Origin of the sequence: Streptomyces reniochalinae (assembly GCF_003323735.1) — a bacterium.
In the GTDB taxonomy this organism is placed as follows: Bacteria; Actinomycetota; Actinomycetes; order Streptomycetales; family Streptomycetaceae; genus Streptomyces; species Streptomyces reniochalinae.
On the sequence record NZ_QOIM01000023.1, the window covers coordinates 1 to 57,671 of the forward strand.

The 57,671-nt window shown below is 72.0% G+C and carries 42 protein-coding genes (1 of these 42 running past the window's edge); 16 read left to right on the plus strand and 26 right to left on the minus strand.

What is annotated here, in order from left to right:
• Window positions 1-454: 454 nt before the first annotated feature.
• Window positions 455-1,462, minus strand: coding sequence for a stage II sporulation protein M (locus DQ392_RS04485; protein WP_114014163.1), 1,008 nt, complete (start codon window positions 1,460-1,462; stop codon window positions 455-457).
• Between the two features lie 110 nt (window positions 1,463-1,572).
• Between DQ392_RS04485 and DQ392_RS04490 the strand changes: the two genes are divergently transcribed.
• Complete coding sequence (locus tag DQ392_RS04490) at window positions 1,573-2,580, plus strand: RDD family protein (protein ID WP_114014164.1); 1,008 nt, start codon at window positions 1,573-1,575, stop codon at window positions 2,578-2,580.
• A gap of 272 nt (window positions 2,581-2,852) precedes the next feature.
• On the opposite strand, the gene DQ392_RS04495 is transcribed toward DQ392_RS04490, so the two are convergent.
• The gene (locus tag DQ392_RS04495; RefSeq protein ID WP_114014165.1) at window positions 2,853-3,479 is read right to left on the minus strand and encodes a hypothetical protein; all 627 of its coding nucleotides are present in this window, start codon (window positions 3,477-3,479) and stop codon (window positions 2,853-2,855) included.
• A gap of 327 nt (window positions 3,480-3,806) precedes the next feature.
• Entirely contained in the window at window positions 3,807-5,267 is a 1,461-nt protein-coding gene (gene ahcY, locus DQ392_RS04500; protein ID WP_114014166.1) for an adenosylhomocysteinase, read from the minus strand.
• 713 nt (window positions 5,268-5,980) lie between these two features.
• Between ahcY and DQ392_RS04505 the strand changes: the two genes are divergently transcribed.
• Window positions 5,981-8,404 carry a fructose-specific PTS transporter subunit EIIC gene (locus DQ392_RS04505; RefSeq protein WP_281272952.1) on the plus strand — a complete coding sequence of 808 codons (2,424 nt, stop codon included), beginning with the start codon at window positions 5,981-5,983 and terminating at the stop codon, window positions 8,402-8,404.
• A gap of 124 nt (window positions 8,405-8,528) precedes the next feature.
• On the opposite strand, the gene DQ392_RS04510 is transcribed toward DQ392_RS04505, so the two are convergent.
• The 6 genes from DQ392_RS04510 to DQ392_RS04535 all read right to left on the minus strand — a co-directional run bounded on the left by DQ392_RS04510 (window position 8,529) and on the right by DQ392_RS04535 (window position 14,811).
• Window positions 8,529-9,497 carry a cation diffusion facilitator family transporter gene (locus DQ392_RS04510; RefSeq protein ID WP_114014167.1) on the minus strand — a complete coding sequence of 323 codons (969 nt, stop codon included), beginning with the start codon at window positions 9,495-9,497 and terminating at the stop codon, window positions 8,529-8,531.
• 96 nt (window positions 9,498-9,593) lie between these two features.
• Window positions 9,594-10,862, minus strand: a complete 1,269-nt coding sequence (manA, locus tag DQ392_RS04515) for a mannose-6-phosphate isomerase, class I (RefSeq protein WP_114014168.1) — start codon at window positions 10,860-10,862, stop codon at window positions 9,594-9,596.
• Between the two features lie 75 nt (window positions 10,863-10,937).
• Complete coding sequence (locus tag DQ392_RS04520) at window positions 10,938-12,272, minus strand: SIS domain-containing protein (RefSeq protein WP_114014169.1); 1,335 nt, start codon at window positions 12,270-12,272, stop codon at window positions 10,938-10,940.
• Window positions 12,273-12,666: 394 nt separating this feature from the next.
• Window positions 12,667-12,840, minus strand: coding sequence for a Trm112 family protein (locus tag DQ392_RS04525; RefSeq protein ID WP_114014170.1), 174 nt, complete (start codon window positions 12,838-12,840; stop codon window positions 12,667-12,669).
• A gap of 101 nt (window positions 12,841-12,941) precedes the next feature.
• A complete protein-coding gene (locus tag DQ392_RS04530; RefSeq protein ID WP_114014171.1) occupies window positions 12,942-14,327 on the minus strand; it encodes a phosphomannomutase/phosphoglucomutase in 1,386 nt (461 codons plus the stop codon).
• 85 nt (window positions 14,328-14,412) lie between these two features.
• Window positions 14,413-14,811 carry a DUF3499 domain-containing protein gene (locus DQ392_RS04535; RefSeq protein ID WP_181856274.1) on the minus strand — a complete coding sequence of 133 codons (399 nt, stop codon included), beginning with the start codon at window positions 14,809-14,811 and terminating at the stop codon, window positions 14,413-14,415.
• Between the two features lie 485 nt (window positions 14,812-15,296).
• Here DQ392_RS04535 and DQ392_RS04540 point away from each other — a divergent pair, with 485 nt between their 5' ends.
• On the plus strand, window positions 15,297-15,746 hold the full coding sequence (locus DQ392_RS04540) for a metallopeptidase family protein (protein WP_114014172.1): 450 nt from the start codon (window positions 15,297-15,299) through the stop codon (window positions 15,744-15,746).
• Between the two features lie 87 nt (window positions 15,747-15,833).
• On the opposite strand, the gene DQ392_RS04545 is transcribed toward DQ392_RS04540, so the two are convergent.
• From DQ392_RS04545 to DQ392_RS04560, 3 genes are all read right to left on the minus strand, one after another.
• Complete coding sequence (locus DQ392_RS04545; RefSeq protein ID WP_114014173.1) at window positions 15,834-17,438, minus strand: DUF5719 family protein; 1,605 nt, start codon at window positions 17,436-17,438, stop codon at window positions 15,834-15,836.
• Window positions 17,435-21,388, minus strand: a complete 3,954-nt coding sequence (locus tag DQ392_RS04550) for a glycosyltransferase family 2 protein (RefSeq protein ID WP_114014174.1) — start codon at window positions 21,386-21,388, stop codon at window positions 17,435-17,437. Before DQ392_RS04550 ends, DQ392_RS04545 begins: the two co-directional genes overlap by 4 nt.
• Window positions 21,389-22,111: 723 nt before the next feature.
• Window positions 22,112-22,375 (minus strand): WhiB family transcriptional regulator, encoded by a 264-nt coding sequence (locus DQ392_RS04560; RefSeq protein WP_016910644.1) that lies wholly within the window; start codon window positions 22,373-22,375, stop codon window positions 22,112-22,114.
• 891 nt (window positions 22,376-23,266) lie between these two features.
• Here DQ392_RS04560 and DQ392_RS04565 point away from each other — a divergent pair.
• The 3 genes from DQ392_RS04565 (at window position 23,267) to DQ392_RS04575 (ending at window position 26,334) form a co-directional block, all read left to right on the plus strand.
• Window positions 23,267-23,776 (plus strand): cysteine dioxygenase, encoded by a 510-nt coding sequence (locus DQ392_RS04565; RefSeq protein WP_114014176.1) that lies wholly within the window; start codon window positions 23,267-23,269, stop codon window positions 23,774-23,776.
• Window positions 23,777-23,908: 132 nt separating this feature from the next.
• Complete coding sequence (cofD, locus tag DQ392_RS04570; RefSeq protein WP_114014177.1) at window positions 23,909-24,886, plus strand: 2-phospho-L-lactate transferase; 978 nt, start codon at window positions 23,909-23,911, stop codon at window positions 24,884-24,886.
• Complete coding sequence (locus tag DQ392_RS04575) at window positions 24,883-26,334, plus strand: coenzyme F420-0:L-glutamate ligase (protein WP_114014178.1); 1,452 nt, start codon at window positions 24,883-24,885, stop codon at window positions 26,332-26,334. Before cofD ends, DQ392_RS04575 begins: the two co-directional genes overlap by 4 nt.
• 121 nt (window positions 26,335-26,455) lie before the next feature.
• Here DQ392_RS04575 and DQ392_RS04580 read toward each other — a convergent pair whose 3' ends face one another.
• The 3 genes from DQ392_RS04580 to DQ392_RS04590 all read right to left on the minus strand — a co-directional run bounded on the left by DQ392_RS04580 (window position 26,456) and on the right by DQ392_RS04590 (window position 30,373).
• Window positions 26,456-27,370, minus strand: a complete 915-nt coding sequence (locus DQ392_RS04580; protein WP_114014310.1) for a DNA-3-methyladenine glycosylase family protein — start codon at window positions 27,368-27,370, stop codon at window positions 26,456-26,458.
• Between the two features lie 112 nt (window positions 27,371-27,482).
• On the minus strand, window positions 27,483-28,565 hold the full coding sequence (gene manB, locus DQ392_RS04585; protein ID WP_114014179.1) for a mannose-1-phosphate guanylyltransferase: 1,083 nt from the start codon (window positions 28,563-28,565) through the stop codon (window positions 27,483-27,485).
• A 179-nt stretch (window positions 28,566-28,744) separates the two neighbouring features.
• Window positions 28,745-30,373, minus strand: coding sequence for a peptidoglycan recognition protein family protein (locus DQ392_RS04590; protein ID WP_342774912.1), 1,629 nt, complete (start codon window positions 30,371-30,373; stop codon window positions 28,745-28,747).
• Window positions 30,374-30,484: 111 nt separating this feature from the next.
• Here DQ392_RS04590 and DQ392_RS04595 point away from each other — a divergent pair, with 111 nt between their 5' ends.
• The 4 genes from DQ392_RS04595 (at window position 30,485) to DQ392_RS04610 (ending at window position 36,508) form a co-directional block, all read left to right on the plus strand.
• The gene (locus DQ392_RS04595) at window positions 30,485-31,249 is read left to right on the plus strand and encodes a TIGR03089 family protein (protein ID WP_114014180.1); all 765 of its coding nucleotides are present in this window, start codon (window positions 30,485-30,487) and stop codon (window positions 31,247-31,249) included.
• A 235-nt stretch (window positions 31,250-31,484) separates the two neighbouring features.
• The gene (locus DQ392_RS04600; protein ID WP_245981180.1) at window positions 31,485-32,663 is read left to right on the plus strand and encodes an LCP family protein; all 1,179 of its coding nucleotides are present in this window, start codon (window positions 31,485-31,487) and stop codon (window positions 32,661-32,663) included.
• A gap of 148 nt (window positions 32,664-32,811) precedes the next feature.
• Window positions 32,812-34,647, plus strand: coding sequence for an LCP family protein (locus DQ392_RS04605; protein ID WP_114014182.1), 1,836 nt, complete (start codon window positions 32,812-32,814; stop codon window positions 34,645-34,647).
• 70 nt (window positions 34,648-34,717) lie between these two features.
• The gene (locus DQ392_RS04610) at window positions 34,718-36,508 is read left to right on the plus strand and encodes an LCP family protein (RefSeq protein ID WP_114014183.1); all 1,791 of its coding nucleotides are present in this window, start codon (window positions 34,718-34,720) and stop codon (window positions 36,506-36,508) included.
• Window positions 36,509-36,660: 152 nt separating this feature from the next.
• On the opposite strand, the gene DQ392_RS04615 is transcribed toward DQ392_RS04610, so the two are convergent.
• Window positions 36,661-37,716, minus strand: a complete 1,056-nt coding sequence (locus tag DQ392_RS04615; protein WP_425470482.1) for a glycosyltransferase family 2 protein — start codon at window positions 37,714-37,716, stop codon at window positions 36,661-36,663.
• 192 nt (window positions 37,717-37,908) lie between these two features.
• On the opposite strand from DQ392_RS04615, the gene DQ392_RS04620 reads away from it, so the two are divergent.
• On the plus strand, window positions 37,909-39,333 hold the full coding sequence (locus DQ392_RS04620) for an LCP family protein (RefSeq protein ID WP_245981181.1): 1,425 nt from the start codon (window positions 37,909-37,911) through the stop codon (window positions 39,331-39,333).
• A gap of 175 nt (window positions 39,334-39,508) precedes the next feature.
• Here the strand turns inward: DQ392_RS04620 and DQ392_RS04625 are convergent, their stop codons facing one another.
• Entirely contained in the window at window positions 39,509-40,045 is a 537-nt protein-coding gene (locus tag DQ392_RS04625; protein WP_181856275.1) for an acyl-CoA thioesterase, read from the minus strand.
• A gap of 130 nt (window positions 40,046-40,175) precedes the next feature.
• Here DQ392_RS04625 and DQ392_RS04630 point away from each other — a divergent pair, with 130 nt between their 5' ends.
• Window positions 40,176-41,480 carry an LCP family protein gene (locus DQ392_RS04630; RefSeq protein ID WP_114014186.1) on the plus strand — a complete coding sequence of 435 codons (1,305 nt, stop codon included), beginning with the start codon at window positions 40,176-40,178 and terminating at the stop codon, window positions 41,478-41,480.
• A gap of 134 nt (window positions 41,481-41,614) precedes the next feature.
• Here the strand turns inward: DQ392_RS04630 and DQ392_RS04635 are convergent, their stop codons facing one another.
• Window positions 41,615-42,001, minus strand: coding sequence for a VOC family protein (locus tag DQ392_RS04635; RefSeq protein ID WP_114014187.1), 387 nt, complete (start codon window positions 41,999-42,001; stop codon window positions 41,615-41,617).
• 93 nt (window positions 42,002-42,094) lie between these two features.
• Here DQ392_RS04635 and DQ392_RS04640 point away from each other — a divergent pair, with 93 nt between their 5' ends.
• Window positions 42,095-42,640, plus strand: a complete 546-nt coding sequence (locus DQ392_RS04640; RefSeq protein ID WP_114014188.1) for a CGNR zinc finger domain-containing protein — start codon at window positions 42,095-42,097, stop codon at window positions 42,638-42,640.
• Window positions 42,641-42,778: 138 nt separating this feature from the next.
• On the opposite strand, the gene DQ392_RS04645 is transcribed toward DQ392_RS04640, so the two are convergent.
• A complete protein-coding gene (locus DQ392_RS04645) occupies window positions 42,779-44,122 on the minus strand; it encodes a UDP-glucose dehydrogenase family protein (protein ID WP_114014189.1) in 1,344 nt (447 codons plus the stop codon).
• Between the two features lie 221 nt (window positions 44,123-44,343).
• On the opposite strand from DQ392_RS04645, the gene DQ392_RS04650 reads away from it, so the two are divergent.
• Window positions 44,344-45,471 (plus strand): acyl-CoA dehydrogenase family protein, encoded by a 1,128-nt coding sequence (locus DQ392_RS04650; RefSeq protein ID WP_114014313.1) that lies wholly within the window; start codon window positions 44,344-44,346, stop codon window positions 45,469-45,471.
• Between the two features lie 82 nt (window positions 45,472-45,553).
• On the opposite strand, the gene DQ392_RS04655 is transcribed toward DQ392_RS04650, so the two are convergent.
• The 4 genes from DQ392_RS04655 to DQ392_RS04670 form a co-directional block, all read right to left on the minus strand.
• Complete coding sequence (locus tag DQ392_RS04655; RefSeq protein WP_245981192.1) at window positions 45,554-48,748, minus strand: amidohydrolase family protein; 3,195 nt, start codon at window positions 48,746-48,748, stop codon at window positions 45,554-45,556.
• A gap of 305 nt (window positions 48,749-49,053) precedes the next feature.
• Window positions 49,054-50,253, minus strand: a complete 1,200-nt coding sequence (locus DQ392_RS04660; RefSeq protein ID WP_114014190.1) for a dipeptidase — start codon at window positions 50,251-50,253, stop codon at window positions 49,054-49,056.
• A complete protein-coding gene (gene purE, locus DQ392_RS04665) occupies window positions 50,250-50,765 on the minus strand; it encodes a 5-(carboxyamino)imidazole ribonucleotide mutase (RefSeq protein ID WP_114014315.1) in 516 nt (171 codons plus the stop codon). The genes DQ392_RS04660 and purE overlap by 4 nt, the downstream gene beginning before the upstream one ends.
• 86 nt (window positions 50,766-50,851) lie before the next feature.
• Window positions 50,852-51,964: a 5-(carboxyamino)imidazole ribonucleotide synthase gene (locus DQ392_RS04670; protein WP_425470485.1), complete on the minus strand. Its 1,113-nt coding sequence runs from the start codon at window positions 51,962-51,964 to the stop codon at window positions 50,852-50,854.
• A gap of 395 nt (window positions 51,965-52,359) precedes the next feature.
• On the opposite strand from DQ392_RS04670, the gene DQ392_RS04675 reads away from it, so the two are divergent.
• Window positions 52,360-53,109, plus strand: coding sequence for a GtrA family protein (locus DQ392_RS04675; RefSeq protein WP_245981182.1), 750 nt, complete (start codon window positions 52,360-52,362; stop codon window positions 53,107-53,109).
• Here the strand turns inward: DQ392_RS04675 and DQ392_RS04680 are convergent.
• On the minus strand, window positions 53,029-54,318 hold the full coding sequence (locus DQ392_RS04680; RefSeq protein WP_114014192.1) for an ATP-binding protein: 1,290 nt from the start codon (window positions 54,316-54,318) through the stop codon (window positions 53,029-53,031). The genes DQ392_RS04675 and DQ392_RS04680 overlap by 81 nt on opposite strands.
• A gap of 70 nt (window positions 54,319-54,388) precedes the next feature.
• Window positions 54,389-55,069: a response regulator transcription factor gene (locus tag DQ392_RS04685; protein ID WP_181856276.1), complete on the minus strand. Its 681-nt coding sequence runs from the start codon at window positions 55,067-55,069 to the stop codon at window positions 54,389-54,391.
• Between the two features lie 338 nt (window positions 55,070-55,407).
• On the opposite strand from DQ392_RS04685, the gene DQ392_RS04690 reads away from it, so the two are divergent.
• Entirely contained in the window at window positions 55,408-56,901 is a 1,494-nt protein-coding gene (locus DQ392_RS04690; protein WP_114014193.1) for a peptide MFS transporter, read from the plus strand.
• 161 nt (window positions 56,902-57,062) lie between these two features.
• On the opposite strand, the gene DQ392_RS04695 is transcribed toward DQ392_RS04690, so the two are convergent.
• On the minus strand, window positions 57,063-57,671 hold the final stretch of the coding sequence (locus DQ392_RS04695; RefSeq protein ID WP_245981183.1) for a neocarzinostatin apoprotein domain-containing protein. It continues 828 nt past the right edge of the window; the window shows 609 of its 1,437 coding nt (coding positions 829-1,437); its start codon lies off the right edge, out of view; the stop codon is at window positions 57,063-57,065.

The following is a 57,671-nucleotide window of genomic DNA, read 5'->3' on the forward strand; positions in this document are numbered from 1 at the left end:
ATGCTTCAAACCATCCACAGGAAGAGCGGAACCAGGAGAGGAATAATCCCCCGGCTCACAGCGTCCTCGCTGTTGTGTATTCCAAAGGAACCTCAACCCACCGGAACAACCCGGCAGGTCGAGGTATCAACATATCTGGCGTTGACTTTTGGCACGCTGTTGAGTTCTCAAGGAACGGACGCTTCCTTCAAAACCGTCTCACGGGTTTCTCCGGACGTTTGCCCTTTCGGTGTCTCCGACTCTATCAGATGGTTTCTGACCGGAGTTCGGAGTGCTTCTCCCGCGAGAATTCCGTGACCGGATTTCTCGGTTCGAGGCGAGGAAGAATCTAACTGTTGCTGCCGAGTCTGTCCAACTCTGGGCAACCGTTCGAATCCAGTGCCCACAGGGAGCCGCTGCAACGGCTTTTCCGGGGCGGACAGGACAGTAGCAGGTCCCCGGTGTCCCACGCACATCACGCGACGGTCGGCAGCTGGGCGGGCCGGTCCGATGCCGCGATGTCGCCTGTTTCTCCTGTCCTCGCCGCCCGACGGCCCACCACGTACACGTAGACAAGGAAGGCGAGTTCGGCGAGCACGCCGATCAGGACGCGCGCCCACGTGGGAAGACCCGATGGGGTGACGAAGGCTTCGATCAGCCCCGAGACGAGGAGTACGGCCGCGAGTCCGATGGCCATGCCGATGGCCGAACGCCCCTCCTGCTCCAGTGCGGTCCGTCGGCTTCGCGGGCCCGGGTCGATCACCGTCCACCCGAGACGGAGCCCCGTACCGGCGGCCACGAAGACGGCCGTCAGCTCCAGCAGGCCGTGTGGGAGGAGAAGTCCGAGGAACGTGTCGAGACGGTCGGCGGAACCCATGAGTCCCAGTCCGACGCCGAGGTTGAGGACGTTCTGGAAGAGAACCCAGAGCACTGGAAGTCCGAGAAACGCGCCGAAGACGAGACAGATGGCGGCGGCCTGAGCGTTGTTCGTCCAGACCTGCGCGGCGAAGGATGTCGCCGGGTGGCTCGAGTAGTACGCCTCGTATTGGCCACCCGCTCGTGTCATCTCGCGCAGCTGGTCCGGGGCGGCGATGGTGGCGCGCACTTCCGGGTGGGTGCCGATCCACCAGGCGATGAGAGTGGCGAGAACGGTGGACAGCAGGGCGGTCGGCACCCACCAGTTGCGGGACCTGTAGACGGCTGCGGGAAAACCCGCCGCGAAGAAGTGTGCGGCATCGCGCCAGGTGGCCGTGCGCGCTCCTGTGACGGCGCTCCTGGCCCGGGCCACGAGGTGGGTGAGCCGGTCGGTGACGGCCGGGTCCGGCGCACTCGACCGGATTTGCGAGAGGTGCGTGGCGGCGCGTTGGTAGAGCGTGACGAGTTCGTCCGTCTCCGGGCCGGTCAGACGGCGGTGGCGGCGCAGCAGCTCGTCCAGGCGTTCCCAGTCGGCACGGTGGGCCGAGACGAACACATCCAGGTCCATGGGGAGAGCTTGGCAGAACGCCAGGCGGATCGTCGTACTGGGAGACTGGGTGAGGCGTGACCGGGCGAGACAGGTCACACAGAGCGCCGAGGGAGCGAGGGTGGTGCGCGGTGAGTGAGTTGATCACGGGTGACGCGGTCGTGCTGGGACTGCGTCCTGCCCGGCTGCCGAGCAGAGCACTGGCCGTCTGCCTGGACCTGTTGCTCGCATGGGTCGTCTACATCGCGCTGACGCTGGCTCTGTCCGCGGCCACGGCGTCACTCGACGCTGCGGCTTTCGCGGCCGTACAGGTGGCGCTTTTTCTGCTCGTCCTGGTCGGGGTTCCGATCGCCGTCGAGACGCTGACCCATGGCCGGTCCGTGGGGAAGCTCGCCGCCGGTCTCCGGGTCGTACGGGAGGACGGCGGGCCGATCCGCTTCCGGCATGCGCTGGTGCGTGGGGCGATCGGCGTGGTGGAGATCCAGGTGCTGTTCGGACTCGTCGCCTGTACGGCCTCCCTGGTGTCCGTACGAGGACGGCGTCTCGGCGACGTGTTCGCCGGAACGCTGGTGGTGCGCGAACGGGTGCCTGTGCCGAAAGGGATGTCCGTGCCGCCCCCACCTGCATGGCTCGCTGGAGAGTTCGCCGCGCTTGACCTGTCGCGCGTGCCGGATCAGCTGTGGCTGTCCGTACGGCAGTACCTGATGCGTGCCGCCCAGCTGGATCCCGCCGTGAGCCGTTCGCTGTCCGAGCGGCTGGCCGACGACGTCACGGCCTGGACCGGTGCGCCGGCACCGCAAGGGATGTCAGCGGCTGTCTATCTGGCCGGTGTGGTGGCCGAGCGCCGGCGGCGAGAAGAAGAACGGTTCTTCCCCGCGTGGTCCGGCACGGGTGCGGCTGCTGAGGGAACGGCGGCGGCGCGCCTCCCCGTCTCCTCGGACGGTCCGGTCGCTCCGGAGTCGGTCCAGGCGGACAGTCCCGGCCCTGTGCACACCCCGAACCATCCGGACGGCTCGAACAGTGCGCCGCGCGGGGGCGGCGGCTCGGACCACCGACGCGGCACCTCGGAAACGCCCTCCGCCGGCCACGGTGAAGGGCCGACGACGCCTCGGGGTACCGGGTTCGTCCCGCCCACGTAGTCGGAACCCGGCGAGAGCCACCAGTCCCCCGGAGCCCGCGGCTCACATCCGCGGACGCAGTTCGTGACTCCCGATGCGTGACTCCCGTTGCGTGACTGCTGATGCGTGGCTCGCTGTTCAGGGCCGGCGGTTCGCTGTTCGCGGTTTCCGGTTCCCCGTCCGGGGCTCCCGGTTCCGCGAATGTCTCCGCTGAAGCGGCTCCGCGCGTGAGCCGGCCCGCACGCGCTCACGGCGATGGCGCCGTGTACGCCCACGGCAGTCGTGGACTCTGTCTACGACGGTGGCGCCGCGAAGGTCGACGGCGGCGATTCGAGGTCCTCCAGCTCGATGCCGGGTGCCGCGAGCACCACGTCACCGGCGAGGTGCACGGCGTGCTGCTCCCCTGTCTCCAGGTCGTTGACCTGGTAGTTCTCCACGATGAGGGGGGCGTTGTCAGTGGCGTGTGCTTCGCTGTTCTCCAGTGCCCAGGACTGGTCGAGAGTGCGAGGTGCGAGGACGGGGGGTGTGAAAGCGACGAGACGTACGCGGGTGGCCCGGTCGCCGGGGGCCGGCCGCAGCAGTCGGGACGTCGCGACGAGGAATGCGGGGGAAGCCCCGGTGAAGGAGTGCGCGGCGGCGTTGCCCTCCTGGGCTCGCTCGCCGGCCGGGTCGGAGCGGACCCAGGTGACGCCGTCCAGTGCCGCTCCGCGGACCTGCCAGCCGGCCGCGTGCATTTCGAGCCGGAGAGGGCGGCCGAGCTCGTCGAGGGTGAGGTCGACAGAGCCCGCGTGCTCACCGGTGGGGGTGGTGAGTTGTGAGACGTAGCGCCAGCCGGAGGGGCCGGTGGCGCAGTGGAAGTGTTCTTCGCCGAGAAAGGAGTGATCGTGCGGATCGTGCAGCGAATAGCGGCCGCGGGGCATGGGCGGTTTCCAGGGTCGGTGCGGTGACGGGGCGCTTCTCCCGGTGACGCGGAGAGGGCCGACGCCCGGACACCTCCCCGCTCGCCCAGGGTAGGCGGCTTCGACTCGGCCTCTTCGCGCGGCCGGCCCTGACACCTTTCCGGCTCCGGAGCATGCAGGCCCGCCCTTCGCGAACAGGGCCCGGGACCCGCTGCGCCCCGCCGCACCGAAGCACAGCGGGGCGCGCCGCACCGAGGTACAACGAGGCGCTGGACGCCCCGCACCGAGGTACAGCGGGACGCCGGCACCGGCCTGGCCGGGCATGCCGTGCCAGGCCGGTGGGTCGGGTCAGTAGCGGTAGTGGTCCGGCTTGTACGGGCCCTCGACCGGGACGCCGATGTAGGCGGCCTGCTCCGGGCGGAGCGTGGTCAGCTTGACGCCGAGCGCGTCGAGGTGGAGGCGCGCGACCTTCTCGTCGAGGTGCTTGGGCAGGACGTAGACGTCGGTCGGGTACGACTCGGGCTTGGTGAACAGCTCGATCTGGGCGATCGTCTGGTTCGCGAAGCTGTTGGACATCACGAAGGACGGGTGTCCCGTGGCGTTGCCCAGGTTCAGCAGGCGGCCCTCGGACAGGACGATGAGGGTCTTGCCGTCCGGCCAGGTCCAGGTGTGGACCTGCGGCTTGACCTCGTCCTTGACGATGCCGTCGATGGCGGCGAGGCCGGCCATGTCGATCTCGTTGTCGAAGTGGCCGATGTTGCCGACGATGGCCTGGTGCTTCATCTTGGCCATGTCCGAGGCCATGATGATGTCCTTGTTGCCCGTGGTGGTGACGAAGATGTCGGCGGTCTCGACCGCGTCGTCCAGGGTCACCACCTGGTAGCCGTCCATCGCCGCCTGCAGGGCGCAGATCGGGTCGACCTCGGTGATCAGGACGCGGGCGCCCTGGCCGCGCAGGGACTCGGCGCAGCCCTTGCCGACGTCGCCGTAGCCGCAGACGAGGGCGACCTTGCCGCCGATGAGGACATCGGTGGCCCGGTTGATGCCGTCGACCAGGGAGTGGCGGCAGCCGTACTTGTTGTCGAACTTCGACTTGGTGACGGAGTCGTTGACATTGATCGCCGGGAAGAGCAGCGATCCCGCCTGGTGCATCTCGTAGAGGCGGTGGACGCCGGTGGTGGTCTCCTCCGTGACGCCGCGGATCTCCGAGGCGAGCTGCGTCCACTTCTGGGCGTTCTCGGAGAGGGTCCGGTTGAGGAGCTGGAGGATGACGCGGTGCTCGTCGTTCTCAGCGGTGTCGACGGAGGGGGCCGCTCCGGCCTTCTCGTACTCGACTCCCTTGTGCACCAGGAGGGTGGCGTCGCCACCGTCGTCAAGGATCATGTTCGGGCCGCCGGTGGGCGTGTTCGGCCAGGTGAGGGCCTGCTCCGTGCACCACCAGTACTCCTCCAGGGTCTCGCCCTTCCAGGCGAAGACCGGGACGCCCTGCGGGTTGTCCGGGGTGCCGTCGCGGCCGACAGCGACGGCGGCGGCGGCGTGGTCCTGGGTGGAGAAGATGTTGCAGGAGGCCCAGCGGACCTCCGCGCCGAGGGCGACGAGGGTTTCGATGAGCACGGCCGTCTGAACGGTCATGTGCAGGGAGCCGGTGACGCGGGCGCCGGCGAGCGGCTTGTCCGCGGCGTACTCCTTGCGGATCGCCATCAGGCCGGGCATCTCATGCTCGGCCAGCGTGATCTCCTTGCGGCCGAAAGCGGCCAGCGAGAGGTCCGCGACCTTGAAGTCCTGGCCGGTCGTGGAGGTCGTCGTCATGTGCGAGCTGCTCCTCGATGTCGAGATATGGGCTGACTGGTCCGTGCTGCGGCGCGGGACGGCGGTGGCGCCGACGGCGCGGTGCGCGCTGTCGTCACCGGACACACTCGTCCCCTGCTCGCAGCTCAGTCCGTCGGAGGCCCTCTCTCCCTCGGTGGCCCGTCGTGCGGGCTCTCCCGACCGCCATCAGCAGCGACGTCTGACCCTACGAATTTACACCGCCTGTCCAGGGGACCGGATCGGCGCCGTCGTCAGCAAGTACGGCTCGGGGTCGGATTTCGGCCGCTTGCGTTCTTGTCGCTCCGGCTGGTTCTGTGCAGCCTGCGGCCTCTACGACCGCCTGTGCGACCGCGTCGGCCGTCGGGCACCGCTCGGGCGCAGGCGACGTGTGAGCGTCTGCGCTACGGCGGCCCGTCCGGCGTACGCGTCCGCGGCTCGACCGGGCGCCGCGCGCGACTGCGACCGTGACGGCTGAACGGCTGTCGCTTCGCGGTCCTCGGGGTGCCTCGTCGTCCGGCGTGACGCCTCGTGAGTGCGGCGGGACGCGGTTCGCGCCAGGGGCTCGGCCCGGTTGCGGGAGTGTGCGGCCGGGCTGCGGGAGTGAGCGGCTCGGCCGGGCCGCGCGAGCTGGGAGCGTTCCGGTCGCGGCCGTCACTGCGACTGCGGCGGCGTCAGAACCACCCTCCACATACCGGCTGATCTAGGAGTTCCACGTGACCAGTCCTGTCGATCCACGCGACGGAGCGTCGCCTTCGTCCGAGTCGGGGCGGAAACTGCTGGCCGTGACCGCGTGTCCCACCGGTATCGCGCACACGTACATGGCGGCGGAGAAACTGACCAAAGCGGCCGAAGCCCGTGGAATCTCCATGAAGGTGGAGACTCAGGGCTCCATCGGGGCCGAGAACGTACTGTCTGACAACGATGTCACCTCCGCCGACGGCATCATCGTCGCCGCCGACAAGGACGTGGACCTCAGCCGGTTCGCCGGCAAACGGGTTCTGGTCGCCGGGGTGGCGGACGGGGTCAGCGACCCGGACGGCCTCATCGACCGCGTACACCAGGCCCCTGTGCACCAGGGCGGGATATCCGCCGCTGCCTCCGGAGGCAGCGGCGACGCCCAGGGCGGCGAGGAGAGCGAGGGCGGCGGCCCAGGCAGCCGGAACGGCGGCGGGCACGGGCGCGGTGGCACGGGCACGGGTTCGGGCGCCGGTGGCGGCGGTTCCCGCGGCTCCGGGTCCGCGGAAGCCGCGGGAGCCGGACCGGGGCCCGCGGGAGCGAAGAGCCGGGAGCGCAGCGTCGGCTACAAGGCGCTGATGAACGGCGTGTCGTACATGATCCCGTTCGTCGTCGTCGGCGGGCTGTTGATCGCCGTCTCGCTCGCTGTCGGCGGCGATCCGCAGGCCGACGGCGGGCTGGTGATTCCGGACGGCAGCTTCTGGAAGCACCTCAACGACATCGGCACCATCGGGTTCACGCTGATGGTGCCGATCCTCTCCGGCTACATCGCCTACGCGATCGGCGACCGTCCAGCGCTGGTGCCCGGGATGATCGGAGGCTGGATCGCCAACACGGGCGAACTGTACGACTCCAAGTCGGGCGCGGGCTTCATCGGGGCGATCGTGACCGGATTCCTCGCCGGCTACCTGGTGCGCTGGATCAAGCTGGTGCCCATCTCGCGGTTCGTCCGCCCGATCATGCCGATCATCGTGATCCCGATCGTGTCGACATCGGCGCTCGGGCTGTTCTTCATCTACGTCATCGGTAAGCCGATCTCGTGGGTCTTCGAGAACCTCACCGACTTCCTCGGCAGCATGACCGGCACCAGCGCCGCGCTGCTCGGCGTGGTGCTCGGGCTGATGATCGCGTTCGACATGGGCGGCCCCGTCAACAAGACGGCGTTCCTCTTCGGCACCGGCCTGGTCTCCAAGAGCCCCGAAGTGATGGGCATGTGTGCGGCGGCCATCCCGGTGCCCCCGCTGGGCCAGGGCCTGGCAACACTGGTGCGGCGCAAGCTGTACTCGGACCAGGAGCGGGAGACGGGCCTGGCCGCCCTGTTCATGGGCTTCTTCGGCATCACGGAGGGAGCCATTCCGTTCGCCGCCGCGCGGCCCGCCCGGGTCATCCCGGCCAACATGCTCGGTGGCGCCGTGGCGGGCGGTGTCGCCGGCCTGGCGTCGGTCGGTGACAACGTGCCGCACGGCGGGCCCATCGTGGCCGTGCTCGGGGCGGTCGACGGCATCGCGATGTTCTTCCTGGCCATCGTCGTCGGTACGGCCGTGACGACGGCCACGACGGTCGGCCTGGTGACCCTCGGCGCCCGCCGCGAGGGGCGGAGCGCGAAGGCCGAGCCCTCCGCCCCGGCGGGGCCCGCCGGGTCCGCCAACGGTCCGAAGCCCACCGACGGGTCGGAATCCGCCGACCGTACGGAGGCGACCGACCGTACGGAGCCCGCCGGTGCGGAATCGACCGACGCGGAGGGGACCGACGCCGAGGCGCCAGATGAGAGCGTGCCCACCGGCGAGAACGCGCCCACCGGCGAGAGCGTGCCCGCGGCAGTAGGCAGCGTCGGTTCGGTGGGGGGCGCGGCCGTCGGTGCCCAGGCCGGGGGTGACCATGCCTCCGGTGCGCACCGGCGGGGAGCTTCGGGAGAGCCGGGCTCCGACGGGCGCGGTTCCAAGCCGCAGGTGCTCTCCGGTCATCTCACGGCGTCGACCGTCGCGGAGCGGTTGGCCGCCGGGGACAAGGAGGCCGGCATCCGGGAGATGGCCGCGCTGTTGGGACGCAGCGGCAAGGTCGCCGACGGTGAGGCGCTGGTGGAGGCGGCGCTTGCCCGGGAGGAGCAGGGCACGACGGGGCTGGGCGAGGAGATCGCCATTCCGCATGCCAAGACGGATGCGGTGTCCGCGCCGGTCGTCGGGTTCGCGCGGTCGGCGGAGGGCGTCGAATGGGGCTCGCTCGACGGGACGAAGGCGCGGCTCGTTTTCATGATCGCCGTGCCGGAGGAGGCGGCGGGAGACGAGCACCTGCGGATACTCGCGTTGCTGTCCCGCGCGTTGATGAACGAGACCTTCCGGGAGCGGCTGTTGGCGGCACCCGACAAGGAGGCGGTGTTGCGGACACTCGCCGAGATCGGGTGATGCCCGGCCCGAGGGCTCACGGGCTCATGCGCCCTGTGAGCCCGTGAGAGGAGAGGAGGCCCGCTCCGCGTGCGCGGAGCGGGCCTTATCGCGTCCGACCCTGGGCGCGGGTTCGGGAGGGGCGTCAGGCGCCCGGGCTCTTGACGTCGGACGGTTCGGCGGGCGTCGTCGGCTCCGTACCCGTGGCGCGGTAGATGTCCGGCTCCAGGTAGATGACGCGGGCGATGGGTACGGCCTCGCGGATGCGCTGTTCGGCCGCGTCGATGGCGCGGGCGATCTCGACGGCCGTGTCGTCGTGCTGCACGGCGACCTTGGCGGCGACCAGGAGCTCTTCGGGGCCGAGGTGCAGGGTGCGCATGTGGATGACGCGGGTGACGGTGTCTCCGTCGACGACGGCCGCGCGGATCTTCTCGCGTTCGGCGGGGTCGGCGGACTCGCCCAGCAGCAGCGATTTGGTCTCCACGGCCAGTACCAGCGCGATGACGACGAGGAGCGCGCCGATGCACATGGTGCCGACGCCGTCCCACACGCCGTTGCCGGTCAGCAGCGCGAGGCCGACGCCGCCGAGAGCGAGGACGAGGCCGATGAGGGCGCCGAAGTCCTCCAGCAGGACGACGGGGAGTTCGGGTGCCTTGGCGCGGCGTACGAACTGGCTCCAGCTGAGCTTCCCTCGGAGCTGATTGGACTCCTTGATGGCGGTGCGGAAGGAGAACGATTCCGCGACGATGGCGAAGACCAGGACACCCACCGGCCAGTACCAGTGCTCGACTTCGTGTGGGTGAGCGATCTTTTCGTAGCCCTCGTAGAGGGCGAAAACGCCACCCACGGTGAACAGGACGATGGAGACCAGGAAGCCGTAGATGTACCGCTCGCGGCCGTAGCCGAAGGGGTGCTCCTCGCTGGCCTCCTTCTTCGCCTTCTTGCCGCCGAGCAGCAGGAGTGCCTGGTTGCCCGAGTCGGCGACCGAGTGGACGCCTTCCGCCAGCATCGAGGCCGAGCCGCTGAAGGCCGCCGCCACGAACTTGGCGACGGCGATGGCCAGGTTGGCGCCCAGCGCGGCGACGATCGCCTTCGTTCCGCCTGATGCACTCACGTCTTCCGGGTCCTTCCTGCTGCGGATGCGGCCATCCGCACGGACAACTCCCCTGCGGTGCGGCCGCTCATGTAGGCGGCCACCGAGGCGCGTCCGTCAGACGGCCACCGTGGCGCGGAAGAGCGTACCGTCACCGGAGATCCGTACCTCCTCCCCGGCGGGCACGTAGGCGGAACGTCCCGGAGTGAGGTGCAGTTCGGCTTCCCCGCGGGCCCCGTCGGCGCCACCCCTCGGCGCGCCGCCGCCGGAGCCGGCGCCCTCACCAAAACCGGCACCCGCGCCGGAGTCCGCGCCTTCGGGGCCGTGCAGCACGGCCGTCCCCTCCGTGCACAGCAGGATCTGGGCGGCGGGCGCGTGCAGTGCGTGCGGGGTGGCGCCGGGTACGAGGGCGAAGCGGGAGAGCCTGAACTCGCCCGCGGGGGTCTCGTAGACCTCTTCGCCCGTGTGCGCGTCCGCCTCGGGACGCAGCACACCGGGGTCCGTCGGTTCGAAGCGCACGATGTGCAGCAGCTCGTCCACGTCCACGTGCTTGGGCGTGAGGCCGCAGCGCAGCACGTTGTCGGAGTTGGCCATGATCTCGACGCCGAGGCCGCTGAGGTAGGCGTGCGGGACGCCCGCCCCGAGGAAAAGTGCCTCTCCCGGGCGCAGTACCACGTGGTTGAGGAGCATGGCGGCGAGGACACCCGGGTCGCCCGGGTAGTGCCGGGCGATGTCGGCGTAGACGGCGTGCTCGGTGCTTCCTGCCGCCGCCTCGGCCGCCGCGGCGACCGTGGCGGCCATCTCGTCCTTGTCGGCCGTCAGCAGGGCGGTGAGGACCTCGCGCAGCGCGTCGGTCTCCGGGTGGGCGCGCAGGATGTCGGCGTACGGCTTGAGGCCGTCGACACCGAGGCTCTCCAGCAGCTCGGCCGCCTGGTGCGGGTGACGGAAGCCGCACAGTCCTTCGAAGGGGGTGAGTGCGCAGATCAGCTCGGGTTTGTGGTGGGCGTCCTTGTAGTTGCGGTGCGGCGCGTCCAGGGGCACTCCGCGCTCTTCCTCGTCGGCGTGGCCCGCCGCCGCCTGGGCGCTGTCGGGGTGCACCTGGAGGGAGAGAGGGGCGTCCGCCGCGAGGAGCTTGAGCAGGAAGGGCAGCCGGGGGCCGTACGCCTGCACTGTCCGCGCACCCAGTTCGCGCTCCGGTTGCGCCGCGATCACGTCGGACAGCGGCTGCGGTCCCGCTCCCCGCTCGACGCGGGAGGGCGCGCCCGGGTGGGCGCCCATCCACAGCTCGGCCTGGGGCTCCCCTGTGGGAGCCTCACCGAACAGTGCGGGCAGGGCGGTGGTGGAGCCCCAGGCGTACGGCCTGACGGTGTTCTCCAGACGATCCATGAGGTGTGCGTTCCTACTCGTGCAGTGGCTGGAAGGGCGTACCGCCGCACCGGCACGGCGTGGTGCCGGGCCGGTTCACGCCCAAGGGGAGTCGGTGTCGGCGAGCGCGAGGTAAACGGCGCAGAAATCGGCGGTGGCGATCAGTTCGGCCGCCGCCTGGAGGGGGCTGCTGCCCTCGGTCGGCTCCAGTTCGCTGAGCGGTGTGTCGTGCGCGTAGGCCAGGTCGCGGGCCGCGACGGTGGCGGAGTCGACGCCCGGGGGCGCCTCCCGCAGCAGGACGACGCGTGGGCGCAGGGTCTCTGGCTCCTCCACACGGTCGCGGAAGAAGTCGTCGCCTCCCGGACGGTAGGCGTACGGGCCCGTCAGCAGTGCCCCGTGCGCGGTCATGGCCTCGGGCAGTTCGGCGGGGAGCGCCGGCCTGCCCGGCAGTGCCGCGAAGGCCGCCGTCCAGTGGCGGGCGGCGGCGCCCGCGATGCCGCCCTCGCTCCACATCAGGGGGAGGGCACCGGCCAGTTCGACGGCCAGCGTCTTGCCGGGGTTGCTGTAGGGGGCGACGGCGGGGCCGCAGCGCTCGGCGACCTCGTCGAGCCGGTCGGCGAGCGCACCGAGTGCGGAGGGGCCGCTCTCGGTCAGCCCGAGCCGGTCGGTGAGCAGCAGCAGCGGTGCGAGGAGTGCCCAGAGGGTTCCGGGGGCGCCGACGGGCTGCCCCGCGTCGCCCGCAGGGGTGCCGTTCCCGCGCGGGGCGCCGCTTCCGCCCGCCCCCGCAGTGGCGCCGTCCTCGTCGGCTTTTCTCCCTGTGGCGCTCTCGCCGGCCGCCCGTTCCGCCACGTCCGCGCTCGAGGTGTCGCGGAACCGGTCGTCCGTGTCCTCGGCGACGGGGCGCCCGGGCATGTCGGGAGAGGCATAGATCTCGTACGGGCCGGGCGCCAGCGGCACGGCGAACCCGCGGGTCTCGCCCAACGCGTCGCTCAGCGGGGCACCCTCAGGGGTGACGGCGACGACGGCGCAGCCGCGTCGGTAGGCCTGTTCGAGCAGCGCCGTCAGGCCGGGTTCCGTTCCGTCCGGCGTGACGAGCAGCAGAAGGTCCACAGGGCCCGCCCATCCGGGCAGCGACCAGCGCAGCGCCCCGGCGGCCGTGTGCGCGCCGGAGGGGCGCAACCTCGTGACGGGAACAGCGCCTCCTGTGAGGGCACCGAGCAGGTCGGCGACGCACCCGGTCGCGGGCCCGGGGCCGGCGACCAGGAGCGCGCGGGGGCGGCCCTCCGGGCGCAGCTTCTCCAGGCCCGCCTCGGTGGCGTGCCGCAACCCCGTACGGACGCGTGCCCCGGCTTCCGCCACTCCGCGCAGCAGGCCGCGTACGTCGGCGCGGGCCAGCGCCTCGGGGGCGTCGAGGAGCGTCTCGTCGAGCATTTTCCGTAGCCTCCGATCGGCTTCCGGTTGCTTTCCGGTGGTTCCTTCGGCACGGCCGATGGGTCCTCTGGCTCGGCCGGTGATGTCGCCGGCACGGCCTGTGGGTCCTTCGGCGCTGCCGGTGGGTCCTTCAGCGCGGCCGTTGCCGTCTTCCGGTGGCCCCCGGCGCGGTGTTCCCGCCGGAGTCCCGTGTCCAGAGGGACGTCCGGGCCGGGCGCGGTGTTCCCGCCACGGTCCTGTGTCCTGCGGGACGTCCGGAAGCGCGCCGGAGAGGCCATCCGAAGAGGCACTCCCTGGCAGAAGAGGCATCCTGGCGAGGGCACCAGGCGCAGCGCCCGGGGGAGCCGTTCCTGCGGGCTCCCGGCGGGCACCGTCCGACGGCGGCGTGTGCGGGTCAGGCGGGGCGGCGGGCCTCGTCCACCAGGAGGACCGGAATCCCGTCACGCACCGGATACACCAAGCCGCACTCCGCGCCCTGGGTGCACTGCAACTCGTCGCCCTCCTCGCGCAGCGGCGCGTGACACGCCGGACAGGCGAGGATCTCCAGGAGTCCGGCTTCGAGCGGCATGTGTTCCTCCAGGTACGGGGCGACGGCGGTGTGCCGACTGTGTTGTGCTGACTGTGCCGTCAGGGTACCGCCGCGGACGGGGGACGGGGCCGGGGGCGCCGTCAGGCCTCGGCGTCCCGTTCGGTCTCCGCCCGCACGATGGCCAGCACCTCGTCCCTGATGCGTTCGACCGTCTCCGTGTCGCAGGCCTCCACGTTCAGACGGAGCAGCGGTTCCGTGTTGGACGGGCGGAGGTTGAACCACCAGTTGACGCCCGTGACGGACAGCCCGTCCAGCTCGTCGATGGTGACGCCCTCGGTGCCCGCGAAGACGGCCTTCACCGCGCTGGTGCGGTTGAACTGGTCCTCGACGGTGCTGTTGATCTCGCCGGAGGAGGGATAGCGGTCGTAGTGGGCGACCAGCTGGGAGAGCGTTCCCTGCTGCCCGCCGAGCGCGGCCAGCACGTGCAGGGCGGCGAGCATGCCGGTGTCGGCGTTCCAGAAGTCGCGGAAGTAGTAGTGGGCCGAGTGCTCGCCACCGAAGATCGCGCCTGTGCGGGCCATCTCCGCCTTGATGAACGAGTGGCCGACGCGGGTGCGTACGGGGGCGCCGCCGCTCTCCCTGACCACCTCCGGCACCGCCCGGGAGGTGATCAGGTTGTGGATCACCGTGGCGCCCGGGGCCTTGGCCAGCTCGCGGGAGGCCACCAGCGCGGTGATCGCGGACGGCGGGACGGGCTCGCCCCGCTCGTCCACGACGAAGCAGCGGTCGGCGTCGCCGTCGAAGGCGAGGCCGATGTCGGCGCCGGTCTGGAGCACCCGGTGCCGCAGGTCGACGATGTTCTTCGGATCGAGCGGGTTGGCCTCGTGGTTGGGGAAGGTGCCGTCCAGCTGGAAGTACATCGCGTCCAGTTCGACCGGCAGCTCGGCCAGCACGGTGGGCACGGTGTGCCCGCCCATGCCGTTGCCGGCGTCGACGACGACCTTCAGGGGCCGGATGCCCGACAGGTCGACCAGGGAGCGCAGATAGGCCGCGTACTCCTCCAGCATGTCCCGTCGGCTGACGGTGCCTTGGGGTGCGTCGCCCGCCGGAGCACCGCCCGCGTCCATCCACCGCTCGACCAGGGAGCGGATCTGAGCCAGTCCTGTGTCCTCGCCGACGGGCGCGGCACCGCGGCGGCACATCTTGATGCCGTTGTACTGGGCCGGGTTGTGGCTGGCGGTGAACATGGCACCGGCCGTGTCCAGTTGGCCGCTGGCGAAGTACAGCTGGTCGGTGGAGCACAGGCCGATCTCGGTGACGTCGGCGCCCTGGGACGCCGCGCCTTGTGCGAACGCGCGCGCGAGTCCTGGGGAGGAGGGCCGCATGTCGTGCCCGACGACGATGGCGGGGGCCTCGGTGACGCGGACGAAGGCGGCACCGAACAGTTCGGCGGTCCCCTCGTCCCACTGGTCCGGCACCACACCGCGCACGTCGTACGCCTTCACGATCTGAGACAGATCAGCCACGGCCAGCCCTTTCTGGGTTGTCGGTCGGCAACGGGCACAAATCTACCCGTGGGTGTGACGGGCGCAGCGCGGCAGCACGGGTGACCTACGGTTCCGGGGACCGCAGGACCCTCAGATGGCCGCGCCGGGCGACCTCCATCGGGTCGGCGTCCCGCCCGTCGGCACCCCGCAGCCCTTCCTGCGGTGACGGGTCCCGGGGGTCGGGGCGCGGCGTACGGGCGGCCTCACGCACGGCGTTGGCGAGAGCTTCGAGGTCGTCACTGCTGGGCCGGGCCGCTGCGGTGTCGACAGCGAGCCGTACGACCTCCCAGCCGCGGGGCGCGGTGAGCCGCTCGGAGTGCTCGGCGCACAGGTCGTAGCAGTGGGGCTCGGCGTAGGTGGCCAGCGGCCCCAGGACGGCTGTGGAGTCCGCGTAGACGTACGTGAGCGTCGCGACGGCGGGACGACCGCAAGCGGTGCGCGAACATCGACGTACAGGGCTCACGACGTTGGACCGTACCGCACTCTTGAGCGGGCCGCGACGACTCGCCCCGACGTCACCCTGCCGTGTCGTCCGTGTTCGCCGGAAACGCCTGATCTGCTGAAAGACCCCGTGGAAAGGGCCCGGAGACCCTTCGTCCCCCGCCGCCAGGGCGTGTCCGGGTCCGGAAGGGCAGGCAATCCACCCGAGCCCGGTCATTTCACACTCGGCGTTCGGCCGAAAGAGGAGCTCATCAGAGCAGAAGGGGGAACCGATCCCTCCGCGCGGACAAGCCGTCGGCCGGAGCACAGGCGGAGTCGCCGCCGGGCGGCCGCAAAGGGACCCGCAAGCGGCCCGCAAGGCCGACCGTCGGGGCGCACGCTGAGCGCCCAGCGGTGGCCCGCACGAGGCGTCCCACGGGGCGCGGACCGGGCAGCCGCCTGACGGCAGGGCCCCGGCGCGCCGGTGGCCCCCCGCTCGACGTGCGCGGCGGGCTACGCTCAGGGGTGATGGACAGCCCCGTACCGCCGCGCAGGGCCGCCGCCCGGCCGCACAGCCGAGACCGCCACGGCCGCGGCATGCGCGGCCCCATCGCGCCGCCCCAAGTGCCGCTCGCCGTCAGCCGCGCCGAGGCGTTCGACGACCTGGTGCGCGATTCGGTGGCCCGTCTGGAGCGGCACTGGCCGCAGCTGGCCGGTGTCGAGTTCGCCGTCCAGGAGGTTCCCCGCTCGGACAACGGAGAGGTGCGGGAGGAAGACGACGCCGTACCGCTCGGACGGGTCGCCGAGGGTGGTGGCAGCCGGCCGGACCGCGTGATCGTCTTCCGGCGTCCGGTGGAGATCCGCAGCCGCACCAGGGACGAGCGCGCCCTCCTCGTGCACGAGGTCGTGGTGGAACAGGTGGCCGAACTGCTGGGTCTCGCCCCCGAGTCGGTCGACCCCCGCTACGGCCAGGACTGAGCCGCCCCGAGAAACGCACGGAAGGGCGGCTGAGGGACGCGGCACGGGTCAGGGCGGACAGGCGGTGCCCGGGCGCCCCCGGGCACCTCAGTCGTCGTTCAGCACCGACAGGTCCTGTGCCGAGCCGGGGACCGCGACGGTGCTCCCGTCGTCCGGCAGCGCCTGGAGGGTGAAGGCGGGCAGTCCCGACTGCTCGCGCTCCAGCATCCGGGAGGCGTACAACGGCCCTCCCGTCAGGCGCTCCACCGTCACCGCGTAGGTGCCCTTGCCCCCGGACGGGCGCGGCGGGGTGACGGCTGTGGTGGTGTGCGCCTTCACGGTCACGGTGGTGCTCTTCGGGCTGCCACCGCCGCTGCCGGCCGACGCGGTCACCCGGACCTTCGCCTCGCCCTTCGGAGCGGTCAGCGACACCGTGGATCCCTTCTCGCTGTTGTCGGCGGCCGTCGCGCGCTTGTGCACGGGCTGCGTCGCCGGAATGAACGCCGACTCCTGCTTGTCGCCCTTGCCGCGGAGCACGCGGGCCGCCGCGACGATTCCGGGCGCCTCGGCGTCGCCCTTCGACGGGGAGAGCACCAGGGAGCCCGACTCGCCCTGTGTGAGGTCCTTGAGGTCGACCGTGGTCACCATGCCCGCCTTCACGTGCAGCCGCTCGTGCCCCGCCGGGCTGATCAGACCGGAACGGCCGGCCAGTTTCACCGTCAGGTCGGCGTCGCGGCCGCCAGGGGCGAAGACGGCGAGCCGCACGGAGGCGGCGTCCTTGGGGATGCCGGGAAGGACAGCGCCGGGACTCGGGGTGGTGGCGGGAGGGAGCCAGTCACCGCCCAACTTCCGGTCGGACGCCTGCACCTGCGCGCCCACCCTGCCGGACCGTGCGGTGACGTGCAGCGTCACATTGGTGGCCGGTTCGGGGGTGAGGGTGGACAGCAGGACGGGCACCGTGGAGCGCGGTGGGACGGTGATGCCCTCCCCCGCGTCGCCGCCCGCCTTGATTTTGCCCTCCTTGCCGTACAGCTCCAGATCGACGACCGCACTGGTGCTGTCCGGGTTGGTCAGGTGCACGTAGTCCTGCCTGCCCGCGGCGGTACTGGCGCCGGGGAACCAGAACGTGGTGTCCGGGGCCGAGCACGAGGTGCCCTGGAGCCCGCGTCCCGCGCCGGCGCTGATGCTCGTCGTCTGCTGCACCGTCCAACCGGGCGCGAACGGGCCGTCCGCCGTGCCGGTGAGCGCGGGCGCCTTGGCGTCGCTGGTGTCCTCGGTGACCGGTGTGCCGGGGCTGCTGAGGGGGAGGAAGGGTTTGCCGTCCTTCTTCTCGTCGTCCCTCTTGTCTTCTTTCTCGTCCCCCTTCTCGTCTCCCTTGCCGCCCTTGTCGCCCTTGCCGTCCTTGTCGCCCTTGCTGCCCGATTCCGGGTCCGCGGGGGCCTCGGTGTCGGCGAGTTCGGCGGGGTAGAGGGCGGCGCTGCCCTTCTTGCCCTGACCGCCCTTGGGCGTGAACGCCGTGTAGGAGGTCTCCGCGACGTCGGACGTGGTCGGACGGGGGCACACCAGCGTGGAGCGCTCCACGGGCTTGTACGCGGCCGGCTTGGCGCCGTCCCCGCTCTCCGGCGCCTCCTCGGGCGCCCAGACAGTGGCCAGGCCGGTCACGGCAGCCAGCGCGACGACGGCGCCGCCGAAGCTGAGGACTGTGCGGTTCACTGCTGCTCGCTCCCGTTGCCGTACCTGTTGTCGTAGCCGTCGTGCGCCGCGGCCCCGCCGTAGCCGGGCGTGCCGTCGTAACCGGGGGCGTCCTCGTGGCCCTGCGCCCCTTCGTACCCTGTCTCGCGGCCCGGCTGGTAGCCGTAGGCCCCGGGGCCGCCCTGCGCCGCGTACGGCTGTGCCTGCCAGCTGTCGTAGCCGCCCTGCTGACCGTAAGCCTGCTGGTCGTGGACCTGCTCCCCGTACGCCTGCGAACCGTAGGACTGCTGGTCGTAAGGCGGCTGGCCCCAGGACTGCTGGCCGTAGGACTGCTGGTCGTAGGACCGCTGGTCGTACGGGGGCCCGGCGTACGGCTGCTGGTGCGGGACCTGGCCGTAGGACGGCTGCCCGTAGGCGTCGTACCCGTGGGCAGGCTGCTCGTAGGCCGACTGCTCGTACGAGGCGTGCTCGGCGTACCCCGTCCCGGCCGCGGCGTCGTGCTGGGCCCCGGGGTGGTGCCCGGGCTGCTGCGGCACGTAAGGCTGCTGCTCCCCGTACGGCTCGTGGGCGGGCTGCTCGGGCAGGCCGTGCGGCTCGGCGCCGCCGTCGGTCTCGGAGACCGACGGGTCCTCCGACACCCCCGGGGCGGTTGTGGCCGCTTCGGCGGCCGCTCGCAGCCGGCGGGCCCTGCGGCCGTCTCCGGCCGCGGGGTCGGGCGCGGGCGGGGCGTCCGGCAGGTCGTCGTCCACCTCGCGCCTGCGGCCCGGCAGGGCGAGGACGAGGACGACGAGGAGGAGGAATCCCTGGGCCCACACCCACACGGTGTGGGTGAGGGGCGTCTCGTACGTGAGGGTCAGCTTGCCGCCGTTGGTGGGCAGTTCGAAGCCCTGCGCCCAGCCGTCCACCGTGGTGTCCTTGAGCGGGCTGCCGTCCAGGCTCGCCTGCCAGCCGCTGTCCGCCTCGTCGGCGAGCCGCAGCACCCGTCCGGAGGGCCCGGTCGGCAGGGTCGCGTGCGACTCGACGGGGCCCGACGCCACCGCGACCGGTGCGGTCACCGCGCCGCCGGCTCCGCTCTTCTCGCCGCCCGGGACGATCGAGACCCGGGAGACCTGCCGGTCGACGCGCCACAGTGCGCTGCCGTCCTCCTGGCTGAGGCGGGTGAGGCCCGGGGTCGCGTCCAGCGTGCGGCTGACCTGGCGTGAGGTGCCGTCGCGCAGCAGTACGTAGCGCACGGCGTAGCCGCCCAGTTGGCTCGTCTGGTCGGCACCTGACCCCGCCACGAGGTGGGAGACCACGTTGTCCAGCCGCGCGTCGTCACCGCCGACGGCGGCCAGGTCCGCGTCCCCCAGACGGGCGCCGGAGCCCCGTACCAGGGTGTAGCCGACCTCGGCGGCGCCCTCGGGCTGGTCGAGGACGAGGGTGCGGGCCTGGTCGCTGGTCGTGCTCTCCTCCGCGACGAAGGCCGGCACCTGCACCGGGTCGCGGCGCGAGAGGGGACCGTCGGCGCCACCGGCCATCCACCCCACGGCCGCGCACAGGGGTGCGAAGACGGCCGCGGCCGCGACCAGCGCGGCGACGGGCTGACGCCAGCCGAAGCTCTGCGCCGCCACCCGCTCCTTCGCGCCCTCGGCGCCGACCGCGGCGGCGCTCAGCAGCCCGATTCCGTACACGAGGGTGGCGGGACCCGCCCAGGCCGAACCGTTGGACAGCGCGGCGAAGACCAGCCCCGTCAGCGCCACGACCCACGCCGCCCGTACGGCCGGCTGCCGCTCGCCGCGCAGCAGCGCGGCCAGCCCCGCGAGCAGCAGGCCGACGAGGAAGAGCCCGTCCGTGGTGCCGGGGCCGCCCGGCGAGGCGGTCAGCAGGTCGATGGCGGAGGCGGCACCGGTGCCGTACTCCAGACCGACCTCGCTCAGGAACATCCCTGGGTCGGTCAGCAGCGACAGCGACCAGGGAGCGAGCAGCAGCACAGGCGTCACCAGGGCGACACCGAGACGCGCCGCGCGCATGCCGGCCGAGCCGCCCTGCCCGACCCGCACCGCGAGCACGACGACGGCCAGCACCAGCGCCAGCGGCCACACCAGGGGCGTGAACGCCGTCGTGAGGGTCAGCAGCAGCGCGTACGCCCACGCGGACCGCCAGCCGCCCTTGCCGTGCAGCCCGCAGGCCGAGACGGCGGCGCGCGCCAGCAGGGGCAGCAGGATGGCCAGGACGGCGGTACCGATGCGTCCTTGCGCGAGGGCGCCGGTCGCGGCGGGAAGGAACGCGTACGCGACGCTTCCCCAGGCCCGCACCAGCCGGGAGTCGACCAGCGGGCGGGAAGCGAAGTAGGCGGTGAGTCCGGCCAGCGGTACGGAGCACACGAGCAGCAGGGTCAACGCCAGGCTCGTGCTGCCGAACAGCAGCGTGGCGAAAGTGGCGAGGACGGCCAGGTAGGGCGGAGCCGACTCGGTACCGCCTGTGCCGACGGGGTGCCAGCCGTCCAGGTAGCGCGCCCACAGGTCGGAGACGGTGTCGGGGACCGGCAGCAGTGCTCCGCCCGCCAGCGCCCCGCCGCCCAGCAGCGACCGGCAGGCGACCAGGGAGACGATCAGCAGGACGGCGAAGAGGACGGGCCCCGGCTTGCGCGCGACCCGTTTGACGCGCGCGAACTGCTCGATCTCCAGGAAGTCGGCGTCGTCGTCCGAGGGGCCCGACTCGACGGCACCGTGCCGTCCTCCGGCGGACAGCTCCGCCTCGGAACGCCCTGAGAAGTTGCTGGTGACCTGCTCCAGAGTGACGCGCAGCGTGGCGCCCGGCGGAGGAAACAGGGGGCGCAACTCCTTGTACGGCACCACGGGCCTGCCCCGTCTGCGCCGCGCGCCCAGCACCCGGCCGGCCCGCAGCAGCGTGCCGGACAGTCCGGTGATCTCGTCCAGCGCCTGCCCCGGCACCTTGCCGACCAGATAGGCGAGCGTGCGCACAAGGGTGCCGAAAACCAGCCGCGACAGCACCCAGGGGAGCATCGCTTTGGAGGTGTTGGCGAGCAGCGTGTAGACGGCACCCGCCTTGTCGACGCGGTGCGGGCTCGCACCGCTGCGGCTGGCCCGCCCCACACAGTCGACCGGACGGCGCTCACGCGACGCCGCCTCGGCGTGCCGCACCACGGAGTCCGGCGCGACCAGGACCCGGTGCCCCGCGGCCTGCGCACGCCAGCACAGATCGACGTCGTCCCGCATCAGGGGCAGCGCGCGGTCGAAGCCGCCCAACTGGTCGAAGACGTCACGGCGGATGAGCATGCCCGCGGTGGAGACGGCCAGCACGGGCCGCACCTGGTCGTACTGGCCCTGGTCCTGTTCGCGCCGGTCGATTCCCGTCCAGCGCCGGCCGCTGTTGGCGAGCGAGACGCCCGCCTCCAGCAGCTGCCTGTGGTCGTACCAACTGCGCAGCTTGGGCCCCGCGATGCCGACGGACGAGTCCGCGTCGACGACGCGCAACAGTTCGGCGAGGGCGTCCGCCTCGGGCGCGCAGTCGTCGTGCAGCAGCCACAGCCACTCGACGGGCTCCCCGTAGGGCAGCTCAGGCATGTCGTAGGCGTCGTCGCGCCAGGTCCTGTTGACCGGATCCCAGCCGCTGGGCCGCTTCAGGTACGGCAGGTCCTCGGGGGTGAGCCTGCGCGCGGTGCGGGAGGCCTCCTCGACCGCGGTGCCGAACCCGGTACGGCGCGCCATGTGCAGGACGCGCTCGGCACCGAGCGACTCGGTGAGCAGCTCGGCGGAGTCGTCCGCGCTGCCGGTGTCGGCAGCGATGATGTTCTGCACCGGGCGGCTCTGTTCCAGCAGCCCGCGCAGCGCGTCGGGGAGCCAGCGCCTGCCGTCGTGCGCGACGATCACGGCGGTGACGACGTGCCGGGGGAACTCGGGCGGCTCCACGGTGGCCAACCCTGCTGCGGCCGCCTCGTAATGGGCCGCCATATGGCTGTGCACGGACATCGAGGTAGGGGCCCTCCCCGGGGTGCCGGGGCCTCGCGGCGGTGCCGCGCTGTGGCTGCAAGCCCCCGGAAGACGCGAATCGGAGCGGTGAACGCACCCCCTGTGCCAGGGCGGTGCGTCGCGGACGGCCCCACACTAACGGCTCCCACAGGTGCGTCCGGCGCCTTGGTGCAACTGGCCCGAGGGGGCTTCACACGACCCGGGAGCGCTCACGGCGGCTCCCGCTCACCCGATACGGACGGCCGAACGCGGCGCGAACAGGCGCACGCGGGTGGCGGCAGGGAGGCCACTGTCGGACAGAAGGCGGACCAGCAGGTCTTCGGCAGGCTCCGGGACGCCGGACGGGGAGGGCGATCGAACGGGAGGGTGGGCGGGCGTCGGACGCCCCAGCCGGACGCCGATCGGTACGCCTGTCGAGACGCCGGCCGGTACGCCTGTCGAACACCGCGATGCGTCAGTCGCACACTGGAAATCCCGGTCGAACACCACAGGTCCCGACCGAGGGCGCGGCGCGATCGGACGTCCGGACGCAGCTCGTGCAAGTAGTGCGCGTCGTGCGCTCCGATAGCGCGAGTCGTGCGCTCCGGTCGTAGTGCGAGTCGTGCGCTCCGGCGGCAGTGGGTCTCGGGTCGAGCGGCAGGCCGTCCGCCGGAGTGGCAGGTCGGCCAAGCGGCGGGGGTCGACCAGGCGGCGGGAGCAGCCGTGCAGCGGGGGCGGCGCCCCTCAGATGGCGGCTTTCTTCAGCCGACGCCGTTCCCGTTCGGACAGGCCGCCCCAAATACCGAAACGTTCGTCATTCGCGAGGGCGTATTCGAGGCATTCCGAGCGGACTTCACACGCGAGGCAGACCTTTTTCGCCTCACGGGTTGAACCGCCCTTCTCGGGGAAGAACGACTCCGGGTCGGTCTGGGCGCACAACGCGCGCTCCTGCCAGCCCAGCTCCTCGTCCGCCTCTTCGACCAGCAGTTGTTGGAACAGCTCGGTCATGTGCGCCCCTCGATCCGTCTCTGCGACCCCGTGATGCTGTCGTTATCGAACCCTCTTGAACGACACGAGTGAAATTACAAGTGTGCCGATCCGGGGCAGTCAAGCCGAGATCTGCTATTGAGCCCGTTATTCACCCGGCGGAACCAAGCATTCGCCGTAAGTGTTCAAATCAGCATGAACTATGACACTCACATCCGGAGGCCGTCCCATTTGTCCGGCTTCTGCATGGAGAACGTGATGACCTGCGCTCACGTTCCGCACCAACCCCCGGATGGCCCTGATCACGTTCCGGTCACGGAAGAACAACGGCGATCCGAGTGCGTTGGTGCGCCGTATCTCCCGCAGAGGGCAGCACAAACCTTTCGCCGTCCGCGGTGACCGGAACCGGTGAAACATCACTCACAAACCCGGCGTCAGGTTGACACCGGGGTGTCGGAACGCTCTCCTTGGACGCATGTCAGCGACCTTCGAGATCCGCACGGCCCGTGGCGCCTTCGCCCCGCGGTCTGCCGGGGGTGCACACGTGGCCCCCGTCGCTGCTCTGGTCCCGGAGCCCCGCCGCTGTCGCTGTCGCCGCGACTGTCCGGCGCGCTGTCGCTGAAGCCTCCGCTCTCTGCGGGCCGGGGCTCCTCACGCCCACCAGCCGGCTGACGCACGTCGCCGGCCGCTGTCCGGCCGGCGAGCACCGCTCCGCCCGGCCGCCGCTCGGCCGACGAGCAGCCCCGCTCCACCCGAGCACCGGCTCCCGTGAGTGGCCGCTCCTCCAGGCGCGCCGGGCTCTCCTCCCGGTCCCGCACCCTCTCGCCGCCTCGGCGCTGCCCCGCAGCACGGCAGCCCACCGGCACGCTTTCCCGCTTCCTGTCCGGCTCTTTGACGAAGGCACCGCCGCACGTGAACAGCGACGTCGAAATCGCGGGCGATCCGCTCGCCGTACCGCACCTCCTTCCTCCCGCCCCCGCGCACCCCGGCACCGTCGCGGGGTACGCCGGAGTGATCCGCGAACTGGCCGCCGACCGCGCCTTGTGGGCGCCCCTGGTGCGCTACGACCCCACCCTGCGCTGGTACCACCGTTTGCGCACCGGGCCCGGCTACGAGGTGTGGCTGCTCAGTTGGCTGCCGGGGCAGGGCAGCGGGCGGCACGACCACGGGCGCTCGTTCGGTGTCTTCGGCGTACTGGCCGGCGCATTGACCGAGCACGGAAGCGGTACCCGGTTGCTCGCCCCCGGCACGGTGCGGGTCTTCGCCCCCGGATACGTACACGAGGTGGCCAACAACGGGCTGGAACCGGTGGTGAGTGTGCACGTCTACGCGCCGGGGCTGACCGAGATGCCCCTGCACTGCTCCGTCGGTACCCCCGCCACCTCGTCCGGTACTGCCGTCACCCCGAGCGCGCAGACCTGACGGTCCGGCGGGTGGCCGACGCGCGGCCAAGGACGTCGACGCCCGCCACCCGTCACCCGTCACGCGGTTTCCCAGGGTGTGGCAGGGGCGGGCTGATGTCCGCGGCGGGTTCCGGGCTGCGAGACTGGGCGCATGCAGCGCATTGTGGTTCTGGCCGGGGGCATCGGCGGTGCCCGTTTCCTGCGCGGACTCAGGTCCGCGGCGCCCGACGCGGAGATCACCGTCGTGGGCAACACCGGTGACGACATCCATCTGTTCGGTCTGAAGGTCTGCCCGGACCTCGACACCGTGATGTACACCCTGGGCGGCGGCATCCACGAGGGTCAGGGCTGGGGACGGGCCGGCGAGACGTTCACCGTGAAGGAGGAACTGGCCGCCTACGGCGTGGGCCCCGAGTGGTTCGGGCTGGGCGACCGTGACTTCGCCACCCACATCGTGCGCACCCAGATGATCGCCGCCGGATACCCGCTCAGCGCCGTCACCGAGGCACTGTGCGCGCGCTGGCAGCCGGGGGTGCGGCTGCTGCCGATGACGGACGACCGCGTCGAGACCCACGTGCTGATCGACGACCCGGAGGCGCAGGGGGAGGAAGGCGGCCGCAAGGCCGTCCACTTCCAGGAGTACTGGGTGCGGCTGCGGGCGTCCGTGGACGCGCACGCGGTGGTGCCCGTCGGCGCCGAGGCCGCCAAGCCCGCGCCCGGCGTTCTGGAGGCCGTCGCCGCGTCCGACGTCGTCCTCTTCCCGCCGTCCAACCCGGTGGTCAGTGTCGGCACGATCCTGGCGGTGCCCGGCATCAGGGAGGCCATCGCGGACGCGGGCGTGCCGGTCGTCGGCCTCTCCCCCATCGTCGGTGACGCACCGGTGCGCGGGATGGCGGACAAGGTGCTGTCGGCCGTCGGGGTGGAGACAACGGCGGCGGCGGTCGCCGCGCACTACGGTTCGGGGCTGCTGGACGGCTGGCTGGTGGACACCGTGGACGCCGACACCGTCGGGGCCGTCGAGGACGCCGGTATCCGGTGCCGCGCCGTGCCGCTGATGATGAGCGACGAACAGGCGACCGCCGAGATGGCCCGGGAGGCGCTCCGGCTGGCCGAGGAGGTGCGGGCATGACGGCGACGACGGCCGCGACGCCGCCGCTCCCGGATCCGGACGCCTCCGCTGCGGCTTCCCCCGCGGACGCGTCTCCCGCGTCCGGGCCGCACGCGTTGGGGTCTTATGCCTCGGAGTCGCCCGCTTACGAGGTCTGGGCGGTGCCCGGCATCCCCGAAGTGCGGCCCGGTGACGACCTGGCCGCACTCGTCGTCCGGGCGGCGGGTGCGGACGGGCGCACCCTCGTGGACGGCGACGTCCTCATCGTCACGTCGAAGATCGTGAGCAAGGCGGAAGGCCGCATCGTGGAGGCCGACGACCGCGACGCCGCGATCGACGCGGAGACCGTGCGCGTCGTCGCCCGGCGCGGCCCCGCGCGCATCGTGGAGTCACGGCACGGTTTCGTGATGGCCGCCGCCGGAGTCGACGCCTCCAACACGCCCAAGGGCACCGTTTTGTTGCTGCCGGAGGATCCGGACGCCGCGGCCCGCCGGGTACGCGACGGGGTGCGCGAGGCGCTGGGTGTCACGGTCGGTGTCGTGGTCACCGACACCTTCGGACGGCCCTGGCGCGAGGGACTGACCGATGTGGCCATCGGCGCCGCCGGTGTGCGGGTCCTGGAGGATCTGCGAGGCGGCGTCGACGCCCACGGCAACCCGCTGGGTGTGACGGTGACGGCTGTCGGCGACGAGCTGGCCGCCGCGGGCGAGCTGGTCAAGGGCAAGGCGGACGGACTGCCCGTCGCCGTGGTGCGCGGGCTGGCCCGGCACGTGCTGCCCGCCCCGGAAGAGGGCGGTGACACGGAGCCCGCGGTCACGGCACGGGCGCTGGTGCGGGACGCCGCCGCGGACATGTTCCGGCTCGGCACCTCCGAGGCCGTACGGGAAGCGGTGACGCTGCGGCGCACCGTACGGGAGTTCACGGCCGACCCCGTGGACGGCCAGGCGGTGCGGCGGGCCGTGGCAGCCGCTGTGACCGCGCCCGCGCCGCACCACACCACTCCCTGGCGGTTCGTCCTGCTGGAGAGCGAGAGCTCCCGGCTGCGGCTGCTGGACGCCATGCGGGACGCGTGGATCGCCGACCTGCGCGCCGACGGCAAGAGCGAGGAGAGCATCGCCAAGCGGGTCAAGCGCGGCGACGTGCTGCGCGACGCGCCGTACCTCGCCGTTCCCTGCCTGGCCACGGACGGCGCCCACGCCTACCCCGACGCGCGGCGCAACGCCTCCGAGCGGGAGATGTTCGTCGTGGCGACCGGCGCGGGCATCCAGAACTTCCTCGTCGCGCTGGCCGGCGAACAGCTGGGGTCGGCGTGGATCTCCTCCACCATGTTCTGCCGCGACGTGGTCCGCGACGTCCTGGAACTGCCCGCCGACTGGGACCCCATGGGCGCCGTCGCCATCGGACGGCCCGCGGCACCGCCCCGGCAGCGCCCGGCACGCGCGGCGGAGGACTTCGTCGTCGAGAGGTGAGCCCGTCGGCCCCGACGGGCGACCGCCGGGGCCGTCCCGGGCCGCCCTCCGTCCCGGACGTACGGCCCGTGCGGACGTACGTCACCAGGACCGTACGTCCCCGAAACGCCCTGCGTTCCCGCTACAGCGGGGCGATGTTCCCCACCGGGAAGCGTGGCTGACGGCGCGGCATGCGCGGGCCGCCCAGCAGGACCAGGCGGGAGGCGCGGTGCCGCTGGCCCTCGTAGGGGGCCAGCAGTGCGAGCATGCCGTCGTCGTCGACGCCCCGCTCCCCCGTGAGGGCGTACCCGACCAGGCGCGGCAGGTGCAGGTCGCCGACCGTGACGGCGTCCGGCTCACCGTTGCAGCGCTGTAGTACCTCCGCCGCCGTCCAGGGGCCGATGCCGGGGATCGCCTGGAGCCGGGCCTGCGCCTGGGCGAGCCCCATGTGTGCGGCCTCCTCCATGCGGCTCGCCCGCTGGAGGGCACGCACAACGGCACCGGAACGCTTCTGGTCGACCCCGGCGCGGTGCCACTCCCACGAGGGGATGCGCAGCCAGTCACGCGGATGGGGCATCACCCACAGGTTCGGATGCGGTCCCGGGGCGCGCTCGCCGAAGCGGCGGACCAGCAGCCGCCAGGCGCGGTACGCCTCCTCCGCGGTGAACTTCTGCTCCAGGACGGACGGGATCAGCGACTCCAGCACCCGCCCGGTGCGGATCAGCCGCAGCCCGGGGTGGCGGCGGTGTGCCTCGCGGGTGACGTCGTGGTGCGCGACGAAGGCGCCCGGATCGTCCTGGGCACCGAGCAGCCGGGGAAGGCCCTCCAGCACCCATCCGGCGCCCGGCCCCCACGCCTCGGCGCGCACCTCGCCGTGCGCGCCGCCGGGCCGCAGCCGCACGCACAGCGCAGCAGGCCCTTCCGGGGTGCGGGTGCCGCGCCAGACCGCGCCGCCCTCGGCGCGGTACGTCGGATCGTAGGGACCACGGCACAGCACGCCCAGGCTGCCGTGCAGGTCGTACGGGCCCGGCGGGGTCCAGGAGCGGGTGAGTGACACGGACAGCAAGCGTAGAGCCCGGCACCGACAGCCTCGCACCGGCCGGCACGGCAGCCGGGCACCGGTCCGGGAGACCTGCCGGCCCGAGGGGGATTGCCAGCCCGAGGGGGAACTACTGGTCCGGGGAGAAACGGACCGCGCCTGCGGGGATGCGGGCGTCGCACCAGACGCGGATACCGCCGCGCAGCTCGTTGCCCTCTCCGATGACGGCGCCGTCGCCGATGACCGCACCGTCCAGCACGGTGTCGGCGCCGATACGGGCTCCGGCACCGATCAGGGAGTCACGGATGCGCGCGCCTGGCGCGATCACGGCGCCGTCGAGCAGCGCGCTGCCGTCGATCCGGGCGCCCGCGCCGACCTCGGCGCCGGCTCCGGCCACCGAGCCGCCCGTCAGCTTGGCGTCCCCGGCGACCTGCGCGCTGGCCAGTATCAGCCGCTCGCCGCACCGCCCCGGTACGGCGGGAGAGGGCGCGCGGCCCAGTACCAGGTCGGCGGAGCCGCGGACGAACGACGCGGGGGTGCCCAGGTCGAGCCAGTAGGTGGAGTCGACCATGCCGTGCAGGTGCGCGCCCGCCTCCAGCAGCCCGGGAAAGGTCTCCCGCTCGACGGAGACCGGACGCCCGGCCGGGATGGTGTCGATGACCGACCGGGTGAAGACGTAGGCACCGGCGTTGATCTGGTCGGTGACGATCTCCTCGGGCGTCTGCGGCTTCTCCAGGAAGGCCGCCACCCGCCCGGAGGCATCGGTGGGGACGAGCCCGAAGGCGCGCGGATCGGTGACCCGCGTCAGGTGCAGCGAGACGTCGGCGCCTGCCCGGGTGTGCTGATCGACCAGGGCGCGGATGTCGAGCCCGGAGAGGATGTCGCCGTTGAAGACGAGCACCGGCTCGTCGGGCGACGAGTACAGCCGGGAGGCGACATTGCGGATGGCGCCGCCGGTGCCCAGCGGTTCCTCCTCGGTGACGTACTCCAGGTGCAGGCCGAGTTGGGAGCCGTCGCCGAAGTACGGCTCGAAGACCTCGGCGAGGTAGGAGGTGGCCATCACCACGTGGTCGACACCCGCCGCGCGGGCGCGTGCCAACTGGTGGGTGAGGAAGGGCACACCAGCGGCCGGGACCATGGGCTTGGGTGTGTTCACCGTGAGCGGACGCAGCCGGGTGCCCTTGCCCCCGACCAGGAGGATCGCCTCTGTCACCTGTCGTCTCTGCTTCCTGCCGGGGTCCGCCGACCGCCCTTCCGTGCGGCCGGCGGACAGTTTATGCAGACGCCCGCGCTCCGGTTCCCCGGCCCGGGGCCCTTGCGTGCGCACGCCCGGCAGGCGCCCGGCATACACCTCGGGCCGCCCGTGCGCTGCCGCGGCGGCCGTCCCGTCCGTCAGCGGCCCTGGAGGCGGGCCGCCGCGGTGCGGATCGTGCCGAGCTTGGCGTACAGCCGGGCACCGGGGCACTCGGTGACGAAGCCGTCCTTGTGCCCCGACACGGTGTGGAACTCGACCCTCTTCCCCTTCTTGAACTTGCCTCCCCCTGAGGTCAGCCACGTCTTGCCCGCCGGGTCGACGCCGGAGAGGCCCAGCTTCCACGCGGTGAGCTTCTCCAGCGCTTCGAGGGCTTTGCGCGGGGGCTCGTTCTTGTCGTACGAACCGAGGACGGCGATGCCCGTGCTGTTCGTGTTGAAGCCCAAAGTGTGGGCCCCCATCACCGGCTTGGCCACACCTCCGGCGCGTCCCTCATAGATCGTGCCGCACTTGTCGACCAGGAAGTTGTAGCCGATGTCCCGCCACTTGCTGCTCTTGACGTGGTAGCGGTACATGCCCCGGATGATCTTCGGCGCCTGCTTGCAGCTGTAGTCGTTGGTCATGGCCGTGTGGTGCACGAAGGCCGCCTTGACCTTCTTGGTGTAGGAGAACCCCGACTCGCGCAGCTTCTCGTCGGCGTGCCAGCCCTTGCGGGTCACGATCCGCGGCCGGGGTCCCGCGTACTGACCGGCCGCCGGGTACTCCGTCCGGGTCGCTTCCTTCGTCAGCGCGGGCAGTACGCCGCCGGCGGCGATCTGCGCGGACTCGGCCGAGTCGCTTCCCGCCCCCTCGCCGGCCGAGCCCGCTCCTGATCCGGCCGCTCCGTTGTCCCTGGCCCCCGCGCTCGGCGGGGCCGCCTCCTGGCCGGGAGACCCGGTGTCGGACGGCGCGTCCGGGTCGGGGGGCGCGTCCGTGGGCGCGGGTGCGTCCGTGGGGGCCGTGTTCTCCGTTTCGGGGCCGGGGTCGACCAGTTCGAGACGGAGCCCTTCGGGAAGCCGTACGGACGCGTCTTCCTCTCCCGACGCTTCCGTTCCCGCCGGTTCCTCGGCCGTCCCCGTCGCTTCCGTTCCCGTTTCCCCTCCCGCCGTTCCGGTTGCTCCGTTGGGCGCTTGCGTCGCTCCCTTTGGCGACTCCGCCGCCCCGTGCGTCGCCCCCTCCGGCTGCCTCTTCGCTGCCTGTTCCGGCAGCACGCGGGCCTCGACACCGTCCGAGGGGCCGACCCACAGGGGTGCCGTCGCGCCGCGCGCCTGACGGTCGGCGACCTCGCGGCCGGCGTCGCCGGAGTGGGCGTCCAGGTCCTGCCACTCGGACCACTGGCCGGATCCGGCGTGCCGGGTGCGCACCTGGACGCGTGCCCCCAGGGGGCGGTCCGCGCGGTCCCACACCACGCCGAGAAGGGAGTACGAGTGCACCGTGCGGGCGGCGACCCGGACGGCGGAGTGGTTCAGGCCTCCGTCACGCTTGTCTGCCGTCTGCCCGGCGAAGGCCAGCGACTGGGTGTGGCCCGGCACCTGGTCCCGAGAGGCGTCCCCGGCCCCCCTGGGCGCCGCGGACTCCTGGGACGCCCGGGCAGGCGAGGCCGGCGAGGCCGCCTCGGGCGATGCCGGGGACTTCGAGGACTTCACGGACTTCGCGGACGGCCCGGGCGCGGACGGTGTCGTGGCGGAGGCGAGGGGGGTCAGCGACAGCAGCAGGGCGGCAGCGCCCACAACGCCGATCGAATGAGCACAATTGGCACGCATACCCATGATCATGGGCATATCCGATCATCGGTGTCCATTACCGCACCGCCAGCCGGACGCAGGCGTACGCTGGCGCGGATGAACGCCACTGACCGCACCCCTGCCGGCCTGCTGCGGACCGCGCTGTCCGACGACCCGTCACGTCCGCTGGTGACCTTCTACGACGACGCCACGGGTGAACGCGTCGAGCTGTCCGTCGCGACCTTCGCCAACTGGGTGGCGAAGACCGCCAACCTCCTCCAGGACGAGCTCTCCGCCGAGCCCGGCGACCGGCTCGCGCTGCTGCTGCCCGCCCACTGGCAGACGGCCGTGTGGCTGCTGGCCTGCTCCTCGGTGGGCGTGGTGGCCGACCTGGGCGCGGGCGCCGGGAGCGCCGCCCGCGCCGACGTGGCGGTGTGCGGCCCGGACACGCTGGAGGAGGGCCGCTCCTGCCCGGGCGAGCGGATCGCGCTGAGCCTGCGGCCGATGGGCGGGCGCTTCCCGGAACCGCCGGAAGGCTTCATGGACTACGCCGTCGAGGTGCCGGGACAGGGCGACCAGTTCGCCCCGTACGTCCCCGTCGACGCCGACGGGCCCGCGCTGGTGCTGCCCGACGGCAGCGAACTGACGGGGGCACAGGTGGTCGACCGCGCACGCGCTGACGCCACGGACCGCGGTCTGACGGTGGGCTCGCGGCTGCTTACCGCGCTCCCTTACGACGGCTGGGACGGTTACAGCGCGGGGCTCCTCGCACCGCTGGCGGCCGGCGGTTCCGTGGTGCTGGCGCCGCGGCTGGAGCGGCTGGACGCCGCCTCCCTGGACCAGCGCAAGGAGAACGAACGGGTGACCCACACGGCCTCTTGACGCCCTGTGGGCGGACGGCACTCTACGGCCGCGAGCCCGGCCGCTGCCGGCCCGCAGGCGGCGCGTGGGCGGCCGCCCGGGACGCGGCGGCCGCCTCGCTCCTCCCGCCGACTCCGCGCGGCACTGTCGCCTCAGATACAACCCTGCGCGGGTTTCGCACGTCTGTCTTCACGACCGGCGCAGCCGTACGTGTGTGCGGACCGGCGCTGCCGCGATGCGAGGGATGACACCAGCCGTGACCGATCCGGGCACCACCGACACCGATTCCGACGCGTCCGCCACGGCTTCCACCCGCCCCCGCAGACGCCGTCGGCTGCGGTGGGCGGCGCTCGCCACCTCGGGCCTGCTCCTGGCCGTCGCCGCGACCGGCTGGTCCCTCTACAAGAAGCTCGACGCCAACATCCGCACCGACTCGGGCACCGCGCAGGCGCTCGCGCCCTACGAGATGGAGCGCCCCGCGCCGGCCGAGGGGACCGGCGAGGCACGCAACATACTGCTGCTGGGCTCCGACAACCGCGGAGACGGCAACGGCGCGTGGGGCAGGGACGAGGGGAGCGAGCGTTCGGACACGACGATCCTGCTGCACATAGCGGCCGACCGGCGCAGCGCGACGGCGATGTCGATACCGCGGGACCTGATGGTCGACATCCCCGACTGCCGGCGGCGGGACGGTTCGCCGGCGCGTGCGCAGTTCGCGCAGTTCAACTGGGCGTTCCAGAACGGCGGCGCGGCCTGCGCGATCCGGACGGTCGAGAAGATGACGGATGTCCGCATCGATCACCATCTGGTCGTGGACTTCCAGGGGTTCACCGAACTGGTGGACGCTGTCGGCGGGGTGGAGGTGTGCCTGGCGCAGCCGGTGCACGACCGGGAGGCGAAGCTGGACCTTCCGGCGGGACGGCAGACGCTGGACGGTGAGGACGCGCTCGGTTATGTCCGGGCTCGGCACGGTCTGGGCAACGGCAGTGACACCCAACGCATCGAACGTCAGCAGCGTTTCCTGGGATCACTCGTGAAGAAGGTGCGCAGTAACGGTGTACTGCTGAATCCCGCCAAGGCCTATCCGGTGCTGGATGCGGCGACCTCGTCACTGACCGCTGATTCCGGGCTCGATTCCCTCTCTGAACTGTACGAACTCACGCGGAGTGTGCGAGATATTCCGCAGGATCACATCCGCTTTCTTACAGTGCCCCGACAACCGTACGAACCGGACATCAATCGTGATGCGTTGGTGCGCCCGGCGGCCGACGAGCTCTTCACCAAACTGCGCCAGGACCGGCCGATACGCGTCGAGAACAACGGCGGGGACAAGAAAGACAAGAGCGAGAACGCCGCGACCGAGGAGGGGAGGGACGAGGCAGGTCAGCCCTATCGCGGAACAACAGCCGACCGGGACATCTGCACGAACGAATGAAGCTGGGAATGAGTCGAATTGACCGTTTCCGACTGCACGGAATTTGTCACCGGCGTCGCTAGCGGCCGAACCTGCCGGATAGTGTGAGCGCTCCGGCCGGCCCCGGGGCGGCCTCAGCAGCCGGTTCTTATGGAGGACTTACGCAATCGTGGACGCGCAAGGCCGTGGGCACGCGGGAGATGTCGACCCCGCGGATCAGTGGGTGTTCAACCCGAACACCGGCAGCTATGAGCTGCGACTGAACCCCGTCGCCGACGACTCCCCGAGTCAGTACGGCGGCCGCCGCACCTCCGCCCCGCGTCAGAGACAATCCTCCCCCGACGAGGACACCTCGACACCTTCCCGTGCCTCGGACGCCCAGGGCCGCTCGGGGTCGCGTGCCGGCAGCCGCTCGGAGTCCGGTGGCGGGCGGGCCGGATCCAGGGCGAGTGACCGCCCGGGCTCGCGCGCCGCGCGGCGCGCCGAGGCCAAGCTGCCCGCACAGCGCCGGGCACGCGCCTCCGAGCGGTCCGCGTCGGCCGACGGCGGGCGCGGTGGCGGTCACGGCCGCAGGAAGGCCAAGCGGAAGCTGTCGAAGAAGCAGAAGGCGCTGCGGATCGGCGGCGGCGTCGTCGGGTTCGTGATGGTGGCCGGCTGTGTCGGCGGCGTGTACATGTACCAGCGGCTCAACGGCAACATCAACAAGGTCGACGTCGGTGAGGAGAACCCCGCGGTCAAGGACGGCCCGGTCAACATCCTCGTCATCGGCACCGACGCCCGCGAGGGCAAGGGCAACACCGGCTACGGCGACGCGGGCAGCGTCGGGCACGCGGACACCACGTTCCTCTTCCACGTCTCCGAGGACCGCTCCAACGCCACCGCGCTCTCCATCCCGCGCGACATGGTCACCGACATCCCCAGGTGCGAGACCAGGGGGGAGAACGGCGAGACCAAGATGATCCAGGGGCAGCAGCGCGTCCGCTTCAACACGAGCCTGGGCCAGTCGGAGCGCGATCCGGGCTGCACCTGGAAGACCGTGGAGAAGCTGACCGGTGTGGAGATCGACCACTTCATGATGGCCGACTTCAACGCGGTCAAGGAGCTGTCCACGGCCGTCGGCGGCGTCGAGGTGTGCACCGCCAAGGACATCAACGACCCGAAGTCGCACCTGAACCTGAAGGCCGGGCGGCACACCGTCAAGGGCGAACAAGCGCTGGCGTTCGTCCGCACCCGGCACTCGGTGGGCTTCGGCAGCGACCTGAGCCGCATCAAGCTCCAGCAGCAGTTCCTCAGCGCGATGATCCGCAAGATGAAGTCCGGTGACACGCTCACCAACCCCTCCAAGCTGTTCAAGCTCAGCGACGCCGCGACCAAGGCGCTGACGGTGGACACGGGCATCGGCAGCGTCAAGAAGCTGATGGCGCTGGCGAACGATCTCAAGCGGGTCAACACGGACAACATCACGTTCGCCACCGTGCCGGTCGTGGACAACCCCGAGGACCCGGCGACCGTCATACTCGACGAGGCGAAGGCCGATCCGCTGTTCAAGATGGTCCGCGCCGACAAGTCCCTGACCAAGACGGAGAAGGCCAAGAAGAAGAAGGCGGAGCCCAAGCCGAAGGCCAAGAAGGCGCCCGTCTCCGAGGTCGACGTCTCCGTCCGCAACGGCGGCGGCCCCGCGGGGGCGGCGGCCGGGACGGTGGAGTGGCTGACGAACAAGGGAGCCGGCAACGCGGTGTCCGGCGGCAACGCGCCGCAGACCCTGGACAAGACCCGGGTGGAGTACACCGCGTCGCAGGAGGGCCAGGCGGCCCGGCTGGCGGACATGCTGAAGCTGCCGGCGTCGGCGCTGAAGAAGACCGAGGACACGGGGTCCGGGTCGAGCATGACGCTGACGCTCGGCAAGGACTTCACGACGGCGGGGAAGCCGGTCGGCGCGCCCGACAAGGCCCCCTCCGGCGTCGAGAAGGTCAACGCCGGCGACAAGAACGTGTGTGCAAAGTGACGTCTACCCCTCCGGCACGTCCTGCCAGGCGGCCGGGGGCAGCACGACCTGAAAACCCCGGGGAGGTCCCGTGCGGCAGTACAGCAGCGACGGCGGCGAGGGAGCGCGAAGCAGCGCTCCCACCGCTGCCGACCGCGGGTGGGACGAAAGCCTGTACGAGGACCGCCCCGCACCACAGTCCGACGCTCCGCACGCCGGGAGCCCGGCACAGGCCGGCACCCCGCAGGCCGGCGGCGCGGGACGCCCTGTGGCGGCGTCCGCCGCGGCTGACCCCCAGCACGGGGACGGAGGCCGCCGCCGTCACACGCAGCGCGGCGGCGGCCGCGGGGGCGGCAAGGTGAACGCGGCGGCGGCCGGCGGCCCCCCGCACCGCGGGCGGCGCGCGCTGCGCTGGTCGGCGATCGTCCTGGCGCTGCTCATACTCGCCACCGCGGGAGCGGGCTACCTGTACTACCAGCACCTCAACGGGAACCTCGACAAGGACGACCTGAACCTCGGCGACAGCAAGCTGGACAAGGCAGACCCCAACGCCGAGGGCCAGACGCCGATGAACATCCTGCTGCTGGGCTCCGACTCGCGCGCCTCCGCGGAGAACGTGCGGCTCGGCGGCTCCCGCGCGGACCGGGAGAGGCCACCGCTGGCGGACGTCCAGATGCTGCTGCACGTCTCCGCCGACCGCAGCAACATGTCGGTCGTCTCCGTACCGCGTGACACCCGCGCGACGATCCCCAAGTGCACCGACCCGGACGACGGGAAGGTGTATCCGGAGACGACCGACAAGATCAACACGAGTCTTCAGCACGGCGGTCCCGGCTGCACCGTGGCGACCTGGGAAGAGATGACCGGCGTCCCGGTCGACCACTTCATGATGATCGACTTCGCGGGCGTGGTCTCCATGGCGGACGCGGTCGGCGGTGTCCCGGTCTGCGTCGACAACAACGTGCACGACCCGCAGTCGAAGCTGAAGCTGAAGAAGGGCACCTCCGTCATCAAGGGCGAGCAGGCGCTCAGCTGGCTGCGGACCCGGCACGGGTTCGGGGACGGTACGGACATAGGCCGCGCCAAGGCTCAGCACATGTACATGAACGCGATGGTCAGGCAGCTCAAGGCCGGCACGAAGCTCACCGACCCCGGCAAGCTGCGCGGCCTGGCGGAGGCCGCGACGAAGGCGCTCACCGTCGACAAGGGCATCGGCTCGGTCAAGAAGCTCTACGACCTGGGCAACGACCTCAAGCGCGTCCCGACCAAGCGGATCACCATGGCGACGATGCCGTGGGAGTACGGCCCCGGCGGCAGCTACGTGGTGCCCAAGAAGGACGACGCGGACAAGGTCTTCTCCCTCATCCGCAACGACGTGGCGTTCGACGGCAAGGACAAGAAGAAGGCGGAAGCCGGCAAGTCGGCGCAGCCGACCAAGCCCTCGCAGCCCAAGGGCGAGATCCCGGTCAGCGTGATGAACGGCACGGGCACCTCGTTGCAGCCGCCGGTCACGGGCCGCGCCGGCCTCATCGCGGGCGAGTTGACGAACAAGGGTTTCAGCCAGGCGGTGGCCGACCAGACGCCCCAGTCACAGGCGGACACCACCATCCGCTACGCGCGCGCCGAGGAGCGGGGCGACGCGCTGGCCGTCGCCGAGACACTGGGCCTTCCCGAGCGGCTGGTCAAGCACTCCTCCGGAGTGCAGAAGGTCACCCTCGTGATCGGCGCCGACTGGCGGGAGGGCACCGCCTACCCGGACAGCGGCTCGGGCTCCTCCGAGGACGGGAAGCAGGACGAGCAGAAGGCACCGGACAGCGCGGACGCGCTGCGCGGTGACGACAAGAAGGCGTGCATGGAGGTCAACCCGAACTACACGTGGTGACGCCTCGGCCCTGCCGGTGAGAGACCGGACGGGCCGGTGGGACGCGGACAACCCGTGGAAGGGGAGAAGCGGACACCCCGTGTAACGGGAGAAAAGGTAAGGGGCGCCCTCCCTGGAGGACGCCCCTTACCTGTGTCCGCTCGCCGCCGCGCTCACTGCGTGGCCAATACCGGCTCCCTGCGGCTGGCGATGACCTTGCGGGCCAGCTTCTTCGGGCTCGTCAGGAAACCCCAGCCCCAGGTCATGTGCATGGTCGCCAGCGCCACCGGGATCTGGACCCTGGCCTTGAACGACAGCCCCTTGCCCGCGGGAAGCGAACCGGCGACGATCGCCGCCAGGTAGCCGCCCGGCACCACCAGCGCCCACGGGGTGAGGGCCACCCCCACGACGAGGCCGGCCGCGATGGCGCACAGGGCGACCGGAGGCGCCAGATAGCGCAGATTGATCGACCCGGCGTGGTAGCGCGCGACGACGTGCCGCCACCGGCCGTAGTTGCGGTACTGCTTGGCGAGCGCCCGCACGCTGGGCCGGGGCCGGTAGGAGACGCGCAGCTCGGGTGAGAACCAGACCAGCCCGCCCGCCTCACGGATGCGGTAGTTCAGCTCCCAGTCCTGCGCGCGGATGAACTCCTCGTTGTAGCCGCCCTGCCGCTCCAGCACCTCGCGGCGGAAGACGCCCAGGTAGACCGTCTCGGCCTCGCACGCGGCGCCGCCGGTGTGGAAGACGGCGTTGCCCACGCCGATCTTCGAGGTCATCGCCGCCGCGACGGCGTCCTCCCAGGCGTTCTCGCCCTCGGCGTGCATCACCCCGCCGACGTTGGCCGCGCCGGTCTCCTCCAGCAGCCGCACCGCGGTGGCGATGTAGTCGGCGGAGAGCATGCCGTGCCCGTCGACCCGGACGACCACCGGGTGCCGGGACGCCTGGATCGCGGCGTTCAGACCGGCCGGGGTGCGCCCCGTGGGGTTGGGCACCGTGCGCACGCGGGGATCCTCGGCGGCCAGCTCGGCCGCGATCTCGTCCGTACGGTCGGTGGAGGGCCCCAGCGCGATGACGACTTCCAGCTCGCCCTCGTACCGCTGCTGGAGGATGTGCAGAACGGAGCTGCGCAGATGCCGCTCCTCGTTGAGCACCGGCATGATCACGGAGACGGGGCGCAGGGCCGCGTCCGCCAGGGCGTCCGGGGAAACACGTGGGTTCTCGCGAGTCACGGCCCTCACGTTACCGCGATCGGGGGAACGCTCCGCACGCCTGCGCCCCTCCTGCCGCCGAGGCCCGCCCGGGACGGCGTGTACGCACGATCCGGAGATCGTACCGGCATACAGTGTGGGAACTCTCCGTTGCCGTAACGTCACCGAACGTACAGCCCGCGTTCGTTTCGCCCCCGCGGAAGGTGGCCACCTTTGCCTCGACGCGCCCCCTCCCCCAGCAAGCGCCGCCCCCGGTGGGGTCTGCGGATCGCCACCGGAACCTCCGTGCTGGTGCTGGCCGCGGGCGGCGTCGGACACGCGATGGTGACGGGACTGAGCGCCGACGTGCGCCGGGTCGACCCCTTCAACGGGCTCACCGACCGCCCCCGCGCCGACAACGGCGTCAACTTCCTCGTCGTCGGCACCGACCGGCGCGACGGGCTCTCGGCACAGCAGAAGAAGCGCTACAACCTGGGCGGCTCGGCCTGCGACTGCACCGACACCATGCTGCTGGTGCACCTCTCCGGCGAGCGCAAGCGCGCCAGTGTCGTCAGCCTGCCCCGCGACACCTACACCAAGCTGCCGCCGCACAAGAACCGCGCCACCGGCGAACAGGTGCCCGCCAAGCCCGCCAAACTCAACTCCGCCTACACCGCGGGCGGGCCCCCGCTCACCGTGCGCGCCGTGGAAGGCCTGACGAACGTGCACATCGACCACTACCTCGAGGTCGACTTCACCAGCTTCATGAGCACCGTCGACGTGCTCGGCGGCGTCCCGGTGTGCACCGAAAAACCGCTCAAGGACAGCTACTCGGGGCTCGACCTGCCCAAGGGCACCACGAAACTCAACGGCGGCCAGGCCCTGCAGTACGTACGGGCCCGCCACCTCGACGACGGCTCCGACCTGAGCCGGATGAAACGCCAGCAGCGCTTCATCGCCTCGGTGATCTCCCGGGCCACCGACACCGGCGTACTGATGAACCCGGTGCGCTTCGAGAGGGTCGCCTCCACCCTGCTGCGGTCCGTACGCGCCGACCACGGCTTCGGTACCGAACAGATGATGGAGCTCGGACAGGCGATGCGCGGCTTCAGCCCCGCCTCCTCCGAGTTCGCCTCCGTCCCCCTGGCCGACGCCGACTACCGGGCACCCGAGCTCGGCTCGACCGTCACATGGGACCAGGCCGAGGCGCAGAAGCTGTTCGAGGCCCTGCGCGAGGACGAGCCGCTGTCGGGTCCCGAAGAGCGCGCACCCGAACCCCACGGCACCCCCCGCGTGGCCGTCCCGCCCCGCGGCATCAGCGTCGAGGTGGCGAACGCCACGGGGAAGCAGGGGCTGGGCAGGCGCGTCGACGACGAGCTGCGCGACGCCGGCTTCTCCACCACCCGCACCCCCTCCAACGCGCCCCGCACCCAGGACGGCCGCACCACTCTCACCTACGACCCCGGCTGGGACCGCTCAGCGCGCTCACTGGCCGCCGCCCTGCCCGGCGCGAAACTGGTGGAGGCCCCTCACCAGGGGGCCCGTATGAAAGTCGTCGTCGGCGATCCCGGCCAGCGCGTACGCGAGGTCCGCGCACCCGAGCCCGGCAGCCGCCCGGCCGAGGCCCCGATGCGCGGGGACGAGGTCAGCTGCGACTAGGGCTTTCTCGCGATTGCTGCTCCGGGTAGGGGGTGCCGCTGACCGCGGCGTGCGGTCCGCGGGTCGGCTGTGGCCTCTCGCGCCGTTCCCCGCGCCCCTCCGGGGCGCGTCCACGTCCCCCTGGCGTCCTTGGGTGACCCGCGGGCCCGTCCGGGAGGCACGGCCGCCGGAGCGGTTACCCCGCCGGGCGGGCCGCGCGCAGGTCCTTGATGGCGCGGCGGCGGGCCAGGCGGTGGGTGCGGCGGATCTGGGCCTCCTGGTAGCGGCGGCGGTCCTGGTCCGTCTCGGGGACCACCGGCGGCACCGACCTCGGCTTCCCGCCCTCGTCGATCGCGGTGAACACCAGATAGGCGGAGCCGACCTGGGTGGCCGGCGTCGACTCGTTCCACCGCTCGGCCAGCACCCGCACGCCGACCTCCATCGAGGTCCGTCCCGTCCAGTTGACCTGGGCCTTCACGTGGACCAGATCCCCCACCCTGACCGGCTCCAGGAACACCATCTCGTCCATGGAGGCGGTCACGGCCGGCCCCTCCGAATGGCGCCCCGCCACAGCTCCGGCCGCGTCGTCGGCCAGCTTCATGATCACGCCTCCGTGCACCGTTCCGTACAGGTTCGTGTCACCCGCCGTCATGATGTGCGACAGCGTCGTACGGGAGGCGGCCGTCGGCTTGCCCGGAAGCTCGCTGTGCGCCGCATGCGCCTGATCGGTCATGACCTCCACCCTATGGGGCGTCGCACAGGTCACCCCGAGCCCGGCATTTTGCATCAGAACTGCTACAGCTCGTTCCCGAAGCGGTACCCACCCTGTGTTCCGCCATCCGGGTGCAGGCACACTGCCAGACATGAATCAGTGGCCCGATGGCTGGACCGACAGCTCCCGGGGCCGGGAGGGCCGCGGCAGCGGTACGCCCCGCCCCGACCCCACACGTGTCATGCCCCACACATCGGCCCCCGGTGTCCCTCCGCAGACCCGGGGCCCGGGCCAGGGTTCGCACTACGGACAGAACTACGATTCCGGACACGATCCCCGCTACGACCAGGGGTACGACCAGCCGCCCCCGGGCGGCTACGACTCGGGCTACAGCGACGGCCAGGTCTACGGCGGCGGAGGCGGCCGTGGCGCCGACCGCGGAACCGCCGGGTACGACGGCCGTCCCCGCCCCGACTGGCGGCGCCGGTTCAAATGGGGCCTGATCACCCTGGTCGTGGTGGTCCTCGCCTGGTCCGTCGGCACCTACTTCTGGGCCGACTCCAAGCTCCGCCGCGAGGTGGACCTCAGCATCGTCGAGGACCGGCCCGAGGGCGGGGACGGCACGAACTACCTGATCGTCGGCTCGGACAGCCGCGAGGGCATGACCGCTGAGGACCGCGAGAATCTGCACACCGGCGGCCCCACCGACGGGGGCAGGACCGACTCGATCATGATTCTGCACGTCGGGGACAACGGGAGCACCATGGTCTCGCTCCCGCGCGACTCCGACGTCGAGGTGCCCTCCTACGTCGGCTCCGAGTCCGGCAAGCACTACCCGGCCCAGGGCCGCCACACCAAGATCAACGCGACGTACGCCGAGGACGGCCCGCCGCTCCTCGTCCGCACGGTGGAGCACAACACCGGGCTGAAGATCGACCACTACGCGGAGATCGGCTTCGGCGGTTTCGCGAAGATCGTCGACGCGGTGGGCGGTGTCGAGATGGACATCCCCCAGGACATCCACGACGACAAGTCCGGCGCCGACTTCAAAAAGGGCAAGCAGACCCTCGACGGGAGGGACGCCCTCGCCTTCGTGCGGACCAGGTACGCGCTCAAGGGCAGCGATCTGGACCGCACCAAGAACCAGCAGAAGTTCCTCGCCGCCCTCGCCAACCAGGCGGCGACCCCCGGCACCGTCCTCAACCCCTTCAAGCTCTACCCGACGATGGGTGCGGGGCTCGACACGCTCAAGGTCGACAAGGACATGAGCCTGTGGAACGTCGCTTCCATGTTCTGGGCGATGAAGGACGTCTCCGGCGGGGAGGGCAAGTCCATGAACATGCCGATCTCGGGGAACGCGCCGGGCGGGAACCTCCAGTGGGACAAGCCCAAGATGAAGCAGCTCGTGGACCAGCTCAACAACGACGAGAAGGTGACCGTCACCTCCGACCGCTGAGGTGACGCCCCCGCGCGGAGCGGTGGGCCGGTCGACGCACCACCGGCTGTGGCCGGGTCCCGTGGCAGGGGCCCGGCCACAGCCGTGCCCGAGACGCGCGGGGTGGCGAGCGGCCCCGCGCCGCGCGTCGCCGCTCAGCGGTCGACCAGGCAGAGGCAGAACGGGTGTCCCGCGGGGTCGAGGTAGACGCGGAAGCCCCGCTCGCCTCCGCCGTCGTCCTGGAGCAGCCGCGCGCCCAGCGCCAGCACCTCGCGCTCGGCCTCGTCGATGCGGGCCGGGGGCACGTCGAGGTCGAGGTGGAACTGCTGCGAGTGCTCTCCGCTCGGCCACTCGGGCGGCACGAGCCCCGGCGCCTCCTGGAAGGCCAGCCGCCTGCGTCCGCTCTCGTCCACCACCTCGGTCCAGGTGCGGTCGCTCCTCGACTCGTCCACCTTCCAGCCGAGCATCCGGGCGTAGAAATCCGCCAGGCGCCCGGTGTCCGGGCAGTCCAGGACGACAACGCCCATCGTGGGGATGGCCATCGTGTCTCCCTCTCGTCGTGTTACCGCTACTACGCGGCAACTGGTAACGGACCGGTTACCTCATGATGCGGCGCCGCCGGTAACGTGGCAAGGGTGGGAGACAGACAGGCCCCGGCATCACTCGTTCTGGTGCAGGAGTTGGCGAACACGTTGGACATCGAGTCGGGCCGGGACCGCCTGGAGACGGCGGACGACCTCGCCCGGTTCGTCCGCGCACACGAGTTGACCGCCCTCCGGCTCGGCGAACGCGACCTCCCGGGGCTCCGCGAGCTGAGAGAGGCGCTGCGCGCCGCCTGCCTGGCCCACACGGGCTCCCCCGTACCGCCCGAGGCCGTCGCCGCGCTGGACCGCCACCTGAGCGAGGCGCCTGTCACCCTCCGCCTGGACAGCGGCGGAGAAGCCCGCCTGCGCCCGGCGCACGGGCTGGCCGGCCTGCCGGCGTTCACCGCGCACCTGGCCGTCCGGATCGCCACAGCGGCGGGTGACGGAACCTGGGCCCGGCTCAAGGCGTGCGAGGCCCACGACTGCCTGTGGGTCTACTACGACCGCAGCCCCGCCGGACGCAGCCGCTGGTGCACCATGGCCGTCTGCGGGAGCCGCGCCAAGATGCGCACCTACCGGGCGCGGCGCGCCCGCTAGCCCAGCCCCGGGCCCCGCCGCCGCACGGAGGCGGCATGAGGGTGGCATGCGGCCGCGCGGGACCGTCCGGGCGCCGGCCGACGGGAGAGGGGCGCCGGGAAAAGGGGCCGGCCCAAGGAGGGCGGCGGCCCGGTCCGGTCAGAGAGTGGGGCGGCCCAGGGCGCGGAAGGTCCAGCCGGCCTTGCGCCAGAGGGCGGGGTCGAGGGTGTTGCGGCCGTCCAGGATGTGGCGGGCGGCGGCGACGTCGCCGAGCGCCGCGGGGTCGATCTCCTTGAACTCGGCCCACTCCGTGAGGTGGAGGACGACGTCTGCGCCCCGCGCCGCGTCGAGCGCTGACGGCGCGTAGCCGAGTGTGGGGAAGACGGCGCGCGCGTTGTGCATGCCCTTGGGGTCGTAGACGGTGACCTGCGCGCCTTGCAGGTGGAGCTGTCCTGCGACGTTGAGCGCCGGGGAGTCGCGTACGTCGTCGGAGTCGGGCTTGAAGGTGGCGCCGAGGACGGCGATGCGCTTGCCGAGCAGTGCGCCGCCGAGGGCTTCGCGGGCGAGCTCGACCATCTGGGCCCGGCGCCGCATGTTGATGGAGTCGACCTCGCGCAGGAAGGTGAGCGCTTCGGAGGCGCCGAGTTCGCCCGCGCGGGCCATGAAGGCGCGGATGTCCTTGGGGAGGCAGCCGCCGCCGAAGCCGATGCCGGCGCGCAGGAACTTGCGGCCGATGCGGTCGTCGTGGCCGATGGCCTCGGCGAGTTTGACGACGTCGCCGCCGGCGGCCTCGCAGACCTCGGCCATGGCGTTGATGAAGGAGATCTTCGTGGCGAGGAAGGAGTTGGCGGACGTCTTGACGAGTTCCGCGGTGGGGAAGTCGGTGACGAGGAAGGGGGTGCCTTCCGCGACGGGTGCGGCGTAGACGTCGCGCAGGAGCGCCTCGGCGCGGGGCCCGCCGACGCCGATGACGATGCGGTCGGGGTGGAGGGTGTCCTTGACGGCGAAGCCCTCGCGCAGGAACTCGGGGTTCCAGGCGAGTTCGGCGTCCGCTCCCGCGGGGGCGAGCGCGGCGATGCGGGCGGCGAGCCGCTCGGCGCTGCCGACGGGGACGGTTGACTTGCCGACGACGAGCGCGGGCCGCTCCAGGTGGGGGGCGAGGGAGTCGACGGCGCGGTCGACGTAGCTCATGTCGCAGCCGTACTCACCGTGCTTCTGCGGGGTGTTGACGCACAGGAAGTGGATGTCGCCGAAGGCGGCGATCTCCTCCCAGGAGTCGGTGAAGCGGAGGCGCCCGCTGGAGCCCTCGACGCCGGCGACGTGGGAGCGCAGCAGCTCTTCGAGCCCCGGCTCGAACATGGGCGCGCTTCCCTGTTCGAGCTTGCGCATCTTCTCGGGGACGACGTCAAGGCCGAGCACCTCGAAGCCGAGCTCGGCCATGGCGGCGGCGTGGGTGGCGCCGAGATAGCCGAGACCGATCACGGTGATCCTGGGCGAGGCCATAGAGGTGCTCCTTGTGACGGCTGAACGCTGCCCGCGAGCATAACGGGGGCCCGGCTGTCGCGAACCTCACGTACCCCCGGGGAGGCCGGGGCCACTAAAATTGGGGTTACTTAACAGTAATTAGCATTCCCGCAGTGCGGACAAGTGCAGGCAGGCTCTCGAAGGAGTGAGACACCTTGGCGTCTGATTTCGACCTCTACCGGACCTTGGAGGAGCACGAGATGCTCCGCGACTCGGTACGCGCGCTCGCCGAGGCGAAGATCGCTCCGCACGCCGCCGAGGTGGACGAGGAGGCCCGGTTCCCGCAGGAGGCGCTGGACGCGCTGGTCGCCAACGACCTACACGCCGTGCACGTGCCGGAGGCGTACGGCGGCGCGGGCGCCGACGCGCTGGCGACCGTCATCGTCATCGAGGAGATCGCCCGGGTCTGCGGCTCCTCCTCCCTCATCCCGGCCGTCAACAAGCTCGGCTCGCTCCCGGTGATGCTCTCCGCCTCCGAGGAGCTGAAGAAGCGCTACCTGTCGCCGCTGGCCAAGGGCGACGCGATGTTCTCGTACTGCCTGAGCGAGCCGGACGCGGGCTCGGACGCGGGCGGCATGAAGACGAAGGCCGTGCGCGACGGCGACCACTGGGTGCTGAACGGCGTCAAGCGCTGGATCACCAACGCCGGGGTGTCCGACTACTACACGGTGATGGCCGTCACGGACCCCGACAAGCGCACGAAGGGCATCTCCGCGTTCGTCGTGGAGAAGGGCGACGAGGGCGTGTCGTTCGGCGCCCCGGAGAAGAAGCTGGGCATCAAGGGTTCACCCACCCGCGAGGTCTACCTCGACAACGTGCGCGTCCCCGCCGACCGGATGATCGGCGCGGAGGGCACGGGCTTCGCCACCGCGATGAAGACCCTCGACCACACCCGCATCACCATCGCGGCGCAGGCGCTCGGCCTCGCACAGGGCGCGCTCGACTACGCGAAGGGCTACGTCGCCGAGCGCAAGCAGTTCGGCAAGCCCGTCGGCGACTTCCAGGGCGTGCAGTTCATGCTGGCCGACATGGGGATGAAGCTGGAGGCCGCCCGTCAGCTGACCTACGCGGCGGCCGCGCGCTCCGAGCGGGTCCACGAGGGCGGTGACGGCGCGAAGGAGGACTTGACCTTCTTCGGTGCCGCGGCCAAGTGCTACGCCTCCGACGCGGCCATGGAGATCACCACCGACGCGGTGCAGCTGCTGGGCGGCTACGGCTACACGCGGGACTACCCGGTCGAGCGGATGATGCGCGACGCGAAGATCACGCAGATCTACGAGGGCACCAACCAGGTGCAGCGGATCGTGATGGCCCGCAACCTGCCGTAGGGCGCCCGCGGGGAGCGACGGTGCGGGGCCGGTGTCCGACAGGACACCGGCCCCGCGTTCGTCCACGGGCGCGGCGCAGGGTTCAGTGCCCCATGTCGCAGCACCCGTCCCGGCGCAGCTGGCGGCTCACGTGGCGCCAGTGGTCCCTCTCGTCGGCGCGTACCTCGGCGGTGCCGTACGCGCCGATCAGCTCCTCCTGTTCGTAGGGCACGCCGCCCCGCACGGTCGTCACCGTCCGTACCAGTGAGTCGAAGTCGTGCAGCGGGTCGCCGTCGACCAGGGTGAGGTCGGCGAGCTTGCCCTCCTCGACGGTGCCGAGTTCCTTCTCGACGCCGAAGACGCGGGCCGGCAGCGCGGTCGCCGTGCGCAGCACCTCGTGCGGCCGCAGCCCGGAGCGGTGCAGGGCGCGCAGAGCCAGGTGCAGGTGGAGCCCGACGGGGACGAGCGGCTGGTCGGTGCCGAGCGCGACGGTGCCGCCCGCGGCCAGGACCCGGCGGTATACGGCGGTTTCCGTATCCAGCGTGGCCAGCTGCTCCTCGGTGGGCGGGGCGCCGGCCAACTCGCGCACGGCTTGCACGTCCCACGGCGGCATCAGCCGGGTGACGCGCTCGTCCTCCGCCAGTCCGGGCTCGGCGCCCAGCAGCGGGGACGCGGTGAACGGCGTCGCGACGAGGTGGAAGTCGCCGGGGGTGCTGTAGAGGCCGACGACGTCCTCGCAGGCGTGTCCCGTCGCCGTCGTGGCGTGCCCGTACTCCAGTCGCTGGGTGGCCTGGAGGTGCGTGGTCAGGTCCTGCCCGACCTGCACGCCGGGGGTGCACAGGTGGCTGCCCGAGCGCACGCCCAGCTTCTCGTGGGCGTAGGCGGCGGCCGTGCGCATCGTCGTCGCGGGCGCACGCACGTACGTCTTGACGAAGTCCCAGTCGAGCGCCCCGGCGCGCTCCAGGGAGCGGCGCAGCCCGTCCTCGGTGCGGTGGGCCCTGCCCATGCTGTAGGCGACACGGGAGCCGTCCAGCAGCTCCCCGGTGGCCAGCAGCCTGGGCCCGGCCAGCTGCCCGGCGGCGACGGCCTCGCGCAGCCTGGCCTGTTCGTAGGCGAAGCCGCCGAAGGAGACCGCCGTGGTGATGCCGTAGGCGAGCTGGGTGACGGTCTGCCGGCCGCCGTAGGTGGTCTGCCAGGGGTGCGTGTGGGTGTCCCACAGGCCCGGCAGCACGGTCAGCGAGGAGGCGTCGAGGCGGCGCATGGCGCGGCGGCCCGCACGGTGCGGGGCGATCTCGGTGATCCGGCCGTCGCGCAGCACCAGGTCCACGTCCTCGCGCACGCCGGGCCCCGTGCCGTCCCACAGCCGCCCGGCGTGCACCACGGTCTCCTTGGGCGCGGGCCGCCGCCAGGACAGCCGCATCCGTACGGTGCGGGCGTGGCCGCCGCCGACGTCGCGCAACCGCAGTGTGCCGGCCGACAGGTACAGCAGGGTGCGCGAGTCGCCGGCCCAGGACGGGTGGTCGGCGCTCTCGTCGGTCAGCCGGCGGGCCTTCCCCGCGGGGCTGCCGTCCTCGCGCACGGGCAGCACCCACAGCGCCGACTCGCTCACGGCCGCCATCCAGCGGCCGTCGGGCGACCAGACGGGGCCCGCCGCGTACCGGTCGGCGAGCGAGGCGTGCTCGGCCAGCGGGTGCAGGGCGTCCTCGCCGCTGCCGGCGTCGACGACGCGGATGAGGTTGTAGCCCTCGCGGAAGCGGAAGTTGAGCCGGTTGCGGTCGCACAGGGCGATACGGCGGCCGTCGGGCGACCAGCTCGGCGGCCCGGGGATGCCTCCGCCGCCCAGGGGCGCGGCCAAGGTGCGCTCCTCGCCGCTCGCCAGGTCCTTGACCAGCAGGTTGCCCGCCATGTCGAGACAGGCGAGCCTCTCGCCCGCGGGCGAGAGGGCGCCGAAGACCCGCCCTCCACCGGCGAGTTCCCGCTCCTTGCCGCTGTCGAGCTCGCGGCGGCGGACGGCGAGCAGCCCGTCGCGGTCGTCGCTGTAGAGCAGGGCCTTGCCGTCGCGCGTGAAGGAGGGCGCGCACACGTAGTGGGACGCTGTGGCTCTGACGAGTGCGCGGGGGCGGCCGTGTCCGTCGGTGCGGGCGAGCCAGAGGGCGTTGAGGGCGACGAACGCGACGTGGTCGCCGTCCGGGGAGAGCACCGGCTGCTGCACGCCGCGCACCGGGTGGCGTCCTGCCGCCTCGAAGCCGTAGTCCTTGACCCGGTAGCGCGGGCGGCGGGTGGGGAGTTCGGCTCTGAAGGGGATGCGTTCGGCTGTCTCGGGCCTGGCGGGGCGCAGCAGCCGGAAGATGCCCGAGACGGTCAGCAGCAGCGTCTCGCGGTCGGCCCAGCGCGGCGGCACCGGCGCCAGGTCGCCGTCGACGCCGATGGCCTCACCGTCCACGACCAGCGTGCACGTCGCGCGGGGCGCCGGTGTGGTGCGCAGGTAGGCGAGCTTGCCCGAGGGCGAGACGGCGGGTGTCATCAGGGAGGCGCCCTCGGTGGGGTCCTCGTGTTCGGTGCGCACGTCGCCGGAGCCGTCGGCTGCGACGGAGACGAGGGTGCGCGCCTGGAGGACCGGCCCTTCCTCACCGTCCTCGACCGAGCCCCGGACGCACAGCACCCGTGTGCCGTCCGGCGACCAGGTGGGGTCGAAGTCCTCCCAGGCGCCGCCTTGCAGCGGTCCTTCCTGCCCCTCGCGGCCTGTGAGCCGACGCGTCCTGCCGGTGCGCACGTCGAGCACCCAGACGCGGTACGGGCTGCCGTCCACCGGGTCGCCGCCGCGCTCCGAGGCGAACGCGAGGCGGGTGCCGTCGGGTGACCAGGCGGGGCCGCGGTCGTCCCAGGGCCCGTCGGTGCGCTGCTGGAGACCCGAGCCGTCCGGGCTGAGGGTCCACAGGTGGAAGCCGCCGTCGCGGTAGGCGCACACGGCCAGCGTCTTGCCGTCGGGGGAGAAAACCGGGCGGGTCGGCTCCAGCCCGGGAACGCTGAGCGCACGCGCGGTGCCACCCGAACGGGGGACGGACCAGAGGATGTTCTGCATCTCCGCGATCAGCCGGCCGGCTCCCGGCACGAGTGTGCCGGCGCCGTTGGTGGCGGTGGAGAACGGCACGGTACGGGAGCGGCCGGCGGGCTTCGCGGGCGCGTCGGCGGCGGATGCCGGGGCGGCGGTGGCGGGTGCCGGGGCGGCGACCGCCGGTGCGCTCAGTGCGGGGCCGCCGACGGCGAGCGCGCCACCCGCGGCGGCGGAGGCCTGCAACAGACGCCGCCGGGCGAGGGGGCCCGCGGGCGCGTCGGGGGCGGAGTCGCAGCCGCCGTCGGTGAGGGAGCGGGAAGCGGAGCCGACGGGCGTGAGGGGGTCGGCGCCGGAGGCGGTGGGGGGATCGGTGTCGGTGGGGGAGACGGGGGCGGGGTGCGGGGACGATTCCGAAGTGGCCAACGGTCCTCCCTGGACACGGGCGGGGGCCCGCTGATGCTCGCGGGCCCCGAGGGTGCGGTCAAGACCGCTCGCCGCTCGGGGCCCGCGTCAGTCGGCTCCGGTGCCGTCCGGGAGTTGACTCCCCTTCAGCCGTCCAGCTCGTCGATCGTGGCGATCGAGGGGCCGCGCCGGGTCTGGAGGGTCAGCGCCGCCTCTTCGGCCTCGCGCAGCACCCGCACCGCGTTCGACCAGGTCAGCTTGGACAGGTCCGCCTCGGACCAGTTGCGGTCCAGCAGTTCGGCCACCAGGTTCGGGTAACCGGAGACGTCCTCCAGCTGGGCGGGCGTGAAGGGCGTGCCGTCGTAGTCGCCGCCGATGCCGATGTGGTCGATGCCCGCGACCTCGCGCATGTGGTCGAGGTGGTCGGCGACCGTGCGCACGTCCGGCACAGGGCGCGGGTTCGCCGTCTCGAACGCCCGCTGCACCCGCCGGCCCTCCTCGCCCATGTCGAGGTGGTGCAGCCCGTGCGCGCGCATGTTCTCGTCGGCGGCCTGCGCCCAGGCCACGGCCTCGGGCAGGATGAACTTCGGGACGAACGTCGCCATCGCCACGCCGCCGTTGGCGGGGAGCTGGGCGAGCACGTCGTCGGGGATGTTGCGCGGGTGGTCGCAGACGGCACGCGCCGAGGAGTGGGAGAAGATCACCGGGGCCTCGGTGACCCGCAGCGCGTCCCGCATCGTCTCGGCGGCCACGTGCGAGAGGTCGACCAGCATGCCCAGCCGGTTCATCTCCGCCACGACCTCCTCGCCGAACCGTGACAGGCCGCCCGCGCGCGACGCGTCGGTGGCCGAGTCGGCCCAGCCCAGCGAGTTGTTGTGGGTGAGCGTCATGTAGCGCACACCGAGCTGGTAGAGGGCGCGCAGTGTGGCCAGCGAGTTGTTGATGGAGTGGCCGCCCTCGGCGCCCATCAGCGAGGCGATGCGGCGCTGCGCGTGCGCGGCCTCCACGTCCTCGGCGGTGAAGGCCAGTTGCAGGTCCTCCGGGTACCGCGCGGCCAGCATCCTGACGGCGTCGATCTGCTCCAGGGTGGCGCTCACCGCGTCGTCACCGGTCAGCTCGCCGGGGACGTAGACGGACCAGAACTGCGCGCCGACACCGCCGGCGCGCAACCGCGCGAGGTCGGTGTGCAGCCGCTCGTGCTGGTCGTGGGCGATGTCGAGCGCGTCGAGGTCGTAGCGCACCTGTTCGCGCAGGGCCCACGGCAGGTCGTTGTGGCCGTCCACCACGGGGTGGGCGGCCAGCAGGGCGCGGGCGCGCTCCAGGCTGGGGCTCGCTGTCGTCGTCATCGTGCGCCTCCCGTCGGGCCGCCGAAGCCGAACCCGGTCTCGCCGGCCGCCTTGGCGCGCAGCCGCTTGCCCTTCTCGGTGGCCTGCGCGTTCAGCTCCTGCTGGAAGTCGCGCATCCGCTCGCGCAGCTCCTCGTCGTGGGCGCCCAGCATCCGGGCGGCCAGCAGCCCGGCGTTGCGGGCACCGCCGACCGAGACGGTGGCCACGGGCACGCCTGCGGGCATCTGCACGATGGACAGCAGCGAGTCCATGCCGTCCAGGTACTTCAGCGGCACGGGCACGCCGATGACGGGCAGCGGGGTGACGGAGGCGAGCATGCCCGGCAGGTGCGCCGCGCCGCCGGCGCCCGCGATGACCGCTTTGAGGCCGCGGTCGACGGCGTCCTCACCGTAGGCGAGCATCTCGCGGGGCATGCGGTGCGCGGAGACGACGTCGACCTCGTAGGCCACCTCGAACTCGTCGAGCGCCTTGGCCGCCTCCTCCATGACGGGCCAGTCCGAGTCGGACCCCATGACGATCCCCACGAGGGGGCTGGCAGTACTCAATACGGCTCCTAGGTTCCTGGGTGGGACGGCCGGCGCCGGCGGCCGGGGCGCGCTCACTCGGTGACGGTGCCCCGCAGATACCCGGCGGCGTGCGCGGCCCGCTCCCGTACGTCGGCGAGATCGTCCCCGTAGACGTTGACGTGGCCCACCTTGCGTCCTGGCTTCACGTCCTTGCCGTACATGTGGATCTTCAGCTGGGGGTCCCTGGCCATGCAGTGCAGGTAGGCGGCGTACATGTCGGGGTAGTCGCCGCCGAGCACGTTGGCCATCACGGTCCAGGGGGCGCGGCAGCGCGGGTCGCCCAGCGGCAGGTCGAGGACGGCGCGCACGTGGTTGGCGAACTGCGAGGTGACGGCGCCGTCCTGGCTCCAGTGGCCGGAGTTGTGCGGGCGCATGGCGAGTTCGTTGACGAGCACCCCGCCGTCCGCGGTCTCGAACAGCTCGACGGCGAGGTGGCCGACGACGCCCAGCTCGTGCGCGATCCGCAGCGCCAGCTCCTGGGCGCGCACCGCGGCGTCCTCGCCGAGCCCGGGCGCGGGGGCGATGACGGTGTCGCAGACGCCGTCCACCTGGATCGACTCGACGACGGGGTAGGCGACGGCCTGCCCGTGCGGGGACCGCACGACGTTCGCCGCCAGCTCCCGCGTGAAGTCGACCTTCTCCTCGGCGAGGACGGCGACGCCCGCCTTGAAGGGTTCGCTCGCGTTGGGGTCGTCGGCGCCGCGGACGATCCACACGCCCTTGCCGTCGTAGCCGCCGCGCACGGTCTTGAGGACGACGGGGAAGCCGCCGGCTGTGCCCGGGGCGCCCTCGCGCGCGAACGCCGCCACGTCGTTTGGATCGCGCACGATGCGGTTGCGCGGCGCGGGGACGCCCAGCTCGGCCAGGCGGGCGCGCATCACACCCTTGTCCTGCGCGTGGACGAGCGCGTCGGGCCCGGGGCGCACCGGGATGCCGTCCGCCTCGAGGGCGCGCAGGTGCTCGGTGGGCACGTGCTCGTGATCGAAGGTGATCACGTCGCAGCCGTGCGCGAAGCGCCGCAGGGTGTCCAGGTCGCGGTAGTCGCCGACGACGACTTCGCCGGCGACCTGTGCGGCCGAGTCCTGGGCCGTATCGGAAAGGAGCTTGAATCTGATGCCGAGCGGGATGCCCGCCTCGTGGGTCATACGAGCGAGCTGCCCCCCGCCGACCATGCCGACTACCGGGAACGTCACGGTCCCCAGGGTACGGGGCGCGAGGCGGCGCCCCTCCCGCCCCTTCCCCACCACGGGCCACCGAGGGACCACCGGAGTGTGCCGTATGAAACAAGCCACGTCGTCTCACAGTGGCGCACCGGCCCCGCACCGGCGGCTGCTGACCTGCACCGGGGCGGCAGCCCGCAGCGGAGTGGACCGCTCCGGTGTGCGGCGGCGCGCCACCGGTGAGACGATGGCGCGCCCAGCCAAGGACCGCGGGCTGCGCCAATCGCCCCACGGGGCGAACTGGTGGCTGGTTAGCATGGGGCAGCCTCTGACACCGACCGGAACGGGGCCGAAGCATCGCTATGGGTGAGGGGCGCTCTGTGCGCCCGAGACTGGAACGACTCGTGCGCGAACTGGCCAAGTTCGGCGCAGTCGGCGCGCTGGGCTTTCTGGTGAACGTCGCGATCTTCAACCTGTGCATCCACACGTTCCAGCTCGCCCCCATCCGCTCGGGCGTCGTCTCCCAGGTCGTGGCCATCGGCACCAACTACCTGGGCAACAGGTACTGGACCTACCGGCACATCGACAAGAACCAGATCCACCGCGAGACGGTGCTGTTCTTCTTCTTCAGCGGTATCGGTCTCGTCCTGGAGAACGGCATCCTCGCCCTCTCCCACTACGGCCTCGGCTACACCTCGCCGCTCGCGGACAACATCTCCAAGAACGTCGTCGGGCTCGCCATCGGCACCGTCTTCCGCTTCTGGGCCTACCGGACCTGGGTCTTCCGGGTCGGCGCCCAGCAGGCGAAGACCGGCTCCGAGACCGGGGAAGGCGCCGGGGAGGAGGCCGACGACGAGGAGCCCGCCGGAGCCGGGTCCGAGGCGGCGGACCGGCACAGGACCCCGGCGCAGAGCCGGGGCGGGTCCACGGCCGAAAGCGCCGAGAACGCCGAGAGCGGGGCCGGGGCCGCGGAGGCGGCGTCCGCCGCATCCGCCTCCTCCGGCGCTGTCCGGCTCACCCGCGCCAGGAGCGCCCCCGCGGCGCCCGGCTCACGCGACGTCCGGGGCGTCGAGGTCGGTGGCCTCGCGGCTGAGGAACAGCGCGAAGACCGGCGGAAGCTGCTGAAGTAGCTCCAGCCGTCCGCCGTCCGCCTCCGCGAGGTCCCGGGCGACAGCCAGGCCGAGTCCGGTGGAGTTGTGGCCGCTGACGGTGCGCTCGAACACCCGCGAGCCCAGCGCCTCGTCCACGCCCGGGCCCTCGTCCGTGACCTCCACCACCACCTGGTTGCCCGTGACGCGGGTACGCAGCGCCACGGTGCCGTCCCCGTGCATCAGCGAGTTCTCGATCAGCGTCGCCAGCACCTGCGCGACCGCGCCCGGGGTGCCGACCGCCCGCATCCCGGTCTTCCCCGAGTGCACGATGGCCCGCCCCGCGCTGCGGTAGGCGGGCTTCCACTCCTCGATCTGCTGTTTGACGACCTCGTCCAGATCGAAGCTGACGGCCGAGCCCGTACGCGGGTCGCGGGAGTTGGTCAGCAGCCGCTGCACCACGTCCGTGAGCCGTTCGACCTGGGCGAGCGCGATGGTGGCCTCCTCCTGGACGACGGCACGGTCCTCGGGGGTCGCGCCCTCGGAGGTGGCGATGATCTCCTCCAGCCGCATGGAGAGCGCCGTCAGCGGCGTCCGCAGCTGGTGGGAGGCGTCGGCGGCCAGCCGTCGTTCGGCGGTCAGCATCCGGCCGATCCGGTCCGCGCTGGCGTCCAGCACGTCGGCGACCCGGTCCAGCTCGGGCACCTGGTAGCGGCGGTGCCGCGGGCGCGGGTCACCCGAGCCGAGCCGCTCGGCCGTCTCGGCCAGGTCGGTCAACGGGGCCGCGAGCCGGTGGGCCTGCCGCACGGCGAGCGCGGCGGCGGCGATCACCGCGAGCAGCGCCACCGCCAGGATGATCAGCAGCGTGCGGCCGACCTCCGCACGGACCGCGGCCCGCGACGCCTGCACGGTCACGCGTTCCCCGTGCACGCCCGTCTGGCGCGACTCGACGACCTCGCCCTCGGGCCGGTCACCGACCTCGATGGCCTTGCGGTCGCCCGGCATGTCGACGCGGATGTAGCGGACGTAGCGGTCCTTGGACGCCGTGACGCCGATCGACGCCTTCGTCACCCGCTCCCCCGCGACCAGCCGGCTCTCCACCGTGGAGACCAGCCGGGACGCCTCGGCGCGCACGCTGTCCCGAGTGCTGCTCTCGATGGTGCGGGACTCGACGATGACGAGCGAGATGCCGAAGACCGCGACGACGACGAGGACGACGGCGAGCGTGGACATGATGAGCCGACGGCGCACGTGCTGGCTTCTTTCCTCACTCTTGCCGGGTGTTGTGAACTCTTACCGGGTGTTCCGGCTCTCCCGGGGGCTAGCTCTTCTCGAACCGGAAGCCGACGCCGCGCACGGTGGCGATGTAGCGGGGGTTCGCCGCGTCGTCGCCGAGCTTCTTGCGCAGCCAGGAGATGTGCATGTCGAGGGTCTTCGTCGACGACCACCAGGTGGTGTCCCACACCTCGCGCATCAGCTGGTCACGGGTGACGACCCGGCCCGCGTCCCGCACCAGCACCCGCAGCAGGTCGAACTCCTTGGCGGTGAGCTGGAGCTCCTCCTCGCCCATCCAGGCGCGGTGCGACTCGACGTCGATCCGCACCCCGTGTGTGGCCGGAGGCTGGGCCGGCTCGGCGGGCGTACCGCGGCGCAGCAACGCCCTGACCCGGGCCAGCAGCTCGGCGAGCCGGAACGGTTTGGTCACGTAGTCGTCCGCACCCGCGTCGAGGCCCACGACCGTGTCCACCTCGTCGGCGCGTGCGGTCAGGACGAGGACCGGGAAGGTGTGGCCCTCGTTGCGCAGCCTGCGGCACACCTCCAGGCCGTCCATCCCCGGAAGGCCCAGGTCCAGCACGACGAGATCGATGCCCTCGCGCAGCCCCGCGTCGAGCGCGGTGGGACCGTCCTCGCGCACCTCGACCTCGTATCCCTCCCTGCGCAGGGCGCGGGCCAGGGGCTCCGAGATCGATGCGTCATCCTCGGCGAGCAGTACACGGGTCATGCACCGATGGTAGTCCGCGTGGCCGAGCGTAAGGGGCACGCGGTGCGCTCCCCACGGCACCCTGTTGATCTCCAGGTGAAGTGAACACGTCACCATCGAATACCGCCTAAGGTTCCACGTTTCACCTGCGATCTACGTCACAAGCCCTTCCCTGCACCCCGAGACGGTGACTTATGGTGAGGAGAATTGTCGTGACCGACAGGGGCCCGTGTTCCCCCCGACACCCCGTGGCCCCGTAGCTGTGCGAGCTGCGGTTCCCGACCGCGGTCAACCCCCCCATCCCGGGCGCGCTGCCCCACCATCGTGGCCTGCGCGTCCCGACACCGAGGAATCCCCACATGGCGTCCAGTCTCACGAAGGACGCGGCCGGCAACACCGGCGGCAAGACCTTCTTCGGCCACCCACGAGGCCTGGCCACTCTGTTCATGACCGAAATGTGGGAGCGCTTCAGCTTCTACGGCATGCGTGCCCTGCTGGTGCTCTACCTCACGGCTGCCGCCTCCGAGGGCGGCATGGGCATGGCCGCGTCCACCGCTGTGGCGCTCTACTCCGTGTACAACGCCACGGTCTACCTGATGTCGATGCCGGGCGGCTGGCTCGGAGACCGGGTGTGGGGGCCGCGCAAGACGGTCGCCATCTCCGCGGGCGTCATCATGGTCGGGCACGCCCTGCTGGCCGTCGGCGTCAGCGCCCTCTTCTTCGTCGGCCTCGTCTTCATCGGTGTCGGCTCGGGGCTGCTGAAGGCCAACATCTCCACGATGGTCGGCCACCTCTACAAGGGCCCAGAGGACCCGCGCAGGGACGGCGGATTCACCGTCTTCTACATGGGCATCAACGTCGGCGGCTTCTCCGCGCCGCTGCTCATCGGCTGGGCCGGCGAGAAGGTCAGCTGGCACCTGGGCTTCGGCCTGGCCGCCGTCGGCATGGGCCTCGGCCTGATCCAGTTCCTGTACGGCAGCCGGCACCTGGCCGCCGAGTCCAGCGCGATCCCCAACCCGCTGACCGCACCGGAACGGGCCAAGGCCATCCGCAACCTGGTCCTCAGCGTCGTGGTGCTGGCAATCTTCTACGCCGTCATCGTCTTCGCCGACCTGTTCACCATCGACTGGGTCCTGTGGCCGGTCAGCATCCTCGGCCTGCTGCTGCCGACGTACCTCTTCACCCGGATGCGGCGCGACCGCGAGGTCACCGGCGAGGAGAAGTCGAAGCTCACCGCCTACATCTGGTTCTTCGTCGCGGCGGCCATCTTCTGGATGATCTTCGACCAGGCGGGCTCCACGCTGAACCTGTTCGCCGAGGAGAGCACCTCCAAGAGCCTGCTGGGCATCTCCTTCCCCACGAGCTGGTTCCAGTCGATCAACTCCCTGTGGGTGATGATCCTCGCGCCGGTCCTGGCCGCCCTCTGGGTCAAGCTGGGCCGCAGGAACCCGTCCACCACCACCAAGTTCTCCGTCGGCCTGATCGGCATCGGCGCCTCCTTCGGCCTGATGATGCTGGCCATGGGTGCCTCCTCCGGCGGCGTCCAGGTCAGCCCCATGTGGCTGATCATGGTCTACCTGATCCAGACCGTCGCCGAGCTGTGCCTGTCCCCCGTCGGCCTCTCCGTCACCACGAAGCTGGCCCCGGCCAAGTACGCCAGCCAGCTCATGGGCGTCTGGTTCCTGGCCGTCACCGCGGGTGACTGCGTCTTCGCGATCGTCAAGCTCATCGTCGGCGACGCGGCCAGCGGGACGACCGGCTTCGCCGTCCAGGGCGTCATCGCCGCGCTGGCGGGCGTCGCGTTCCTCGCCGCCCGCAACAAGATGCGGCCCCTGCTGGGCTCCGTGAAGTAGCCCGGCCCTGGCCCCGCCACCCGCGCCCTCCCGTCTCCTGGCGGGAGGGCGCGGTCGTGTGCGCGGTCGTGTGCGCCCGTCGTGTGCGCCCGTCGTGTGACGGGGCTGTTCGCCGTCCGCAGCCAGTACCACCGCCGGGCGTCGGCAGGGCCGCGGGCGGCTCAGCCGACGCCGCCCCGGCTCTCCCCCGGCTCGCCGGACTCGCCCGGCTCGGGAGCCCGCTCCTCCCCGGGGCGGGGCCGCTCCCCCCGGATGCGGGGCCGGGCTGCCATGTCCGGAGCGAACCAGGGCCTGCCGCGCTGTGATGAGCGCGCGGGGCGCGGAGCGTGCTCGGGCCCCGCACGCAGGCCCGCCCCGGCACGGAGACGGTCCCGCAGACGGGTCCCGGGGGCTCGACGCGTCGTCAGGGCACGCGTCGCGGCGGTCGGCGCGTCCGCCCCGCCGGGAGGGCCCGCGGCGGGCGGGCCCGCGTCGGTGGTCGGGCGCCTGTCGGGGGAGGGCTCACCGTCCGGGGACGCCCCCGCGTCCTCGGCAGATCGCCGGGTCCGGTCCACGCGCCCTGCTCGGCGGCGCCGCGTGCGGGACGGTGCGGCCGGTGTGGCCGGTGTGGCGGCCGGGTCGTCGGGTCCGCGTGGGCGGAGGTGGTCGACGATCAGCATGCCCAGCCGGAAGACCACCGCGGGCACGACGACGCACAGCAGCACCCAGAACAGGGTGACGCCCCACGGCCGCCCGACCTCCCAGGGCTGCTCGGTCAGGACGCGGCGGTC

Coding starts and splice junctions, on each gene's coding strand:
- DQ392_RS04485 (WP_114014163.1), bottom strand. CDS start 1,462: ATGGACCTGGATGTGTTCGTCTCGGCCCACCGTGCCGACTGGGAACGC.
- DQ392_RS04495 (WP_114014165.1), bottom strand. CDS start 3,479: ATGCCCCGCGGCCGCTATTCGCTGCACGATCCGCACGATCACTCCTTT.
- ahcY (WP_114014166.1), bottom strand. CDS start 5,267: ATGACGACGACCTCCACGACCGGCCAGGACTTCAAGGTCGCGGACCTC.
- manA (WP_114014168.1), bottom strand. CDS start 10,862: ATGGATCGTCTGGAGAACACCGTCAGGCCGTACGCCTGGGGCTCCACC.
- DQ392_RS04520 (WP_114014169.1), bottom strand. CDS start 12,272: ATGCTCGACGAGACGCTCCTCGACGCCCCCGAGGCGCTGGCCCGCGCC.
- DQ392_RS04525 (WP_114014170.1), bottom strand. CDS start 12,840: ATGCCGCTCGAAGCCGGACTCCTGGAGATCCTCGCCTGTCCGGCGTGT.
- DQ392_RS04540 (WP_114014172.1), top strand. CDS start 15,297: ATGGACAGCCCCGTACCGCCGCGCAGGGCCGCCGCCCGGCCGCACAGC.
- DQ392_RS04550 (WP_114014174.1), bottom strand. CDS start 21,388: ATGTCCGTGCACAGCCATATGGCGGCCCATTACGAGGCGGCCGCAGCA.
- DQ392_RS04560 (WP_016910644.1), bottom strand. CDS start 22,375: ATGACCGAGCTGTTCCAACAACTGCTGGTCGAAGAGGCGGACGAGGAG.
- cofD (WP_114014177.1), top strand. CDS start 23,909: ATGCAGCGCATTGTGGTTCTGGCCGGGGGCATCGGCGGTGCCCGTTTC.
- DQ392_RS04575 (WP_114014178.1), top strand. CDS start 24,883: ATGACGGCGACGACGGCCGCGACGCCGCCGCTCCCGGATCCGGACGCC.
- DQ392_RS04595 (WP_114014180.1), top strand. CDS start 30,485: ATGAACGCCACTGACCGCACCCCTGCCGGCCTGCTGCGGACCGCGCTG.
- DQ392_RS04625 (WP_181856275.1), bottom strand. CDS start 40,045: ATGACCGATCAGGCGCATGCGGCGCACAGCGAGCTTCCGGGCAAGCCG.
- DQ392_RS04630 (WP_114014186.1), top strand. CDS start 40,176: ATGAATCAGTGGCCCGATGGCTGGACCGACAGCTCCCGGGGCCGGGAG.
- DQ392_RS04635 (WP_114014187.1), bottom strand. CDS start 42,001: ATGGCCATCCCCACGATGGGCGTTGTCGTCCTGGACTGCCCGGACACC.
- DQ392_RS04645 (WP_114014189.1), bottom strand. CDS start 44,122: ATGGCCTCGCCCAGGATCACCGTGATCGGTCTCGGCTATCTCGGCGCC.
- DQ392_RS04650 (WP_114014313.1), top strand. CDS start 44,344: ATGCTCCGCGACTCGGTACGCGCGCTCGCCGAGGCGAAGATCGCTCCG.
- DQ392_RS04660 (WP_114014190.1), bottom strand. CDS start 50,253: ATGACGACGACAGCGAGCCCCAGCCTGGAGCGCGCCCGCGCCCTGCTG.
- purE (WP_114014315.1), bottom strand. CDS start 50,765: ATGGGGTCCGACTCGGACTGGCCCGTCATGGAGGAGGCGGCCAAGGCG.
- DQ392_RS04670 (WP_425470485.1), bottom strand. CDS start 51,964: ATGACCCACGAGGCGGGCATCCCGCTCGGCATCAGATTCAAGCTCCTT.
- DQ392_RS04685 (WP_181856276.1), bottom strand. CDS start 55,069: ATGACCCGTGTACTGCTCGCCGAGGATGACGCATCGATCTCGGAGCCC.
- DQ392_RS04690 (WP_114014193.1), top strand. CDS start 55,408: ATGGCGTCCAGTCTCACGAAGGACGCGGCCGGCAACACCGGCGGCAAG.